We start from the raw sequence: 56,128 nt of genomic DNA, 5'->3' as shown, positions 1-56,128 counted from the left end.
GCGGCATTCAGGTACTGTTTGTGGGGCGTGGTGTGCTGAGCGAGGACGCGGCCAACGGGTAAAGCGACGGCTTTATCCACTTAGTTGGCGATTGCTATCCGCTGGGTTGGGCCCGCGCTGTTGTGGCTTGGAACTTGCTGTTTTCAAGCCGTATACGCGCCGTCAGAGCGCGCAGAAAAATAGCCGTGAGTGCACCGTGATGAATAGCAAAACGGATCCGCAGTTTCGCGATATTCGTATCGATCGTTTTGACCTTGAGGGTGCAAGGACCTGGATGTCCGGCATCTGCGGGCCTCATCGTCTGGTGACCGCGACTCCCGAACGGATCCGCTTTCATCACAGCGCCAACGTGTTCAAGTCGATGGCCACCACGTTGGGCACGATCGAATACGGCACCGATGTCACCGTCGACATCGAAGACGCCGAACACTTCAGCAGCTACAGCCTGAGTTTGCCGCTGGTGGGCGAGCAGGAGTTGAGCAAGAACGGCTGCGTGTTGAAGTCCAATCGCGATCAAGGCGTGATCATTTCTCCGAACGAAAACCAGGTGCTGGCGATCTCCGGCGATTGCCGCAAGGTCCAGGTGGTGATCACCCGCGCTGCCATGAGCGAATCCCTTGAAGGTATGTTGCAGCGGCCGCTGGATGCGCCGCTGCGTTTTGAATCGGTGATGGACGCGGTCGAAGGGGCATCGGCCTCATGGTGGCGGATGGCGCGTTACTTCATCGAGGAGCTGGAGCGCAGCAGCGAATTGTACGAACAGGTGGCGTTCACCCGGGATATCGAGAGCTCCCTGATCAAAGGCTTGATCCTCGCCCAGCCGAACAATTACTCCGAAGAACTGCGCAACGTGCTGGGCGTGAAGTTGCCGCATTATCTGATCCGGGCCAGGCAATACATCCACGACAACGCCCGGGAAGCGCTGCATCTTGAGGACATCGAAGCGGCGGCCGGGGTGTCACGGTTCAAGTTGTTCGAAGCCTTCAAAAAGTACTTCGCCCTGTCGCCGATGGTGTACCTGAAAAAGTACCGTTTGAACGCCGTGCGTCAGGACATTCTCGAGCTCGGTTCTGCGCGCAATATTTCCGAGATCGCCCTGAGCTGGGGCTTCACGCACCTCGGGCGTTTTTCCGTGGAGTACCGCAAGTTGTTCGACGAATCCCCGAGCATGACCTTGCAGCGTAACGAAGCCCGCCGCATGCGTGGTTTCTGAGGGCGGCGGCCCTTACTTGCGCACCACCAGATCCAGCAACTCCTCACGCTCCTTGATTTTCTGCAGGACGATTTCGGAGCGGATATCGGTGACGCCCGAGGTGCGGTTGAGCTGGTTGACGATGAAATCCGAGAAGTGCTTGAGGTTGCGCGCCTGGACCCGCAGTACATAGTTGCTCGCCCCGGTAATCACATAAGCGGTGACCACTTCGGGCCACAGTTGGACCTTCTTGATAAACGTCTCGTGCCAATCCTCGACGTCCTGTCGCAACGACACATGGACGATGGCTTCCAGTTCGATTCCCAGCCGTTCGGCACTCAGCACCGCGCGATAACCGGTGATGATTCCTTCACTTTCCAGCAGGCGCAAACGGCGCAGACAGGCCGACGGCGAGAGGGCGACTTTCTCGGCCAATTCCTGGTTGCTGATACGGCCGTCCTGTTGCAGGTGATGCAGGATTCGCAGGTCTGTGGGGTCGAGATTCATGATTGAAGAAATCCGCGTTTTATGGGGTGGCATTCGAATTTTCTGCGAGATAACTACCTTACGGTCACCCACTTTGCACGAAAATTCTCCAGGGCTTCGTTCATTATTTCTGCATCGCGAAGGTGCGCTGACGACCTTCCTGGACCGCACCTCTTTGAAAAAACAGGACACTCAATGACCTCAAGAAACGATTGCCTGGCCCTGGATGCCCAGGACACGCTCGCGCCACTGCGTCAGCAATTTGCACTGCCCGAAGGGGTGATTTATCTCGACGGCAACTCGCTGGGTGCGCGGCCGGTGGCTGCGTTGGCGCGGGCTCAACAGGTGATCGCCGAGGAGTGGGGCAATGGCCTGATTCGCAGTTGGAACAGTGCGGGCTGGCGCGACCTTTGCGAACACCTGGGCAATCGCCTGGCCGGACTGATTGGTGCGCGTGACGGTGAAGTGGTGGTCACCGACACGACTTCGATCAACCTGTTCAAAGTGCTCAGCGCCGCCCTGCGGGTGCAGGCGACCCGGTCGCCGACGCGGCGCGTGATCGTCACCGAATCCAGCAACTTCCCCACCGACCTGTACATCGCCGAAGGCCTGGCCGACATGCTGCAACAGGGTTACACCTTGCGGCTGGTCGACAGCCCCGAGCAGTTGCCGCAAGCGATTGACCAGGACACCGCCGTGGTCATGCTCACCCACGTCAACTACAAAACCGGCTACATGCACGACATGCAGGCCCTGACTGCGCTGACCCACGAATGCGGTGCGCTGGCGATCTGGGACCTGGCGCATTCGGCGGGCGCGGTGCCGGTTGATCTGCATCAGGCGCGCGCCGATTACGCGATTGGCTGCACCTACAAATACCTCAATGGCGGTCCCGGTTCCCAGGCGTTTGTCTGGGTGTCGCCCGCGTTGTGTGATCTGGTGGCGCAGCCGTTGTCTGGCTGGTTCGGGCATTCGCGACAGTTCGCCATGGAGCCTGGCTACGAGCCGAGCAGCGGCATCGCGCGGTACTTGTGCGGCACGCAACCGATCACCTCGTTGGCGATGATCGAATGCGGCCTGGATATTTTTGCCCAGACCGACATGGCCAGCCTGCGCCACAAATCCCTGGCCCTGACGGACCTGTTCATTCAACTGGTCGAGCAACGCTGCGCCGCGCACGAACTGACCCTGATCACCCCGCGTGAACATGCCAAGCGTGGCAGTCATGTCAGCTTCGAACATCCCGAAGGTTATGCGGTGGTCCAGGCGTTGATCGCCCGTGGTGTGATCGGTGACTACCGCGAGCCACGGATCATGCGCTTCGGTTTTACCCCGCTGTACACCACCTTCACCGAAGTCTGGGACGCGGTGCAGATTCTTGGTGAAATCCTTGATCAGAAAACCTGGGCGCAAGCGCAATTCCAGATTCGCCACAGCGTTACCTGATATGTCCGGCCTGCTTTTCCCGTGACTCGTTCCATTCAATAAAAACAATATCCAGAGACTGGAAAAATGACCGATAAAAGCGGTTTTGAAAGCATCTCCAAACGTGAGCAAGGCCTGCGGCGTCAACTCACTTCAGGCCAGATGAGCATGATCGCCATCGGTGGCGCGATCGGCACCGGGCTGTTCATGGGCAGTGCCTACGCCATTGGTTATGCCGGGCCGAGCGTGCTGCTGAGCTACGCCATTGGTGCCGTCATTACCTTGCTGTTGATGGGGTGCCTGGCAGAGATGACCGTGGCCCATTCGACCTCGGGTTCGTTCGGCGCCTATGCCGAATTCTATGTCAGCCCGTTGGCCGGGTTTCTGGTGCGTTACGCCTATTGGGCCGCGATTGTGCTGGCGGTCGGTACGGAAGTGACGGCGGTGGCGATGTACATGAAGTACTGGTTTGCCAACGTGCCGGAATGGATCTGGATCGTGTCGTTCTCCAGCATCCTGATTGTGCTTAACGCGATCAGCGTGAAGACCTTCGGCACCTTCGAGTATTGGTTCTCGACCATCAAGATCGGCGCGATTGTCGGCTTTATCATCCTCGCGGTGTATGTGGTCTTCGGCTCCGGCAACCCGGAATACGGCCTACACAACTACACCGCCCATGGCGGGTTTTTCCCCAATGGCCTGCAAGGCATGTGGGTCGCGGGTGATCGTGTCGATCTTCAGCTACCTGAGCGTGGAAATGATCGCCGTGGCGGCGGGGGAAGCGCAGGACCCGGAGCAAGCGGTGAAGAAGGCCTTTCGCGCGACCATCGTGCGGCTGGTGGTGTTTTACCTGCTGACCCTGGCGCTGATGCTGGCCATCGTGCCGTGGGTCCAGGCCGGCCACGCTCAGAGCCCGTTCGTCACGGTGATGCAAACCATCGGGATTCCCGGCGCCACCGGGGTGATGAATTTCGTGATTCTGATCGCGGCATTGTCGGCGATGAACAGCCAGCTCTACATCACCACGCGCATGATGTTCAGCCTTTCCCGTGGTGGTTATGCACCCAGATCGATGGGCGTGTTGAGCAAGAGCGGCATCCCGCTGAATGCCTTGCTGCTGTCGAGTTCGGGCATCGCCCTCGCCACTTTGCTCAACATCCTGTACCCGGAAAGCTCCTTCACCTTGATGATGGCGATCTCGATGTTCGGCGCCATTTTCACCTGGTTCATGATTTTCCTGACCCACTACTGTTTCCGGCGTTATCACCAACGCCACGGTGAGCGAAAGCTGTCCTTCCGCATGCGCCTGTTTCCCTACAGCACCTTGTTGGGGCTGGTGCTGATGGCGGCGGTGATGATCACCACCTACTTCACCGAGGCGTTCAAGATGACGCTGGTGTTCGGGGTGCCGTTCTTGCTGATTCTCTCGGCGGTGTATGGACTGTTTTTCAGAACGGCCAAGCCTGCTTCACTCCGCGAGCAACGCCTCGAGCAAGGCCCGGGCGTAACCGGGCAGGTGGGGGAATGAGCGGGCGCATAGCAGCAGTTTTCGCTGGGCCCAGTCATCTTTCAAGGCAACGCTTTTGAACGATTGATCGCCGGCCCGGCGCTGGACCGCTGCACGCGGCACAATCGCCAGCCCGGCGCCGTGGGCGACCATGCGCATCACGCCGTCGAAGCCGTCGGCGCGGATGCGGATTTGCATGCGCAGGCCGGCGTGCAGGGCTTGTTCCTCCAGATACACCGCTAATGCGCTGTTGGCGCCGAGGCCGACGTAATCGTGGTGCAGGGTGTCGCTGAAACTGACTTCGCTGGCGTCAGACAAAGGGTGGTCATTGGGCAGTATCAGTACCAGCGGATCGTCGCGGAAGGGGCGGGTCTGTAGGTCGTCGGTGTCCACGGCGTCGGAAACGATGCCGAGGTCTGCCGCTCCCTGGCGCAAGGCATGGGTGATGCGGGTGCTGGGCAATTCTTGCAGGTCGATGTCGAGGTTGGGGTGCTCGCGCAGGAAATCCGCGAGCAACTCCGGCAGGTATTCGGTGATCGCCGTGGTGTTGCACAGCAACCGCACCTGGCCTTTGACGCCTTGGGCATAGTCGGCGAGGTCCTGCTGCATGCGCTCGGCTTGTTGCAGCAGCACCCTGGCGTGTTGCGCCAGGGCTTTACCGGCGGGCGTTGGCGTGACGCCGCGACGGCCACGCTCCAGAAAATCGATGCCCAGCGAGGCTTCCATGGCGCGAATGCGTGCGCTCGCGGCGGCCAAGGACAAATGACTGCGGCTGGCACCGGCGGTGATGTTGCCGGTGTCGAGGACGTTGAGGTAGAGACGCAGGTCGGTGAGGTCGAAGTGCATCGTGGCAGCCTATGGATGTGGGGTGTCTGGGCGGACGCCTTCGCGAGCAAGCCCGCTCCCACAGGGGAACGCGGTCTCCTTGTGGGAGCGGGCTTGCTCGCGAAGGCGCCAGTGACCATGACGAATTCATCAAGCCTCTCGCAAAACAAGAGGCACCCTCAGTATATGGCAGATTTCCAACCCCACCGCCCGGGCGCAGGATAGCCTCATGAATACTCTCGCCACGTTCTACCAAAACCTCGGCCTGGCCCTGTCGATACTGGTCATCGCCACATTCCTCCTCGCCGGCATGATCAAGGGCGTGATCGGCCTCGGCCTGCCAACCATCGCCATGGGCCTGCTCGGTCTGGCTATGGCGCCGTCGCAGGCTGCCGCGCTGCTGATCATCCCCGCGACCCTGACCAACGTCTGGCAACTGGCATTCGGCGGCCACTTGCAAGGGCTGATCAAACTCCTGTGGCCCATGCTGCTGGCGATTTTCATCGGCACCGGCGCCGGCACGTTGTGGATCGGCATGGCCGGTGGTCATTGGGTGGTGCGGGGATTGGGCGCGGCGTTGTTGCTGTATGCCTTGAGCGGGCTGTTGCTGCCGTCCTTGCGGGTGGGCAGCCGTTCTGAACGTTGGCTCGGACCGGTCTGCGGCGTGCTGACGGGCGTCATCACCTCGGCCACCGGCGTGTTCGTGATTCCGGCGGTGCCGTACCTGCAAGCGCTGGGTTTAAACAAGGATGAACTGGTGCAGGCACTAGGGCTGTCGTTCACCGTTTCGACCCTGGCGCTCGCTGCCGGCCTGTTCTGGCGTGGCGCCCTCGGCGGTGGCGAGCTGAGCGCTTCGCTGCTGGCGCTGATCCCGGCGGTGCTCGGCATGTTGCTGGGGCAATGGTTGCGTCAGCGGATCAGCGCCGTGTTGTTCAAGCGCGTGTTCTTCATTGGCCTCGGCGTGCTCGGCGGCCACTTGCTGATCAGCGGCTAGCCGATGACGGACTGAGCATGTCGATGGCGCGGATGTCGAAATCCCGCTCCAGATAATCCATGCGCTGATCGCGGAACAGCTTCATGTGCGGCAGGTTCGAGTGCACGTCCAGATGCGCCTGGGACGCCCAGATCTCATAAAAGATAAACAGCGTCGGGTCCTGCTGGTCGCGCAGCATGTGGTACTCGATGCAACCGGGCTCGCTGCGGCTAGGCTCGACGTAGGCGCGAAAGAACGCTTCGAAAGCCTCGGCTTTTTCCGGTCGGGTCTTGGCCATCAGGATGAAACCTTGCACTTCACTCATCGAAATCTCCTTCCAGGTTAAGAATCGGCGCAAGTCTATGGCAACAATCGCCTTTCGATTCGTGCGTTCTGGTCAAATGAATTTTGTGAATTCGGCGCTTATTCCGCGCGAGGCGGATCGCTACTCTGCCGCCATCGAATTCCCATCTTCCGAGACCTCCCATGAAAAAAGTCCTCTTGCTCAATGGCGGCAAAAAGTTCGCCCACTCCGATGGCCGCTATAACACCACCCTGCACGACACCGCGCTCAGCGTGCTGGATCGCGGCGGTCTGGATGTGAAGACTACGTTCATCGACGAGGGCTACGACCTCGCTGAAGAAGTCGCCAAGTTTGTCTGGGCCGACGTGATCATTTACCAGATGCCGGGCTGGTGGATGGGCGCGCCGTGGACCGTGAAAAAGTACATCGACGAAGTCTTCACCGAAGGCCACGGCAGCCTCTACGCCAGCGATGGACGCACCCGTTCCGACGCGTCGCAAAAGTACGGCAGCGGTGGTTTGTTGCAGGGCAAGCAATACATGTTGTCCCTGACCTGGAACGCACCGCAGCAAGCCTTCGACGACCCGACCGACTTCTTCGAAGCCAAAGGCGTGGACGCGGTGTACTTCCCGTTCCACAAGGCCAACACCTTCCTCGGCATGACCGGTTTGCCGACCTTCCTGTGCGTGGACGTGATGAAACGCCCGGACATCGAAGGCGATGTGAAGCGGTATGAGCAGCATTTGACTGAGGTGTTTGGCCTCAAGGCGTAACGCTCAGCTACTATCGAAAGCCTGAATCTGCAACAGCGCAGAACCTGTGGGAGCGGGCTTGCTCGCGAAGAGGCCGTCACATTCAACATCCATGTCGACTGTAAGACCGCTTTCGCGAGCAAGCCCGCTCCCACAAAGGGTTGTGCTATGCCACAGTAGAATTGCGCAGGACAATCGATAAGGGACCCACGTGAAAGCCAGATCCGATGAATTGCAGATTTTCGTCTGCGTGATTGAATGCGGGTCGATCTCGGCTGCGGCCGAGCAGGTCGGGCAAACGCCGTCGGCGGTCAGCCGCACGTTGTCGCGCCTGGAAGCCAAACTCGACACCACGCTGATCAATCGCACCACCCGGCGTATGGACCTGACCGAGGAGGGCAAGTATTTCTTCGAGCACGCCAAGCGGATTCTCGATCAGATGGAGGAGCTCGAAGAACGCCTCAATTCCCGCCAGCAAACCCCGTCCGGACGCCTGCGGATCAACGCCGCGTCGCCGTTCATGCTGCACGCCATCGTGCCGTACATCGATGAGTTCCGCCGTCTCTACCCGGACATCCAGCTCGAACTCAACAGCAACGACCTGATCATTGACCTGCTGGAACAAAGCACCGACATCGCCATTCGCATCGGCACGCTCGCGGATTCGACATTGCATGCGCGCTCCCTGGGTTGCAGTCCGTTGCACATCCTCGCCAGCCCGGCCTATCTCGAGCAGCACGGCACACCCACCGCTGTCGCCGACCTCAACGATCACACGCTGATCGGCTTCACCCAGAACGAAGGCCTCAACCAATGGCCGCTGCGGCATGTACACGGCGATCGCTGGCCGATCAACGCGGCAATCAATGCCTCCAGCGGCGAGACCGTGCGGCACTTGGCGCTGGCAGGCCAAGGCATCGCTTGCCTGTCGGATTTCATGACCAACGACGACCTCCGCGCCGGGCGCCTCAAGGCTGTACTGGCGGATTTCAACAGTGGTTATCGTCAGCCGATCAACGCGGTGTACTACCGTAACTCGCAACTGGCCCTGCGCATCCAGTGCTTCCTGGACTTTATCCAGGGCAAATTGGCGGTGTACGCGAACTCGGATTTCAAAGGCTGATTCGTGATCCCTGCGCAAGAGTGAATTGGGCCACCGGGGATTTTTCGACAGGGATCGGTCGTTGATACTCGTTGCATCACTTATTAACGCAGGGAGTTTCTCCATGAACGTATTCGTTACCGGCGCCGCCGGTTTTATCGGCGGCTCGATCGCCACGGGCCTGGTCCGCGCCGGCCATAACGTCACCGGTCTGGTGCGCAGCGCCGAACAAGCCCAGGAACTGACTGCGCTGGGCATCACCCCGGTCATTGGCACCCTGGATGACAGCGCATTGCTGACTGACCAGGCCCGCGCCGCCGACGCCGTGATTAACGCCGCCAGCAGCGACCATCGCGCCGCCGTGGAAGCCTTGCTCAATGCGCTTCGCGGCTCCAACAAAGTGTTCCTGCACACCAGCGGTTCGAGCATCGTCGGTGATGCGTCGGGCGGTAAATCCAGCGATGTCATCTACTACGAAGACAATCTGCCGGAACCCACCGTCGACAAGGCTGCCCGCGTAGCCATCGATAACCTGATCCTCGCCGCCGCGAAGGACGGGGTGAACTCGGCCGTCATCTGTAACACCCTGATCTACGGCCACAGCCTGGGCGTCAAACGCGACAGCGTGCAATTGCCGCGTCTGCTGAAACAGGCGCGCAAAAGCGGTGTGGTCCGCCATGTCGGCACGGGCCAGAACATCTGGTCCAACGTGCACATTGAAGACGTCGTCGCCCTGTACTTGCTGGCGCTGACCAAAAACATCCCGGGCACGTTCTACTTCGTCGAAAGCGGTGAGTCGTCGTTCATCGACATGACCACCGCGATGGCGAAAGCCCTGAACCTCGGCGAGCCGCAAGACTGGCCGCTCAAGGATGCCGAAGCCGAGTGGGGTTATGAAATGTCCAACTACGGTTTGGGTTCCAACAGCCGGGTGCGTGGCAAACATGCCCGTGAACTGCTGGGTTGGGCGCCAAAGCGTACTTCAGTGACCGAGTGGATCTTGCACGAAATGGTGTGATGTAGACGCCCGCTGATGCTTTTATAAGTTCCAGAACGTGGCCCGCCGATGAGCAATATGCTCGTCGGCGGGCTTTTTTGTGCCCGGTGAAATATTATTTTTCTGTCGTCCAAGTCCCCGCGTACAGGGGAGGTTAAAGGGTTATTTAATTTTTACATGCAGCGATATTTAATTTTTAGTTGAAGCTGTATGAGGCTGTTCGGAAATTTCCTACTAGTCTGTTACCCGGACAAACACAGCCAACTTGTTACTCAGGCATACAGCCGGATAAACAGGTCAATGTCCGTGGACTTTTTTTGCAAAAGGACTTTGCGATGGCACTACACACTCTTGATGTCTTCTCGTAAAGGCATATCCCGGGCGAATCAAATGACTTCGCCTCTTCAATCTTTATGACGTTCGGCCCTTGATGCCGTTAATCCGTCCATAAGCCCAGGCTAGAGCGCCGCGCTCATCGAGCGTGGGCACAGTCATCACTGGAATTGGCAAGAACAAGGAGTAGTTATGATCATTTTAGGCATTACTAACAATGATTTGTCGGGTGCCTGCCTGGTACGTGATGGTCAGATTCTCTCGGCGGTCAGTGAAGAGCGTTTTACCCGCATCAAAGATCATAAGATCTGGCCCGAAAAGTCCATTGAGTTTGTATTGAGCCAAGCGGGCGTATCGCTGGAAGATGTCGATTATGTGGCCTACGGATGGAACGCCGGTTTCAGTGCGGATAAACACCTGGAGTTGTATTTCGATCGTATCGTTGAAGAGGTCAGGAATAATCCCCAGGGACTTGCGCAGTTCCGCCAGCGCGTAACCGATGAAGTAAGAAACGATAAAGAAAAACGCGCCGAGTTTGACGAATACATTTCGGCCAATGGTTTGACCGGCAAGGCTTATTACATTGACCACCATGAATGCCACGCCCTCGGTGCGTATGTCTGCTCACCGTTTGATGAAGCGCTGACCCTGACGTGCGACGGGCGCGGCGATTTCCAGTCCCTGACCGTGACCTGGTACAGCCCGACCGAAACCACCGTGTTGCAGCGTGAAACCAGCATCGACAGCCTGGGTTATTTTTACGGCCGGATTACCCATTTGCTGGGTTACAAACCCAACCGACATGAAGGCAAAGTCACAGGCCTGGCGGCGTTTGGCGATCCGCAAAAACTGCTGGGGGTGATGCAGCAGATGATCCGTTTTGAAGACGGGCGCATCAAGGCGTGCTGCGGCGATCTGTTCCTGCCGTCCTACAACCACTACAGCGAACCGCTGGAAACCCTCTTCGCCCGGGAACCCCCGGAAGATATCGCCGCGGCGGTACAGCGTCACACCGAAGACCTGCTGGTGGCGACGGTCACCCATCACCTGGCCCAACGGGGCAGCACCAACCTGTGCCTGGCTGGTGGCGTGTTCGGCAACGTGAAACTCAATCAGCGCCTGCGCGAGATTCCCGGGGTGAAAAACGTCTATGTGCTGCCGTGCATGGGCGATGGCGGACTGGCGCTGGCCGCTGCGGTTGGGGCGGCCTATCTGCAAAACGGCACCCGCTTCAAGAACCCGGCGATGACCCTCGGGCCGGAGTCGCGCAGCGTTTCGCAGAACATCAACCTGATCATTCGCGACTACCCTGAACTCGGTTACTTCACGCCGTCGAACATCATCGAGGTCCTGACCGACGCCTTGGCGCAGAACCAGGTACTGGGCATGTTCAAGGGCAAGATGGAATTCGGGCCGCGTTCGCTGTGCAACCGCAGCATCGTCTATCACGCCCAGGACGCCGAGGTGAACGACTGGCTCAACAAGCGCATGCACCGCACCGAGTTCATGCCGTTCGGCCCGGTCACGGCCATTGAGCAGGCACCGGCGTGTTATGTGGGTTGGGAAGAGGATCAGGTGGCGGCGGACACCATGACCATGACCTACGATTGTCATCCGCAGTTTCGCGAGGCGAGCCCGGCGGTGGTGCATATCGATGGCACGGCCCGGCCGCAGATTATCCGCCCGCAAGGCGACGCGTTCATGCACCGTTTGTTGAATGCCTGGTACGACAAGACCGGTCAGGCGGCGTTGATCAACACCTCGTTCAACCGTCATGAAGAACCGATCGTGTGTTCTTCCCAGGATGCATTGGATGCGTTGAAGGAAGGGATGGTCGATCTGGTGGTGATGAGCGAATCGCTGATCGTCTGGCGCAAAGGTAAAAACAGTTTCACCCAGCAACGCTTCGAGTAATGCATGGATGTTTTCAGGGCTCCTCAGGAGCCCTGATAAGGAGTTTCGAGCGTATGGTTAGTCAATGTATTTAATCTTTTTCGGATTCTTTGCGGCAGAAGGGATCATCTATCCGTTCTGGCCGACGTGGCTGGATTCCCTGGGGTTCAGCGCCAGCCAGATAGGCTTGCTGATTGCGGCGGCTTATTGGCCCCAGGTGTTTACCGGGGTGTTTATTACTTACGTGGCCGATTGGCGCGTGGACCAATTGCGTCTCGCGGCTTTTCTCGGGTTCTCGGCGGCGTTCTGTACGTTGCTGTTTTATTTGATGCCGGCGCACCTGTGGATCTTTGTGTGCCTGAGCGTTCTGTTTGGCGGGCTGTGGATGGTGGTGCTGCCCTTGTCCGAGTCCTATCTGCTCAAGCGTGACAAACAAGCGCTGCAGAACTATGGCTGGGTCCGAGCTGTGGGCTCTTCGGCGTTTATCCTGACCTCGACCCTCGGCGGTTTGTTGTTCGCGCAGTACAGCCAATCCTGGGTGCCGATTGTGATTGCGGCGAGCATGTTGTTCACCGCGCTGGCCTGTTTGCGATTGAAGCGCCAGGTGTCCAGAGCGCATCTGCAACCGCTCAGTCGCACGATCAAACGACCGGACTGGAAAGCGCTGTTCGCGCAAAAAAGTCTGTTGATCGCGATTGCGGCGGCCAGTTTTATTCAACTGAGCCACACCCTGTATTTTTCCACCGCGTCTATCGGCTGGGGTGTGAAGGGCTACTCTTCAGCGTCCATCGGGGCGTTTTGGTCGGTGGCGGTGATTGCCGAAATCACGTATTTCGCGCTCTCGAATAAAGTCCTGTCGTATTGCTCGCCGTTGTCCATCGTGATCTTTTCCAGTGTGTGTGCGGCGTTGCGCTGGGCGTTGTTTTCCAACAGCGATGCGATGTCGGTGATTCTGTTGGGGCAGTGTCTGCACGCCCTGAGTTTTGCCGCGTATCACTCGGCGATCATGCGGTTTATTCGCGACCATGCGCCGCAGGATATCCAGGTCTTTACCCAGGGCGTTTATTACTCCCTGGCCGTTGCGCTGCCCATGGGCCTGGCCACGCCTTTTGCCGGCTATTTGTACGAAACACAGCCGCAGTGGTCCTACTACGTGATGGCGCTGTTTGCCTTGATCGGCACAGTGCTGGCGTTTATTGCTCATCAGAGGATGCGAAATTCAACTCATGACACAACGAACGTTTACAGCCGTCTGCTTTGATATGGATGGCGTACTTATCCAGTCCCGCGAGGTCATTGAATTCGCCTGGACCACCGTCGCGCGGCACCACGGTGTGGCCGTCGACCAGGCGTTTATCAACGATCATATTCACGGTCGCCCCGGCGGTCATACCTTGCAGGCCCTGTTCGGTCAGTTTGACGAGCAGAAACGCCTGATGATCAAAAAGGAAGTCGATGCCATCGAGCAGGTCTCGACCTGTGCGCTGGTGCCGGGCGTCGCGACGTTTATCGCGCAGCTCAAGGAGTACGCGGTGCCCCTGGCGCTGGTCACCAGCAGTTGGCGAGCGCGTGTGGACAACGTCTTGCAGCAACACGACCTGATCTCGACCTTCGACAGCATCATCTGCCGGGACGATGTACGCAGTGGCAAACCGGCGCCCGATGCCTATCGCTTGGCGGCGGCGCAACTGGAGCGGCAGAGCGATGAATGCCTGGTGTTCGAGGACTCTGTCAGCGGCGTGCGGGCGGCCGTCAGCAGCGGCGCGCTGTGCATCGGCATCGGCGACGATCACACGTTGACCGCCCACGGCGCCGCGCAATTGCATGCGGACTTCACGGTGCTTCCGGTCTCGCTGACCGAACTGGGGGAGCACGCTTACGCGGACGGCGGCCTGTTTATCAGTGGGCGGGTTGCCCAGAGGTTCGCCCGCTCATGACGCCGACACTGCAATCCGCCACGGTGCTGTGGGACTTCCTCGGCGCGGGGCGCCAACAGCGTGATTGCGAGCTGATCGTGGTCTGTGGGTCCTACGATCTGCGGGTCTGCGATTACGCCTGCGAGCTGCTGAAAACCGGCGTCGCCCCGCATCTTTTGTTTACCGGCAACACCGGAAACTGGACGAAGCATTTGTGGGAAAGAACCGAAGCCGATATTTTTGCGCAACGGGCCATGGCGCTGGGGGTGACGGCGGATCAATTTACCCTGGAGTCTTGCGCCACCAACTTCGCCGAGAACATCGCGTTTGCCAAAGCGTTGTTTCCACAGGTACGCCGCGCCACTTTCCTGACCAAGCCGAACTCGATCCGCCGCGTGGCGCTGACTTTGCCCGTTCAGTGGCCGGAGCTTGAGGCTTGCGTGGATGCGCCGTCGTTCAGTTTTCCGGACGAGGTCAGCAACCTGATCGGGGTTTTGGGACTGATCGACGAAATGGTCGGGGATGTGCACCGCATCATGGTTTACCCTTCCCTGGGCTTTCAGGCCGAGCAGGTGATTCCCGAGGATGTCCAGGTCGCCTGGCGTTATCTGGTGGAGCAAGGCTTCGATCACCATTTGATCAAAGGCAGGAGCTGACGCAGGGAGACTGACATGTTGTACGACACGCTGATCCGCAATGCCCTCATCATTGACGGCAGCAACCGCCCCGGTTATCCCGCTGATGTGGCGTTACTGGATGGCCGCATCGCGCGTATCGGCGACTTGCACGACGCCCGCGCCAAGGAAGAAATCGACGCCGCTGGCCGGGTGCTGGCACCGGGTTTTGTCGACGTGCACACCCACGACGACACGGTGGTCATTCGCCAGCCACAGATGCTGCCCAAGCTCAGCCAGGGCGTGACCACGGTGATCGTCGGCAACTGTGGGATCAGCGCCTCGCCGGTCAGTTTGCGCGGCGATCCGCCGGACCCGATGAACCTGCTCGGCACGCGTGCGGCGTTCGTTTATCCGACGTTCCGCGATTACCGCGCGGCGGTCGAAGCGGCGAACACCACGCTCAACGTGGCGGCGCTGGTGGGTCACACCGCGCTGCGCAGCAACCACCTCGACGATCTGTTTCGCACCGCCAGCGCCGATGAAATCAGCGCGATGCGCGGGCAACTGCGCGAAAGTCTTGAGGCCGGCGCGTTGGGGTTATCCACAGGCCTGGCGTATGCGAGCGCGTTCTCGGCGTCGACCGATGAGATCATGCAACTGACCGAAGAGTTGACGGCGTTCGGCGCGGTCTACACCACTCATCTGCGCAGTGAATTCGAACCGGTGTTGGAGGCCATGGACGAAGCGTTCCGGATTGGCCGTCATGCGAAATCACCCGTGATCGTTTCCCACCTCAAGTGTGCCGGCGTCGGCAACTGGGGCCGCAGTCCGCAACTGTTGGCGTCCCTTGAGCACGCGGCGGAAACCCACCCGGTGGGCTGCGATTGTTATCCCTACGCGGCGAGTTCCTCGACCCTGGACCTCAAGCAAGTCACCGATGCCCATCGCATTACCATCACCTGGTCCACGCCTCATCCGGAGTTGGGCGGCCGCGATTTGATCGACATCGCCGCCGAATGGGGTGTGCCGCTGCTCGACGCCGCGCGACGCCTGCAACCGGCGGGCGCGGTGTATTACGGCATGGACGAGGCGGACGTGCGGCGGATCCTCGCGCATCCGTTGTCGATGGTTGGCTCCGACGGTCTGCCGGAAGACCCGTTTCCCCATCCACGCTTGTGGGGCGCGTTCCCTCGGGTGCTCGGACATTTCAGCCGTGATGTGGGACTGTTTCCGCTGCACACCGCCGTGCACAAGATGACCGGGTTGTCGGCGGCGCGTTTTGGCCTGAAGGCACGGGGCGAAATTCGTGAAGGCTATTGGGCGGACCTGGTGTTGTTTGATCCGCTGACCATTCGCGACGTGGCGGACTTCCATGACCCGCAGCGGGCGGCAGAAGGGATTGACGGGGTGTGGGTCAACGGGGTGCTGAGTTATGTGGATGGGCGGGCGAATGGGCGCAGGGAAGGGCGGTTTCTGGCGCGGGAGGGGGATTTGCGTTTGGGGTTTTAAGATCAAAAGATCGCAGCCTTCGGCAGCTCCTACATTGGATTGCGATCTCCTGTAGGAGCCGCCGAAGGCTGCGATCTTTTGACTTTTATGGCGTGATGGCACTCTGAGATTAAAGAAAGCCACCGCCAAGCCGAAGTGCTGACATCCAGCCCAGCTACGCTGGGCTTTTCCAACCAGGGAGCACCCCCATGAGCTTCGGCAAAACCACTCCGATCCTGCGGATCTTCGATGAAGCCAAGGCAGTGGCGTTCTACGTCGACTTCCTGGGGTTCAAGATCGACTGGCAGCATCGCTTCGAAGCCAACTTCCCGCTGTACCTGCAAGTCTCCCGGGGCGAATGCGTGCTGCACCTGTCCGAACACCACGGCGACGCCACCCCCGGCTCGGCACTGCGCATCGAGACCGATGAACTGGAAATCTTCCAGCAGCAATTGGTTGCGAAGGAGTACATGTTTGCCAAGCCGCAAATCCAGGCCATGCCGTGGGGCAGCCAGGACATGACCGTGACCGATCCGTTCGGGAATCGGTTGGTGTTTACGAATGCGATTAGTGTTTGAAGGTGGAAAACAACCGAAGCTCTCGGTTGTTAGTTAGATAGCCTTCGCGAGCAGGCTCGCTCCCACAAAGGAGGCAATGTCGATCACAGATTTTGTGCGCCTCCACCCTCCACTGTGGGAGCGAGCCTGCTCGCGAAGAGGCCGCCACATCCAACGAAAATGTTGACTGACCCACCGCTTTCGCGAGCAAGCCCGCTCCCACAGTTGATCGGCGTCGACCACTTGATCGTGGTACGGCGCAAATCAGTGTGGGAGCGGGCTTGCTCGCGAATGGTTCTGTTGATCGTTCCCACGCTCCGCGTGGGAATGCAGCCCGTGACGCTCCGCGTCACCTGCCGAAGCGGGCGCAGAGCGTCCGTTGAGGCATTCCCACGCAGAGCGTGGGAACGATCAGGTCTGAGGTGTCAGACCCGGAAGTGGCTGACCATCTGTTGCAACTGACCGCCCAACCGCGCCAATTCAACGCTGGATTTGGCGGTTTCGTCGCTGGCGGCGGCGGTTTGTTCGGAGACGTCGCGCACGTTGATGATGCTGCGGCTGATCTCTTCGGCCACGGCGCTTTGCTCTTCGGCGGCCGCGGCGATCTGCTGGTTCATCGACTGGATGTTCGACACCGTGCGGGTGATGTTTTCCAGGGAAAGGCCAGCCTTGCGGGTCAGGGCCACACTGCTGTCGGTCAGGGTGCGGCTGTTGTTCATCACCGCCGACACTTGTTGGGTGCCGTTCTGCAGACCGGCCACCAAACCTTCGATTTCTTCGGTGGATTTCTGGGTGCGCTGGGCCAGGCCACGGACTTCGTCGGCCACCACGGCAAAACCACGTCCGGCTTCACCGGCGCGGGCCGCTTCGATCGCGGCGTTGAGCGCCAGCAGGTTGGTCTGTTCGGCCACGGCCTTGATCACGTCCATGACGCTGCCGATTTTGTCGCTTTCCTGTTGCAGCACGCTCATGGCTTCGGTGGAACGCGCCACTTCGGTGGCCAGGCGTTCGATCTGGGCGATGGCTTCGTTGACCACTTTGTCGCCTTCGCGAGCTTCGCCGTCAGCGGCAGCGGCAGCTTGGGAAGCTTCTTCGGCGTTGCGCGCGACTTCCTGCACGGTGGCGGTCATCTCGTGCATTGCGGTGGCCACCTGATCGGTTTCGATCTTCTGGCTGTTGACCCCGGCGCTCGTCTGTTCGGTCACGGCCGACAACTCTTCGGCGGCGCTGGCGATCTGGGTGACGCCGTCGCGGATACCGCTGATCAGGTCCCGCAGGGTCACGCCCATGCGGCCGATGCCTTGCTGCAACACGCCGAGTTCGTCGCGGCGAGTGACTTTGACGTCCTGGGTCAGGTCGCCGCTGGCAATACGATCGACCACGGTCATGGTGTCGCGCAGCGGGCCGGTGATCTGACGGGTGATGACCACGGCCGCGATCACGCCGACCAGCAACGCCAGCAAGGTGCTGATCAGTTGCAAGGTGCGAGCCTGGGCGCTTTCGATGTCACGACGGTCGATCTGGAACTGATAGAGCTTGTCGCTAAGGTCAACGATGGCGGTGCCCTGGTCGGTCATTTCCTTACGCGCCTGCACGGCATCGGTGCTGGCGGTTTTGTAAGCCATCAAGGCACTGCGGTAGTTGGTCAGCGCGGTGTCCAGTTGACGCAGGGCGTCTTGCTGGGTGTCGGCGAAATGCACGTTCAGCGGCTTCAGGCTGGCGATGGCGGCGTCCAGTTGGCCGATGGCTTTCTGCTCGGTCTCGGCATTGGTGCTGGCGGTGTAGCCGCGCACTTCGTAGCGGGCCAGCATGAACGCTTCCTTGGCCTGGGTGATGGCCTGGAACTGCTCGAAACGCTGATCGCTCAGGGGCATGTCCTGCACGCGGGTGCTGATGGTGTTGATCAGCGTGCTGGCGGACTCGGCGTTGCTGCCCATGGCGTCGCGGGCGCTGTTACCGGTGCGGTAGGCGCTGCGCATTTTGTTCAGGGACGTCTGGTAAGCGGCGATGATCGCGGCCTGCTCTTTGAGCATCTTGACGTTTTCAGGGTTTTTGAATTTACCCAGCAAAGCGGTTTGCTGAGTCACAAAACTGTCGAGGGTGGTCTGGACGTTTTGCGCGGCGGTTTCGTCGCCGTTGGTCAGCATGTATTGCAGGCGCACCACGCGCAGCTTAGTCAGACCGGCATTGAGCTGGGTGATGTCGCTCATCCAGTTGCTGCGGTCAATCAACCCGCCCAGGCTCGTCCAGCCAGTCAGGGCCAAGACGCAGGTCAGTGCCAGGACCAGGCCGAATCCCAGGCCCAGTTTCAGGTTCACGCTGATATTGCCGAACCAGCTATTCATCACAATTCCTCCAGGAACGTTGTGTTTCTTTATCGTCAGTTGGCTGGAAGATTGTTGTTTTTAGGTGCCAGCAAGGTGTGTTGCAGACCTGTATCGGCAGCAATCCCGAGAGCTGAAAGGTTTTTGTCGGACAGATCCTGTAACAAGACTTGTGGCAGGTCTTAAGCTTTTTTTCACATGGGTTTCACCTGCTGGCGACGCCCGACTCTCTACCCTCGCGGCATCTAGTGACAGGTGCGACATGCCGGCGGGGCGGCTTTTTGTGGAATTGAGACTGAGTCTGTTCGGGATAAAACGCTCGATTGATCTGAGCTTTTTTGCCCGTTATCGCAATGCATGGGTGGTGCTCGCCTCGGCGCTGTTGGTCATTCCACTGACCTTCTGGCTGCTGGCGCCCGCCACTGTGCCGGACCTGGCCCATGGGAATGTGGCGGGGGCCAAGGCGCTGATGTCGGGCTGGGCCAAGGGCGACATGATCGTGCTGGTGCGTCACGTCGAGCGTTGCGATCACTCCAAGGCTCCCTGTCTGAGCGGCAACGATGGCATCACTGATCGCTCCCGCGGCGTTGCGGTGGCCGTTGGTTCCCACTTCGAACGCCTGGGCCTGGCCAAGGCAGACATCTACAACAGCCCGATGGTGCGCACGGCACAGACCGCCGGCTACATGTTCAACTCGGTGGGTATGGGTGAAGACTGGTTGATCAGTTGCAAGGGCAGCATGTTGCGCGACGCCCTGGCGCACAAAGTGCCGGGCCGTAACCTGATTCTGGTGACCCATAGCGAGTGCATGACCGAGCTGGAAAAAAGCATGAACGTTGCGACGGACACGCTGGGTTATGGCGCCTCGCTGTTCGTTTCCACCGAAACCCCGCAAGCGCCCTCCATTCTCGGTTACATCGAGGCCTCCGATTGGCGCTCGGTGACGACCCGGTAATTTCTTTGGTTCACATTTCTTTGGCTCAGGACTGACAATGCAGACTGTTTCCCCTTACCGCTTTTATTGGGTGAACTTCGGTATTCCACTGGCTTGCGCGGCGGTGGTGTTCCTGATGTTCGACATGACCAAGATCGACATCGCTTTCAGCAATTTGCTGTTTGATCCGGTCAGCCAGACGTTCCCGCTGGACAAGGTGCACTTCTTTGAAAAGCTCACCCACAAGTGGGCGCGGATCATTCCGAACTGGACGGCGGAAATTGCCTTGATCGGCGCGATGCTGTCGTTTGTCTGGCCGCTGATCAACCCGCAAAAGCGCCCTCGACTTGGCGGTTTCCTGGAGCGCAGCAAGGTCGCACCGGCGCTGCGGTTTGCCCAGGAACACCGGCGGGACTTCCTGTTTGTGGTGTTTGCCTTTGCCATTTGCACGGGCGTGATCCATTTCCTCAAGGCCCACACCAGCGTCTATTGCCCGATTGAAACCACGCTGTATGGCGGCAAACTTGCCCATGTGGAGTGGTACAACAACTTCCAGCTATTCAAGGAAGCGGGGGACGGCCGTTGCTGGCCGGGCGGACATGCCTCGGGCGGGTTCACCATGCTGGCGTTGTACTTCGTGGCTCGTCGTTATCGCTGGCGCTTTTCGAAAACGGTGATGTGGGGCTCGTTGCTGCTCGGTTTCATCTATGGCACCACACGGGTCCTGCAGGGTTGGCACTACATGTCCCACACGTTCTGGGCCGGGATCTTTGTATGGCTGGCATGTTTGCTGACGGCGCTGGCGTTTTACGGGCGGGCGCGGTTGGAAGTGCCGGTGTTGCAGCGGCATGAGCGGGTAGAACGGGTTGTGCAGGCGCAAACTGCTGGCTGATCCGGAATGTCTTGAACGACAAAACCCGCCGACCTCGTGATTGAGGGGGCGGGTTTTTTGTTGTCTGGGAGATTGCCTTCGCGAGCAAGCCCGCTCCCACAGGGGATCGTGTGAACACCACAAATCCCCTGTGGGAGCGGGCTTGCTCGCGAAGAACGATAACGCGGTATCACTCCCCAACGAAGTAATACGGCTGCCGCCCGACCATCATGATCTTCAGCACCTTCAACGGCGCCGCCGGTTCACTTGCCCCGGCCATGACCGCCACGTTAGTTGGTGAAGCCGTCAGAAACGCATGCAGTTGAGCCTCGGTGTCCAACCCCTTGAGCACCCGCTGGGTATAAAACACGCTGGCACCCCCCACCCGCTCATCCGCCTGGAACAGCGCAACGTTTTGCCCATTGGCTTGCAGCGCTTGAATCTGCTCGACCAGAGGCACGAACGACAACTTGCGATCTGCATGGGGCAGCAGCCATTGCGCGCTGATCAGGTAGCAACTCAGCACCACGACCAACAGGTCGCCGATCAAACCGTGCCTGTAACGTGCGATGCGGCCGATCAGGTTCGAAGCGCCTTCGTGACCTTTCAACTTTTCGTACAGCACCTGCGCATATTCAGCCGCGATAACCGCAGCTGCCGGCGCCAGGGACATCAGGTACACCGTGCGCTTGCTCGACGCCAGGGTCAGCATCAGGAACTGCGCCAGTACCCACACGGTGAAAAACAGCAAATACCGATTGGCCATCAGGCTTTTGCGAAAGTGCCACAGCCCCAGGTACACCAGAATGTTCCAGGGCAGGAAGGCCTGTGGCAGTTTGATCAGGTAATAATAAAACGGCTCGTAATGCCCGGCCTCGACGAAGGAACCGCTGAAGCGCCCGACGCTGTTGGTCAGCAGCACTTCCGTAACCGCATGGGCGCCGCCGCGCTGATACAGCACGACGAGCCAGATCAGCAGCGGGATCAAACCCGCCAGCGTCAACAGACCCGGCCGCAGCCAGTCGCCGACCTTCAGGCGTTTGTCCATCAGGCTCTCGGCCAGCAGGAATGTGAAGATCACCACCCCCGGCATCGCCAGGCCCAGCACGCCTTTGCTCAGGGTGGCGATGGAAATCCCGGCGACAAATAACAGCGAATTGCCTACGGTCGAATGCCGCATCCCTTGGAAAAACGCCAGCAACGCCAGGGTCACGCCAAGGGTCAGCAAGCCATCCTCACCGACGCCACGGGTGTTGCTCCAGTAACTGGCCATGGTCGCTAGCATGAACCCCGCCGTCCAGGCCACAGCCTTGGGCCGGCCAAACTGCCGCAGCATCCCGTACAACACCATCACGCTGAACAGCCCGGCAAACGCCGACGCCAGTCGCACGGCCCACGGCGTGCCGCCAAACACCCGGATCGCCCCGGCATCCAGCCACAGGCTCAGGGGCGGTTTTTCCAGGAAGGGTTCGCCAAACAGACGCGGTGTCACCCAGTCATTATCGACGTGCATTTCCATGGCGATCCCGGCGACACGGGCTTCGGTGGAACCTTGCAATTGATGATTGCCCAGGGCGAAGAAAAACAGCAGCGCGGCTAGCAGAAACAGTGAAGGGGCGGCACGTGACATAGGCTTCTGGCTACCGGACAAAGGGACGGGAAGCCCGAGCATACGGGGTGAATACTTAACAAATTGTGAACGGCACGCGAAGTATTACGCGAGCGGTCTGGACCAGCGCTGTTCCGGTGTTTCAAAGCGATCATTGATCAACGCCGTCAGCACATGATCCTGCCAGCGCCCGGCGATGCTCAGATAGGCCTTGGCGTAGCCTTCACGCTCAAATCCCAGGCGTTCCAGCAGCCGCGCACTGCGTTCATTGCCAGGAATGTAATTGGCCATGATCCGGTGCAGTTTCTGCTCATCGAACATGTAGCCGATGCCCGCTTCCAGTGCTTCCTGCATCAAACCCTGGCCTTGATGGGCCTCGTCGATGTGGTAACCGAGATAGCAGGCCTGGAATGCCCCGCGGGTGATGCCACTGAAGTTGCAGGCGCCGATCATCTGGCCGCTGTCCGGATCCAGCAACGCGAAATGCACCGCCAGGCCAGCGGTCAACGCGCTGGCTTGTATTTCGAGGCGCGGGCGGATGCGTTCAGGGCTGTGGTAATCGGCGGGGCGAATCGGTGACCAGCGGGCCAGATGCCGCTGGTTGCGCCGGTAGAAATCGCTTTCCAGCGCCGCCTCTTCAGGGGCGAGTACGGCCAGCGTCAGGCGTTTACAGGGCAGGGTCAGCAGCGGCATGGGCGCTCCGGGTCGCGGGGTCGATGCGCAAGCATTGCGTGGCCAGCGGAAAAACTCAAACCACCAGCGGCAAGGTCACGATAAAGGTGCTGCCCAGGCCATCGCCGTCGCTGATGCCGACGACGGTGCCGCCATGGGCTTCCACCAGTTCACGCACCACGGTCAGGCCAATGCCCAGGCCCGCGCCGTTGAAACCGATGGCATGCACGTCTTGCACAAACGGCTCGAAGATAAACGGCAGGGCCTGGGCGGAAATGCCGATGCCGTCATCGCAAATGCTCATCTCCAGCACGTTTTCCCTGGCCGTGACCGACAGCGTGACATTGCCACCGGGCGGGGTGTATTTGGCGGCGTTGCCCAGCAGGTTGCCGAGGATCTGCGTGAGCCGCACCGGGTCGCCGTCCACCGAGAGCGCGCAGTTGGGCAGTTCGGCGTTGAAGTGCAGGTGTCGGGTGTTCATCACCGGGCTGCACACGTCGATGGCGCCCTGGATGATCTGCACCATGTCGACGATCTCGCAATCGAGGCGCAACTTGCCGGTGCTGGCGCGGGACACATCGAGCAAATCGTCCACCAGCCGCGACATGTGCGCCACCTGGCTTTCGATCAGCGCCTGCATGCGTGGCAGCTCTTCGCTGGGCACCCGCACCAGGCGGCCGGCGATCATGCTGATGGGCGTCAGCGGGTTGCGCAGTTCATGGGCAACCAGCGTGAGGATGTTGCGTTGCTGCGCCAGGGTGTGTTCCGCCGAAGCTTGCAGGTTTTGCGCACTGAGCGCCGCGATCACCAATTGGGCGTTGGCCTCGCGCATCTCCAGGAACAGCCGTTGTTCTTCTTTCGAACGCTGGGGTTTTTCTGCATCCGTTTGCGCCAGCAGAATCGCCAGCACCAACTGCTGATTGGCTTCCACCAGTTGTTCGATTTGCTGGGCGTCCACCAAGCGGTTGTTGGTGTCGTTCAGTTCTTTTTGCAGCGCCGACAGTACCGCGCGAGCCTCGACAGTTTTCTGGCCGAGCAGGAACAACTCGCGAGCAGCCGTAGCCATCGCTTGTGCGTTCGTGCCATTGGCCTCTGTCATGATCCTGGCTTACACCTTGTCTTTGCTGCGCTGCCGGGTCGGCCGGCCGCCGAGTAGTCCTTCCTGGTCCGGCAACATCTCGCCGATCTGCAGGCCGTTATCGTCGATGCGGTACAGGCGCAGCTCATCGGAGTGAGCACTGGCGCGCACCTTGACCACCGCCATGATGCGCAAAAGACGGCTCTCTACTTCAATGTAGCGCTGAACGATGATCGCGTCGGTCAGGAACGCCGTGCCGTAAGGGCTGAAACGCAGGTCGGTGTAGCGGTCTTCCAGCTCCGAAGTCATCAGGACGCTGACCCCGGCGCCAGTCAGCGCGGTGACCATGCGCGACAGCGACTCGCGGAAGTCGTCGCGGAAGGTCGGTGCCAGTGCCAGCTCGAAGCCTGACAACGAATCGATTACCACGCGGGTGGCTTTCAGTCGGCTGATTTCGCTGAGCAGCAACTGGACGATTTCGTCGATGGACAGGTCCGGCGCGCGGCTGTCCACCAGGCCAACCTGACCGTTCTGAATCAAACCGGCCAACGTGGCGTTTTGCGAATGGTTGGGCCGTTGTTCGAACACCGCGATCACACCGGTTTCACCGTTGCGCGCGCCTTCGGCGAGGAAGGTTGCTGCCAGGATGCTTTTGCCCGAGCCCGACGGCCCGGCCACCAGCAACGAATAACCCCGTGGCAGACCGCCGCCGAGCATGTCGTCAAGCTGCGGCACGCCCATTTTCAGGCGCTTGATCGGGAACTCCAGCGGTGCTTCAACCGGGTTCAGCGGGGCGGGCGCGAAGACCTTGATCCCGGACGTGGCGATACGGAAGGTGTGCAGCCCCGGCAATGTCGGCTGGCCGCGCATCTTCATGATTTCCATCTTGCGCACCATCGAGTTGCGCTCGACGCTCTGGCGCAGCCAGATCAGGCCGTCGGCCACGGTGAAGATCGGGTTGGTGTCGGTTTCGGTGAAATATTCGCCAATCAGGAAGGTCGTCGCCTGCCAGGTGGTCATCAACATGCCCAGTTGCTGAACGAACTGCGGCAGGTTGTTATTGGGGTTGTCCTGGGTCTGGCTGGCCAGGACCACGGAGCGGAACGAATCGACAAACACCAGCGACGGCGAGTGCGCCTCGACCTCGCTGACGATGCGTCGCAGCACTTCGTCCAGATCCCCGGCCAGGGTATCGTCGGCCAGGTTGACGTAGCGAATCGACTGGTTGATCGCTTCGTTGTCGAAAAAGTCGAATTGCTGCTGATAGCGCAGCATCTTCAGCGGCGGCTCGCCGAGTACGGTAAAGAACAATGCCGGGCGTTCAGGCGTCGCCAGGGCAAACATCATCTGATGCGCCAGGGTGGTTTTGCCGCAGCCAGGAGGGCCGGCGATCAGGTTGAACGAAAACTCCGGCAAACCTCCGCCCAGCACCTCGTCCAGGCCTGGCACGCCGGTGGCCAGACGGTTGATAGTCACTTTGGTGCTCATGGCAAAGTTTCCTGCGAAGGGGTGTCGCTCAAAGAAGGTTCCCACCAGCCACGAAGCAAACGTGCGGTGAGCGAGGGCCCGATCAGCGTGGTCAGCAACTCGTAAAACGTAGTCAGCAGCACTTCACCGAAAAACAGCGCATCGACTTCGTTTTGCTCGACGAGTACGGATTTGAGGGCAATCAGATCCAGCGCGGCCTGGACACTGCCAAAGGTGTCGGCCAGACGCGGATGGTTGGAAGCGCACAGATGAAGGCTGCGACGGTAGAGCGCGACTACCCCTTGCTGGCCGATGATCGGCGTCAGGGCTGCGTTCATATCCTGCAAGGTGGCAATGATCGCCTGGGCAATCCTTGCGGTGTCAGCGTTGGGACCAACACGGTGCGCCAGAGAAGCTACGATCTGGCGGCTCTCTTCGCTCAGCGTGGACATGGCTAACTGATATCTGATTGACAGACCTTGATGGTACACCCTATGAGGAGGTGGGACGTGATTTGCGTCAACGATAAAATCAAGCCCCGCAAACAGGGGCTTTCAAGCATGGCCTACTGCTCCTACCTCTATCGGGGGCCAATCGACAGGCAAAAAAAAGCCCGCGGGAGGGCGGGCAAACCGTAGTTTCTTGAATGAGCGAGGGCAATGTACCGGTTGGCGCGGGGCGATTGGGTGAAGAAAAATTCATCTGCGTTAACGTCCGGCCAATAGCGGCCTCTAGGGCAAATGATCCGCCGCAAAATCCGCCTCCGAACGCGCCCGCAAGCGACCCTTGCGACATGCCTGCTGGAAGCGCTCGAAGTCCTGCTCGTTTTGCTTGGTATAGCCTTGGGCGTACTTGAAGAGCGCATCGGCCAGCGCGTCGCTTTTGCCGATGTAGCCGCTGATCTGTGCCGCTTGTCCCGAGGATTTTGCGTGGGCCCGGGCCAGGGCGCGGCCACAGGTGCGTCCGTAGGCGGCGAAGGTTGCTGCATCGAATGTCTCGATCTCCGCCGAGACTTTCATGTCGCGTAGTTGGCGCACGTAAAAGTGTCGACCGCTGGGCCCGGTGGTCCAGCCGAGGAACAGGTCGCTGGCCGATTGCATCAGCCGCTGGCCGTTCACCACACGCTGGCCGTTGTGCTGCACCCGCAACTTGGTCTTGACGTAACCGGCGAGCACCGAGCGTCGCGCTTCCTTGAATTGCAGGAACAACGGGTTCTCCTGTTCGTCAGTCAGCAGGGCCACCAGGCAACGGGTGCCGACACTGCCCACGCCCACCACTTTGAACGCCATGTCGTGGGCATGAAACCGTGATAAAAGCTCACGACGGTCCGCTTGCAGCGTGGCCCGATAGTCACCCATGAACGTGTCGTAAAGCGGCTTCCAGTCCGAGAGACGCAGCCAGTCATCATCGGCATCCAGCAGCGTCGTGGTGGTGTGCAGGTGGAAAATTTCCGGCAAGTCATCGCGAATCGTCAGGCGACCATTGGCATCACGCTCGCATATTTTTGGCAGCAACTCGGCGTGGGTGCGGCGCTCGGCTTTCTCGATGGCTCGTTCCACGTGTTCCAGGGTGGCTTTGCTCGCTTGCTCCAGTAAATCGTCGTAGCTGATGGATTCGTACCAGGTTTCCAGCGCGCTTTGTTCGGCGCACTCGGTCATGGTCTTCTGATAGGCCGCGACCACTTGGCGGCAGACGTCTTCCTCGACCGTTTCACCATGACGCAGATCCCGCGCCGCAATCAGAAAACTCGCCACCAATCTTTTAAGATCCCATTCCCACGGCCCCGGGTGCGCCTCATCGAAGTCGTTGACGCTGAACAACAGATTGCGCTCAGGCGTGGCAAAACCACCGAAGTTCATCAGGTGACTGTCGCCACAGATCGGCGAAATCAGGCCCATGCTGGACGTGCCCGCCAGGTCATGGGCCTGGAGCAGGGCGTTGCCGCGATAGAAGGTGAACGGGGAAACCAGCATGCGCCCGTAGCGCAACTCGACCAGCGATTTTATCCGGCCCTCGCTGGACGCCTTGATCAGCGGCAACGGGTCACGGTCGATATTGCCCAGGGCCGACTGGGTGTTGCGGGGGCAGGTTTTTCGCGCGTCCTTGCCTTGTTTGAGACGGTCTTTGAGGGTGGTCATGGGGGCTCATTCGGTCCGCGTTGGGGGGCGTATGCGGAGTGAGTGTAGAAGGGGCTCGGGTTGACGTCGTAATCGTTGAAATGAAAAAAGCCCGGTTGAGGCCGGGCTTTACATCTTTATCTGATCAAACTTTCCGTGTGCGGGGCATTTCCACGGCACGCGAAAGGCGGCTCCGCCGCGGATCAACTCGGCTTGATTCATGATCGCGGGCCACCAACGCACCAGGTTGGGGCCTTGTTCCAATAGGATTCGTTCCCCCAGTGCTTGGCCAGGCAGAAAATAGGTAGTCCGCATTCGCGGAACGCTCTCTTTTCGATATCACCTTTTGTAAATTTTTCTTGAGAAATGACAGCCCATCCGCCTTCATCGCTTAGCGTTGAAATCCACTCGATATCTGTGGTGCCCTGCGGGAATTTATCTTTTAAAGGCAGTACCGAATGCCCTTCGGCGTGAGCTCTAGTCAGTTCATTCAACGCACGGGCCAAGGCGGGTGGCAGATTATTATCCAATAGGAACTTCAAGCCGCCATGCTCTGCTCAAAACGTACGGCTGCCTCAACTGAGGAAGTGGGGATCTCATATAGAAGAGCTACACGCTTGATATTCTGACCTTCAGTTTTATAAGCACCAAAAATAGCTGCCGTGTCGATTCCCACGGTAGTGAGAACGGGCTTCCCGAAATTTCTGGAGGGATCTAGAACAATGGCCTTACTGCGTGTTACCGGATACCAACGTTGAGCATCACCTGATCCGGTGTAATCGATGCCTTCATATAACGAAGGCTTGATGACTTGCTCAAACGCGTACTGCCGCTTGACCAGGTCCAGAAGCGCCTCATCTCCCGTTTCACTCAAAACAGTCGCAAAGATGCTTCGGCCATCGGTTTGAAAGCGCTTGCAGGTAAATGGGTACGCTTGGTTAAACATTTCTTTGGCTTGTTGCGAGGCGCTGCGGATAGCTTGCAGGCTGACGCCATGTTGCCGAAAGGCATGAACGAAAGGAATTTCCAGTAAGTCATGAAAGCCAAGAACGCGCTCATCAACATCTGCGAGCTCCGAGTTCCAAAGTCCTGGGTGCTGAACGCCATGAGTCGTGTAGCCGAATAGCCACCGGCGTATATCGGTAGATGGAATACCGGTGTACAGCGAGGCCTCTGCGGGTGTGTACAAGCCAATACCGACAAGGCGGCTGGGCGATTTGATGTTTTGCATCAGGCCTCCTTGTCGGTAGGTAATCCAGTGGTTGGGATTCTGGTCGTAAGGATGCACTCAAGCAACCTGTCCAGGACGAACAGCTGTTTTGTTTGCACAGAGTAGGTTTGAAACCTGAGTCGCACAATCAGCTTTGAGTCGTCACAGCTTGCAGGAAATTTCCGAAAAAGCTGTCCTATAAGCCGCTCGGTTTTGCCCGTGTGAGTGCTCGGCAGAAAGTTACAGTTTGTGAAACCTTCTGTTGAGTCCTCGGGCTGGCGATGTCACGTATACGGAACATCGCTAGCCGCTCAAATACAAAGGCACCCGGAATAATCTCGCCAGGTGCCTTTTATTGGTTGATGAACCGTTCATTTGACTAGCGAGTGCGCCCACTCAGTCTCAGACCGGTTTGATATCGGACTCAGACGCTTCGATGTTTGCCAGCAATTGATTGAGCGACAATTCTGCCGAAACAGCCAGTCGATGAATCGCATAGGCGACGCTGCGATGCGGCTCTTCGAGCTGGGTGATCAGATCGGAAGCGATAGACGTCGCCAAGGCCACGTTCTCGCTGGCGAAAGCGAGCAGGGTACGCGTGTCGATATCCGGGTTGATGACGTAAATATTTCGCATCGGAACAGAGGGTCTGGGGTTGTTCCGGCGAGCACTTCGATAGTGTTCGACGGCTGCGGTGAGTTGGTCCAGATCGAGGGTGTCCGAACCTGGAAAGTTCGGGTTTTTAATCAAGGTCAGGCGGGGCTTTTTCATGGAAGAACTCCGGAAGGTTGGGGATCCCACGCTTTACGGCTGGTCAAACCGTTCGCCGGGTTGCAACACAAATCGGAGGTTATCTTCTCGGGCGGTTGCTCGATACTTCATGGAGTTCGACACAACTTGAGGGAAATGTCCTAGGACGTGCTGGGTAGGACTTACAAATCACTCGACCTCACCACATGCCCGAAATGATGCTCCCAAAGCCGCACTCCCAACCCACCCGTGCGATCCAGTGATGACCCCACTGTCAGGTCCGTAATCAACGTTGGCTGCAGCCCCGCATCGAATAACGCAAACCCGGCCGCCAGGCAGCACGTCTCGGTCTGTAATCCGCAGACCAACACCCGATCCACCTTCAGGCTTTTCAGATATTCGATGGTTTCCGGCGTCGGCGCATAGCCGTGCTTGATGAAGATGCGATCGGCCTGGATCAGGCTGTCGTCGTCCGGAGCGGGGTGCCAGCCGAGTTGTTTCTGGAAGGGGGTTTTCGCTTCATCGTGGCGTTCGACGGTGGCGACGCTGGGCAGGGTGCCGATCAGTTTCTGGATGCCGGCGACAAGCCACTGGGGCGGGGCGAAGCTGGGTTGGACGTCGATGATGAGGAGAGCTTGATGCATGGGCTTTTCCTGGAAAGGTCACGGCGACGGAGATCGCCTCGCAGTCGGGCTGTCGTCGTCAGGGTTGGGAAACAGATGCTCGGCGGCAAAGTCCACGAATACACGAATTTTCGGTGAAAGATGACGACTGGACGGCCACAACGCCCAGAACTGCCCTTGATCATCGCTGTGCCCGTCGAGGATTGTTTCCAGGCGCCCCTGGGCGATCGCTTCGCGGGCCAGGAAGTCGGGGACAAAGGCGATACCGTGCCCATCCACTACCGCCATCAGCATGGCTTCCATATTGTTCAATGTCAGGGCGGTCGGCAGGCGCAACGGTGTGGAGGGGAGGGCTGACGACACACTCCAGTCCATGATTTTGCCCGTGGTGACGAATCGGTAACGCAAGCACTCGTGCTGCTCGAGGTCCGTGACGGTAACGGGCCGCCCCTTGCGCTGCAGATAGTCAGGCGAAGCGCACAGGACAAACTTGAAGGGCCCCAGTTTGCGTGCCATCAGCTTGGAGTCGGCCTGGCCGCCGCTGCGAATCACCACGTCAAAGCCTTCATCGATCACATCCACTAACTGGTCGTTGAAGTCCAGTTCGAGCTCGATCTCCGGATAGGTTTTGCGGAACCGCGCCATATGGGGCAAGAGGAAGCGATAACCGATGGTGGGCAAGCTGACGCGTAGCTTTCCACGGGGTTCCTGCGTGGCATGGGAAAGCATCGCCCGGGCATCTTGAAGGTCATCGAGGATCTTTCGGCAGCGTTCATAGAACAGCTGTCCTTCCGCCGTCAGGCTGACTTTGCGGGTGCTGCGGTGCAATAACCGCACATTCAGCGAAGCCTCGAGCTTGGCGACGTTTTTGCCCACCGCCGAGGCCGAAATCCCCAACGCCCTGGCGGCGCTGATGAAGCTCAGCGCTTCGGCCGTTTTGACGAATGAGATCACTCCACTAAGACTGTCCACTGATCGATTACATCCTTTTGGTTCACTATAAGTGGAATAAAAGCCCGTTTATCTTCGATTGTATCCTAACTAGAGTGTACGAACGATCGCGCGCCTAGGCCTGGACAGCACGGAAACTTCTTAGATAAGCAGGGAATGACTTCATGAACTCAGCCACCGAACCGCTGCCGACCCACGGCCAATACTCCATTTTGGCGGCCATTTGCCTGGCAGCCCTGGTATTACCCATGAGCTTTACCGGCGGGGCCGTGGCCACGCCGTTCATTGGTCAAACCTTTGATGCCCAGCCCACGGAACTGGCCTGGATCACTAATGCCTTCATGCTCAGCTTCGGCAGCCTGCTGATGGCTGCCGGCACCCTCGCGGACCTCTACGGACGCAAGCGCCTGTTCATGTGTGGCATGGCGCTGTTTGCGGTGGTGTCGACCTTGCTGGCGGTGGTGCCCGACATCGTTTGGCTGGACCTGTTGCGCGGCGTGCAGGGCATTGCCGCGGCGGCGGCCTTGGCCAGCGGTTCGGCGGCGCTGGCGCAGGAGTTTGATGGGCATGCCAGGACTCGTGCCTTCAGCCTTCTGGGCACCACGTTCGGGGTTGGCCTGGCCTTCGGTCCGTTGCTATCTGGGTTGCTGATCGAGTACATGGGCTGGCGCTCGATTTTTCTTTGCACTGCCCTGATCGCCATCCTGTCCTTGATATTTGCCCTGCCGAAAATGCGTGAAAGCCGCGACCCTCAGGCACAGCGTCTGGATACGCTCGGTGTGTTGACGTTTTCCGGCCTGTTGATCACGTTCACCACGGCGGTCATCCTCGCACCTGAGCAAGGCTGGGGCTCACCGGTCATCCATTGGCTGTTGGCTGCATCGGCGGTCTTTTTACTGCTGTTTATCGTTGTCGAAAATCGGGCCAGGCATCCGATGCTCGAATTGGGGTTGTTTCTGTATCCGCGCTTTGTCGGGGTACAGATCCTGCCGATCGGCACCTGCTATTGCTACATCGTCCTCATCGTATTGCTGCCGTTTCGGTTTATCGGCGTGGAAGGTGCCAGCGCCTTTGAAGCGGGGTTGATGATGTTGGCACTTTCCGCGCCGATGCTGGTTGTCCCGATCATGGCTGCGTCGCTGACTCGCTGGTTGTCGGCGGGCATTCTGTGCGCGATCGGTTTTGTGATCGCCGCGGCCGGGCTCTACTGGTTGAGTGTGATCCCGGTCGGTGCGCACGGGCAGATCATCGCCGCCATGCTGGTGACCGGTATCGGCACCGGCCTGCCTTGGGGCTTGATGGATGGTTTGTCGATCAGCGTGATTCCCAAGGAGCGGGCCGGGATGGCCGCCGGTATTTTCAACACGACGCGGGTGGCCAGCGAAGGTGTCGCCCTGGCCATCACGGTTGCGGTGCTGACGGCCCTGGTCGCCCATCACCTGAGCATCAGCGCCCCGGCCGGCCTGTCAGCCGCGGACTATTCGACTATCGCGCAGCGTCTGGTGATGGGGGATATCCAGCACGCGAGCAGCGACGCCGGCCAAATCCCGCTGACGATGTTGCGTTCGGCGTATACCGCAGGGTTCAACACGTTGTTGCAACTGTTGGCGATGTTCACGCTGTTCACTGCGGCTGTGGTCTTTCTATTCCTGGGACGCCAAAGCGAAGTCCGCGTCGGCGCCGAATCCGCGCCCGATGCCGTACGTCTCTCATCGGATACCTGAAAGCCGCTCTGGAGCCATGCCTGATGTCGCCCAACACTCACTTTACGCCGCTGATCCTGGCGGGCATTGCCTTGCTGTGCGGCTTGTCAGTGGCCAATGTTTACTTCAACCAGGCGCTGCTGCCGGTCTTCGCCAATGCCCTGCACGCCGAGGCCGGACAGACCAGTTGGATCGCGACTGCCTCGCAGATGGGTTATGCCTTGGGGATGTTGCTGATCGTCCCGTTGGGCGACAGAGTGGCGCCCTTGCGACTCTGTCGCCTATTGCTGGTGTGGACCTCCATCCTGTTAGTGCTGGCAAGCCAGGCCACCCAGCTGTCATTCCTGGCAGGCGCCAGTTTCCTGCTCTGCATGGGCACCTGCATCCCGCAGGTGTTGCTCCCGTATCTCGCCGGGCTGGCCACCGCCGGCGAACGCAGCCGTGTCATCGCCTGGGTACAAACCGGTCTGGTCATCGGCATCCTGCTGTCCCGGGCTATCGCCGGATGGTTGGCCGATCACCTTGGTTGGCAGTCGGTCTATTGGGTGGCGGCTTCTGCCATGTTGCTGTGTGCGCTGGCGCTGCCGAGCATTCTGCCCCGGCGCCATACGCCAGGGGTGTCCGTTGCCTACGGCCGATTGTTGAGCTCGATGCTGCATCTGTTCTGGCATGAGCCGCTGCTGCGGCTGTCCTGCGCCCTGGGCGCGGCGGTCTTTGCCGCGTTCAGTGCGTTCTGGTCGGTCATCGCTTTTAAATTGATGGCACCGCCCTACAGCATGAACGCCGCCGACGTGGGGGTGTTCAGTTTGTGGGGCGCCCTCGCGACCCTGCTGACGCCCGCCGCCGGCAAGCTGTGTGAACGCTTCGGCACCGTTGCTATCAGCATCGCCTCTATCTTGCTCTGCGGCTTGAGTTTCGCCTTGACGATCACCTGGGCCAATACCTTCATCGTATTGCTGGTGTGCGCCAACCTGCTCAGCTTCGCCCTGCAATTGGGCCAGGTGGCCAATCAGACGCGTATTTTTTCCCTGAGGCCGGAAAGTCGCAGTCGATTGAACACGGTTTATATGGTCTGCAACTTTTGTGGTGGAGCGTTCGGCAGCGCCATGGGAGGGTATCTCTGGCAGCGTTTCGGCTGGACCGGATGCGCATTATTAGGATTGCTGTGCGCCGGGTTGGCGATGGTTGCCTTGTTGGCGATTCTTAGACCGCGTCCAGAACAACTTTCAATCACCCAGCCATTGAATGACTGAACAACCACGTTCGTAACTTGCTGTTCCCCTCCTGTACCGATTAGTTGTATTGGTTAGCCATGCCAATACAACCTTCCTCGCTTTGCTTGATTCCTCCCTTCGTTCAAATCGCCCAACTCGTGTCCTATCAATTCATTGGCTGTTCACGCAAATGACGTATTTGGTGTGGTCGGACCTTGGACTTATAGTTCAGACAGTTGAGCCTAAAACGCTCAACCGCTTCGAAACACCCTGAAATACAATTGCCCACAGCAAACAGATTTTCCGTAAAAACCAGACAGACTCCAACTTGGCAGAAAAGTCAGGGCATTCGTTAGTTCCCTGAGCTTCTTTTAATCTCTCAAACAAGGAGTCTTCGATGACTGTCATCGACTCTGAAAAAGTGTGTATTTTCATACCCTTCGCCGGGGGCAGCGGCTTGTCCTTTGAAACATTGCGGCGTGCGGTAGGCACGTGCATGCCCGTGATGGGTGTTACTTACAAAGGCCGTTATCAAAAGAATGTGACACAGGCACCGGACACTGTTGATGCAATGGCGAATGAAGTCATTACACTTATCGACAGCCTGGGGGCACGCGAGGTCATTATTTTTGGCTACAGCCTTGGCGCCATCGTTGCTTACGAAGTTGCCCGGCGCCAACACGAATTTGCTCCTCGATTGACCCGTCTGGTGGTTGCAGCGTGTCGTGCGCCGCAACTTTTCAACTGCGCACAAGTGACACTCGACGATTCTGAAGACGTATTCGTTCAAACCGTTTCGAAGTTTGGCGCTATTCCGGATTTCATGCTCAAACACTCGGCGGCGAAGAATCGCATGCTGCCTTCCCTTATCAAAGACTTCCAGGCTGCCGCCCTATATCGCCACGTTCCCGGTGATCAACTGGGCGTCCCCATGCTGGTTCTGGGCGGCCGTGAAGACCCGTTTGCGCCGGTCCAGGATGTTATGGCCTGGAGGGAGCATAGCCACAATTTTGTTCGGCTGGCGTTTTTTGAGGGAAACCATTTTTTCCTCACCCAGCATATTCCTGCCATCACCCAAATGATTACCGAAGCCGACAGCCCCGCAACATTCCTGTCTGTTTCATCTCCCTACCTGGATACATCAGTACGCATATAAAGGTGAAAAAATGGAAGAACTCAGTGTTTCAAATAGCGCATCTTCGTGCCCGTTTTCCGGACTTTCCTCGCTCAACATCAATAAGCAGGAAGCGCCCAGGCATTACATTGTGGTGGGTGACCGAATCAAAAGTCAGTGCAACGACAATATCTTTATTTCGGTGACTGCCGCCGAAGAAATGGTGACCCGACTTAATCGCGAAGAACAGTTGACCCTGCATGTCGGCCAAGGCATTACCGATGATCAACTCAATACCCTGTACGGGTTCAAGGCGGATCAGTCACCGACCCTGAATATTCTTCCCGAACATCGTCGCCCCCGTGCTTCTTCAACGGCTACCCATAAGTTGAAGAGTCATAACATTGCCATTTCCACACCGGGGGAAAACGGCAATGGTACTTACTCGGCCTCGCTGATGATCGATGATGCGAATGCGGAACTAAGCGATCATCTTACCGGCCAACATGTTTCCGGAATGATGGTCATCGAGGCCGCTCGCCAAATGACTATCGCCGTCGCAGAAGCGTATTACGTGACACCGTCGGCCAAAGGCAAAGTCAACTTTGTCACTAACAAAATGGACGTCACTTATACGGACTTCCTGTTGCCGATACACACGGAAATCCTGTGTATTCCCATTGAGCTACGCCGCTCTGGTGCCTCGAATTTCCGTTTCAGCTGCCGTTTGGAATTCAAGCAGCAAGGTCAGTGCCTGGCGTCACTCGGCTTTGAACTATCGGTCATTGACTCGCGCTACTTCCAACTCAAGGAAGCGCAACTTCTTCACCAATTCGTCAAGCGTCTCGCCTGATTTCACTTTGAAAGGAATCCCCTATGAAAGAGCAAATTCTCGGCATCATTTACAACGCGATTGAAAACGAAAACCACAGTCTTGCCCAACCCATCAGCCTGGAAAAAGGCGAAGACACGGCCCTCTATGGTGCTGGCGGCGTCCTCGATTCGATGAGCCTGGTGTCCATCGTGATTGATGTCGAGCAGATGATCGAGGAACAACTCGGGGTCAGGATGACGCTGGTCAACGACAGCGCCATGTCCCCCAAGCGCAGCCCGTTCCAGTCGGTCAACACCTTCGCCAACTACATTCTAGAGCTCAATGCACAGGTGTCCCATGACCGATAACGCGCCTGTCACGCTGATCACGGGAACGCGCAAGGGCATCGGCCGGCATCTTGCCGAGTACTACCTTGCCCAAGGCCATCGTGTGATCGGCTGTAGCCGTTCGTCCAGCGACCTGAGCCATCCGCGCTATGACCACTTTATCGCCGACGTGGCCGATGAACAGGCCATCAGCGAATTGATGAAGCATGTGCGCGGCTCCTGCGGTCGGCTGGATCACCTGATCAACAACGCCGGGATCGCTAGCATGAACCACTCATTGCTGACGCCTTACAAGACCGCGCAAAACATCATGCAAACCAACGTGCTGGGCACGTTCCTGCTTAGCCGTGAGGCGGCAAAGCTCATGCGCGCCGGGCGTCAGGGACGCATTGTGAATTTTTCCACCGTGGCCAAGCCGTTGAAGCTGGAAGGCGAAGCGCTGTATGCCGCGTCCAAGGCTGCCGTGGAAACCCTGACCTGCGTGATGGCCAAGGAGCTGGCCAGTTTTGGCATCACCGTCAATGCGGTAGGCCCCACGCCGATTGATACCGATCTGACGCGGGTCATTCCCGCACAAAAAATGAAAGACCTGTTGGCACAGCAATCGCTGAAGCGCTTTGGCACCTTCGACGATGTGACCAACGTGACGGACTTCTTCCTGTCGCCGCGCAGCACCTTCATCACTGGCCAAGTCGTGTATCTCGGCGGCCTCTAACTCATGCTTTTGCAAAAGGACTTCACCATGAACCTGGACGCCATCAAGAAAGAACTGGCAGAACTTCTGGAACTGCGCGAATCGGAACTTCAAGTTGATGTATTGCTGGCCCCCCTCAGCAATTGGGATTCATTGACCAAGGTCACGCTGCTGGGTATGTTGAACGACCAGTTCGGTTTTGCCTTGAGCCCCGCCGTCCTCGACGAGGTTGAAACCATCGGTGAGCTGTTCGATGCCATCCAGGCCGATGTGGCTGACGCTCGCGTCAGTGAGCCCTCGTGAGCGCGTCTATCGAGGGGGTGTCGATCCGCGCGGTGTCGGCCGCCATACCCCAGGATGTGATGACCCTGGCCGATTTCGCCCCGTTGTTCGGTGAAAAAGAAGTGCAGCGGATTGCCAAGAGCACCGGTATCCATCAAGTGCGGGTGGCCAACCGGCTGTCGACGGTGGATCTGTGTGCCGCCGCTGCCCAGGCGTTGTTCGATGCGGCGGACATCGATCCCGCCAGCATCGATGGCCTGGTGCTCGTCACGCAAACGCCCGACAGCCTGATGCCGGCCAGCAGCGCCATCCTGGCCGATCGCCTGGGGTTGAAGAAAGCGCTGGCAGCCTTCGATCTCAACTTTGGCTGTTCCGGCTACATCTATGGCCTGTTTCAGGCGGCCATGCTGATCAAGGCCGGTGGCTGCCGCCGGGTGCTGGTGTGTACAGGCGATGTGATCAGCAAATTGCTCAACCCTGAAGACCGGCACGTGCGGCTGGTCTTCGGCGATGCCGCGACCTGCACATTGCTGGAACGTGGCGATCAGACGCTCGGATTTGCGTTCAACACCGATGGTGCCGGCGCGCAATACCTCAACACCACGCTGGATTACACGCCCAACGCCACCAGTCAGGTACAGGCCGCCGGCCTTCATATGGACGGCGGCCAAGTGATGAACTTTGCCCTGGAGAAAGTGCCGTCGGCGATCAACGCTTTCATGCGCGACGAAGGTCTCGACCCCGACCGTGTGCCGTTCTTCCTGCTGCACCAGGCCAACAAATTCATGCTCGATTACCTGGCCAAGAAGCTCGGCATTGCGCCGGCCAAAGTCCCCATTGAAGTGGCTGACGTGGGCAACACCGGCCCCTCGTCGATCCCGCTGATGATCTGCAAGCGCAACCACCGCGAAGACTTGCGGCAAGACAACCTGATCGCCTGTGGTTTTGGCGTCGGGCTGTCGATCGGCATTGCCCATTTGTCGCTGCGCGATGCCCAAATCATCGCCCCCGTAGAAGTACCTGCTCTCCCTAATTGATCTGACATTCAAGGAAAGATGACGATGACTATCCAAGCAATCTGGTTCGACTTCGGCGGTGTGCTGTCGCCTTCCATTGACGAGCTGTACCGCGTCTACCAGGAAAATACCGGCATCAGCCGCGTCCAGATGGAAGCCGCCATGCACGCGGTGGCCAAGCCGCTGAACGCGCAATTCCAGGCGCCCATCGAGCTGGCAATGATGACTCAGATTGAATGGGGGCAGGGCATGAGCAAGGCGCTGGCCGAGTTGTATCCGGGCATTGATTTGAGCCGCTGCGATTTCGATAACCATGGCGAGCAGTGGTTTTCCCCGCACAACGTCAACCAGCACATGTTCGAGCTCTTCCATGAAGTGAAAGCGGCCGGCGTGAAAGCCTGCATCCTCACCAACAACGTGGTGGAGTGGGAAACACCTTGGCGGCGCATGGTGGGCCTGGATGATGTGGCTGACAGCATCGTCGATTCCTGCAAAGTCAAACTGCGCAAACCGGACCCGAAAATCTTTGCGCTGGCGGCCGAGCAGATCGGCGTCCCCGCCGCCGGTTGTGTGCTGATCGACGATGTCGAAGAAAACTGCGAAGCCGCGCGTGCCGCCGGTTGGCACGCCATTCTGTTTGTCGACAGCCTGGAGACTCAGCACGCCGTGCGCGCACTTATCGGCACGGCACAGCCTCGTGCGCAGGCAGGTGCCCGATGAATATGCGCGTCCATCCCAGCGTGCTGGATATCCCCAACCTCGACGCGGTGCCCTATTACCAAACCGTGGGTTGGGAAGGGCAACTGCCTCAAATCAGGTTGCCCAGCGGCCACGTCGCCACTCACCTGACCGGATACGCGGATTGCAAGGCGTTCCTGGCCGACCCGAGCATCAGTCGAACCCTGTGTAACATCGAAAACGGTCCGACCTTTCTTCCCGGTCCAACCCAGCCGGAACTGTTGCTCAACCTGGACAATCCAGCCCACATGCGTTCCCGGGCGACCGTCACGCGCGCTTTCAGCAAGCGCGGGCTGGAAAGTGTGCGTCAACACGTGACCACGGTGACCGTCGACAGCATCGAGCAGATGCGCAACGGCGTGACGCCGCCGGACCTGTTCGCCTCGGTGCTGGAGCGCCTGACGTCATCGACGGTGTGTCACATCCTTGGTATCCCCGAAGAAGACCGTCTGCTGTTCCGGCCCTGGAGCCAGATGATTCAATCGGCGCCGCCGGACGATATCGTCGGCATCGAAACGGCGGTCAACGCCAGTTTCGATTACATGATGGATTTCGTGCAGGGGCGCCGGGAGGCGCATCAGGACGGCTTTATTCGCCAATACGTCGACCAGCGTCACACCCTGGAAGACCCGCTGAGCGACCGAGAGTTTGTCGGCGTGCTGCTGGGAATTCTGCTGGGGGGCGACCATAACGCCCTGAGTGTGATGACCAAAAGTCTCTATACCTTGCTGTGCGCGCCATCGCTCTGGCAGTACGTCCGGGAAAACCCTGATCGAGCGCCGCAATTGATCGAAGAGCTGATTCGACTGATTCCCATCGGCAAGCTATCGGCGTTCCCCCGGATGACCACCCAGGCCCTGCAAACCAGCCGCGGGGTGATTGCCGCGAACACCACAGTGTACGCCAACGTGTTCCTCGCCAATCGCGACCCCAGCGTGTTCAGCGCACCGCTGCTGATCAATCCCGACCGCCAGGACAAAGCCGCGCACATGCAATTCGGCCATGGCATCCACAGCTGCATGGGCCCGGCGCTGGCACGCCTGGAAATCGCCACCGTGCTGTCGACCCTGGTGCAGGCATTACCCGACCTGGAACTGGCGTGTGACCCGTCGTCGATCCGCTGGATCAACGGCACGGTACTGCGCCGCCCCGACGAACTGCCCGTGCGCTTCTGAAGCCATTTCAATCAAGGGAATAAGCCATGATCTTTAAACCGCTGATAAACGGATTTGCGCAGTTTTCGAACCAGATCTTTCTGAATGACCCTGAGCAGTCCTACACCTACGCCCAGTTGAGCGACGAGATCGCTGCTCAACTGGATTGGCTGGCCGCCAATGACGTGCCCAGGCAAGCAGTGATTTTCATGAGCGGCGACTTTTCGTTCGCAGGCATCGCGCTGTTCCTGGCGCTGTACCAGAACGGCCACATCATTGCCCTCAACACTGCTGAAAACCCGGCGGAAATTCAAAACAAGCAGGCGGCGGCAAACCCCGAGTTTGTGATCGATATCGACAGCCGCCAGATCCGGCCTTGCGTACGCGCTCAAGGTCCGGAAAACCCAATGATCGGCGAGCTTAAAAAACAAGGGCATGCCGGCCTGATTCTATTCAGCAGCGGCACCACCGGCACACCCAAGGCGATGTTGCATGACCTTGATCGGCTGGTGGGCGAGTTCTCTGAAAAGCGCTCTCGTCGCCTCGATATCTTTCTGTTTCTGCTCTTCGATCATATCGGCGGCATCAATACGCTGTTGAACATACTGTCCATTGGCGGAACGGCAACGGTCGCGGCCAGCAAAACCCCGGACACCGTGGCCCGACTGATTGAAAAACACCGCATTACCGTGCTGCCGACCTCGCCGACATTCCTGAACCTGATGCTGATCAACCAGGTGTTCGACACCTTCAACTTCAGCAGCTTGCGCATGATTACCTACGGCACGGAGCCCATGCCGGAGAGCTTGTTGCTCAAACTGCGCGAGCGCCTGCCACGGGTAAAATTCCTGCAGACCTTCGGCACCAGCGAGACGGGCATTATCAACACCAGCTCGTTATCGTCCGATAGCCTGTATATGCGCTTTCAGGAAGGTTCAAGTGAACACAAGATTGTCGATGGTGAGCTCTGGCTGCGTAGCGCGACGCAAGTCATGGGCTACCTGAACCACTCGATGGACAGCTTCACCGAGGATGGCTGGTTCAAGACCGGCGACCTGGTGGAGGTCAATGCCGAGGGTTACCTGAAAATCCTCGGTCGCAGCAAGGAGATCATTAACGTCGGTGGCGAGAAGGTTTACCCCGCGGAGGTTGAGTCCGTGCTGCTGCGCCATCCACAGGTACGTGATTGCAAGGCGTACGGCGAGGCCAATGGCTTGACCGGACAATTCGTCGCGGCGCACATCGTCCTGGACAGCGACTACGGGGACTCGACGGCGTCGGTGCTGCGCGATATCCGGCACTTTGCCCGTCGGCTGATGGACGCCTACAAGGTGCCCGTACGCTTGAAATCGGTGGAGGCTATCCAGTATTCGACGCGCTTCAAAAAGCTGTTGATCGACTGAGTGTGCTGCATGCCCTGAAGGCGCGTTCAACTGCCTTCAGGGCTGCTCATCAGTTGCGCTTCACTGAGAAAATCAATGAACGCGCGGGTCTTGGGTGACAGCAAGCGGCTGGGCGACCAGACAATCCAGAAATCCCCCTCCAGACTTAATTCGGGCAACACCCTGATCAATTCCTGGCTAGCCAGGTATTCCTGAATGACGAAGTCAGGCAGGTAGGCCAGGCCCAGGCCATTGCGGCATGCCGCCAGGACCGCTTCCACGCTGTTCATGATCACCGTGGTTTCCAGGCTGATCTTGACCGTGTCGCCATTGACCTTCAGCCACCAGGGCTGGAGCTTGCCGTTCGAAGGGAATTTATAGGCAATTCCTTTGTAGTGCTGCAGATCCTCGACGCACTTTGCCGTGCCGTAGCGCTGCAAGTAGTCGGGTGCTGCACACAAGACGAACCTGAACGTGCAGATCCTTTTCGCCGCCAGGCTGGAATCGGGCAACTCACCGCTTCGGATCACGGCATCGAAGGCTTCATCGACGACGTCGACCAGTCGATCGCTGAAGTCCAGGTCGAGTTCGATTTCGGGATAGCTGCGGTAAAACTCGCGCAAGATACCGGAAATAAGCCGATAGCCCACGGCCGGCAAACTGATTCGTAGACGTCCCCGGGGGCGGGTCTTGGAATGGGAAAGCGCGGACTCGGCGTCCTGCAATTGCTGGAGCAGGGTCCGGCAACGACCAAAAAAATCCAGGCCTTCGCTGGTCAGGCTGATCTGCCGCGTACTTCGATGGAACAAGCGCACGCCAATCCGCTCTTCAAGACGGCTGACACTTTTCCCTACGGCAGAGGACGAGATGCCCAGCGCTCTGCCCGCCAGGGTAAAACTTTGATTTTCTGCTGCCCGCACAAAGGCAATCAACCCGCTCAGATTATCCATATTCCGTGTCCGCCCACTTACTTGGGAGGGGGTCGATAGTTGCAGACCTGTTGAGGCTTCAGATTCCGACGGCCCAAAAGAAACGCATCGCTGCTTTTTCGAGGAAATTGAACCGCATTTCCCCGCCATTCGTCGAATTCGGAGTCTGCCGTGACACCACAGAGAGAGCAACCATTTTGTCGGTGGTCGCAACGGCGAAATGTGTCGTCGTTCTCGAAAATGGGGGGCTGAATTTCAGGCACAAAAAAAGACGTCCTTGGACGTCTTTTTTATTGAGTTGGTGGAGCCGGGGGGATTTGAACCCCCGTCCGCCAGTACTCCGCTGTCGGTACTACATGCGTAGCCGTTTCTATTAAGTTAACCCTCAGCGACCCGAAGGGCAGGGTGCTTTGGGCGAGTTGTGTAAGTTTTAGCCGCTTCGTCCACAACGTACTGCACGGCGATTCTGTTCTATATGACAATCACTTTGGGTTTACAGACATCCCCTGGTGATTGCTGGACCCGAAGGTACCAGAAGCTCAGGTCTAAAGCTGCTTACGCAGCGAGAGAGAATTCCTGGCCGTAGGTTTCGTCATTGGCAACTATAAGAAGTTGCAACAGTGGATTTACGAGTTCTGTTACCAACTCGGCATGCACCTAAAGTTTCGCGACCGGCGTCGAATCCTAAACGGCCCCGTGTCTGTTGCTCGGTGAATCAAAGTGAGCGACAGACGTGTGCAGTGTACGCCAACACGCGTCAGAAGGCCAACCCGAAGGTTGGCCGCGAGTGATCATGGGTTCACTGCTCAGTTTGCCATCGACAATGCCTGGCTGGCCTCAGTGGCGCATTTCTTGTCGTCTTTGGAGGCCTGTGAAGCTTTGGCGCTGGCCAGCAGTCGTTTGATCTCCGGTGCGTTGGTGGAGCTCGCCGGCAGCGAATTCACTTTGGCTTCGAGCTCCTGCAGCTTGCTCGTACACAGGTTGTTGTCCGCAGCAAATACGGGAGAGGCCAACATTGCAGCAGACATGAACAGACCAGCGAGTGCGGTACGTTTCATGGATATCTCCTAAGACTGATGGTCTCGGTGCTGCCGTATGAGCGGGCTCGGCCGAGGTCGAAAGCAGGCCACGATGAATGGGGCCTACTCAAAAGACCACGGCACTGCGAAGTAATTCGGTTTTGAGAATCGAGAACGACGACAGGCCTGTTGCTCTGTGAATCGAGATGAACAACAAGCCTGTGTGATTTACATCAACGTCTGCGAAGCAGGCCATCCCGAAGGTTGGCCTTGTCGGGGACTATTGTTTGCCGCCGTCACTGGACTTCTGAATATCCTGAATCGTCTGGGTGGTTTCGGCGATGCAATCTTCAGTGCCTTTTTTGGTGCCCGATGCGTGATCGGCTTTGGCTTTTTCGACGGAAGCCTGCACCTGCTCAGTCATCTCTGGAGAGATCTGAGCTTTGGCATTTTCGATGGTTTTCAAGTTGACCGCACAGAGGTCTTCGGCGGCAAACGAGGTGGACGCCATCAGCGAAGCAGTAACGAACAGACCTAACAGTACAGAACGTTTCATGTGTATCTCCTTGAACTGAGGGTCCAGGCATCGCTGGCCATCAGGACGGGCTGCCGAGTTTGGGTAAGGCCCAGCATTTACCGGGCTTAAACTGTGGACTACGGCGGCTCGTCAGGGTTCTATTTTTCTTGCAAGGCCCTCGCCCGTGTCACCCGATCCACCAGATAGACCAGCCCGTGGTAGTCAATGCCACCGTGCTGCGTCAGACCAATCTCACAGGTGCGACTGGTGGAAATCCCCTCGCTGCAATGCTGCACCGCGTCCTTGAGCGAGCGCAGCGAATGCGCGTTCAACTCCGGCGTGGTGAAGCCCTTATCCCCCGCAAATCCACAACAGTGAATGCCTTCGGGAATGACCACGTTGTTGCTGCATTTGCGCGCCAGATCGATCAGCGTCTGGCTCTCACCAAGATGCTGGGTACTGCAGGTGACGTGCACCGCGATCGGCGCATCCTGCGGGATGAAATCCAGTCGATCCATCAGATGCGTACGAATGAAACGCACCGGGTCGTACAAGTCCAGGCGCACTTCGCCGAGGTCCTGAACCAGCCGCAACGTACAAGGACTGGTGTCGCAATAGATCGGATCGAGCCCGCCGCGGCTGGCGTGCAGCAGTGCGCCAATCAGTTCCTGGCGTTTGTGTTCGGCCTGTTCGGCATAGCCCTTGGAAGCGAACGGCTGACCGCAGCAGAGGTTGTCCTGGTTGTCTGGAAACACGACTTGGTAACCGGCCTTTTCCAGCAACCCACGGGTTTTGTCGTACAGCGACATCTGCTCTTTATCACCCGCCGCCGGGCCCATTGCCCGCGAGACGCAGGCCGCGAGATACACCACGCGAGGACGTTTGTCTGACACAACCGGGCTGAAGCGAATGGCTTTTTCCGGCTGCGGCATGGCGTTGGTCCATTGTGGGACCTGGCCTTTGGACAACCGCGTCAATGTTGCCGAGAGCTTCGCCAAGCGCGGCGCCCCCAGCAGCATCCGCGCGCCGTTGGCCACATGCAGGGTGAAACGCGCGCCTTGCAATGCCGTGGCGAAATTTCCTTCCAGCCAATTGGCGGTTTTCGTATGTGTCGCCTTACGGCTGCGCAGCTTTTTCACCAGTTCGCCGGTGTTGATTCCTACAGGGCAGCGTTGCGCACACAGCCCGGTGGCGGCGCAGGTGTCGATGCCTTGATATTCGTAAGCGGCTTCGAGTTCGGTGGTGTCGACGCCGGCGCGTTTCTTCGCCTGAATGTCGCGCCAGATAACGATGCGCTGGCGCGGGCTCAGGGTCAGGCCTTTCGACGGGCAGACCGGTTCGCAGAAGCCGCACTCGATGCACTTATCCACAATCTCGTCGGCGGCGGGCAGCGGTTTCAGGTGTCTGAGGTGAATTTGCGGATCGTCGCTGAGCACCACGTCGGGGTTGAGAATGCCGTTCGGGTCGAGCAGGCGTTTGAGTTGCCACATCAACTGATAGGCATCGCTGCCCCATTCCAGTTCGACGAAGGGCGCCATGTTGCGACCAGTGCCGTGTTCCGCCTTCAGCGAACCACCGAACTCCACAGCCACCAGTTGCGCCACGTCGTCCATGAACGCCTGGTAGCGTGCGACTTCTTCCGGATTGTTGAAGCCCTGGGTGAAGACGAAGTGCAGATTACCTTCCAGTGCGTGTCCGAAAAGGATCGCTTCGTCGTAGTGATGTTTGTCGAACAATTCGATCAAGCGGTTCACGCCGATGGCCAGTTGTTCCACCGGAAAGGTCACGTCTTCGATGATTACCGTGGTGCCGGTTTTGCGCACGGCGCCGACCGCCGGGAAAGTGTCCTTGCGAATCGCCCAGAGCCGGGCGTTTTCCACTGGGTCTTCGGTGAAATCGACTTGTTTCTCCACCGGGAACGCGACCAAAGACGTCATGATCTGCGCCAGTTGTTCGCGCAGCAAAGTGGGCGAGGCGGCGCGGGATTCGATCAACAAGGCGCAGGCATTATTCGACAGTTGCTGTACGAAAGCGGGCATGCCGGGTTTGTCCTGCACCGAGCGCAGGCTACGGCGGTCCAGCAGTTCCACGGCCGACACCGGTTGGCTTTTCAGCACGGTCACGGCGTTGCAGCAGGTTTCCACATCCGGGAACACGATCAACGCCGACGCTTTGTTCGGGTGGTCGATCACCGTGTCGTAGGTCACCGCGCTGATGAAGCCGAGGGTGCCTTCCGAGCCCACCAGCAAGTGGCTCAAGATATCCACAGGCTCGTCGAAATCCACCAGCGCATTAAGGGACAGGCCGGTGGTATTTTTCAGACGGTATTTGTGGCGAATTCTTGCAGCCAGTTCGGAATTGGCGCGGGTCTCGCGGCCCAACGTGGCCAGACGTTCCAGCAGTTCGAAATGGCTCTGGCGAAACGCCGCCACACTGGCCGCATCTTCGGTATCGAGACGACTGCCATCGGCCAGCACCAGACGAATCCCGGCCAGGGTGTGATAAGTATTTTGCGCGGTGCCGCAGCACATGCCGCTGGCATTGTTGGCGACGATGCCGCCGATTTTGCAGGCATTGATCGAGGCCGGGTCCGGACCGATCTTTCGTCCGAACGGCGCCAGCCACGCGTTGGCCTGGGCGCCGATCACGCCGGGTTGCAGGCGGATTTGCGTACCTTGCCCACGAATCTCCCGACCATTCCAGTTATCTCCGAGCACGATCAATACCGAATCGCTGATGGCCTGCCCGGAAAGGCTGGTGCCGGCCGCACGAAAGGTCACCGGGACCTGATCCCGTTGCGCCAGTTTCAGCAGGGCGACCACTTCGTCTTCGGATTCGACGCGGATCACCAGTTGCGGAATCAGCCGATAGAAACTGGCGTCGGTGCCGAAGGCCAAAGTTGACAGCGGATCGTCGAAACGCCGGTCTTGTGGAATCAGTTGCTGCGCATCACGCAGGAAAGTCGCCGGTAAGGTCATTGGTCCTCCAGGATCAACACCACCAGGTCTTTCGGACCGTGGGCGCCATAGGCCAGCACTTGCTCGATGTCAGCGGTCTTCGACGGGCCGGACACCAGCAAGGCGTTGGTCGGCATGCCTTGGGCCCACTCGAATTCCTGCTGCACTTGATAGAAGTTGTCGCGGATTTCACTGGCCTTGAGCAGGGCGAAATGCACCGGCGGCACCAGGCTCATCAGTCGCGGCTCTTCCCGCGTCGGCCAGAGAATCAGACTACCTGTCGCGGCGATGGCGCCGAGTGTCGTGGTGAGGCTGGCCGGCGTGTCGTTAAACAGTTCGGTTTTCCATTCTTCTACCGGACGGTCGTAGGATTTGAGCGTCGGCAAGCCGGGATTTTTCGACCAGTGCTGTGTGACACGTTGTCCATGGGGCGTCGTTGGTGCGATCAACAGGCTTGGCAACTGGCGATCCCTTAAAAGCTGTGCCAACAGTTCGGGCCAATCTTCGCCCGAGGTCAGATGAATTTCGGTGTGCACCGCTTCCATCAGTTTGCGCAGCTGTGGGATACGTTGCTCAGGCGTGTAGGTGTAGGGCTTGGTCAGCAGTTCGACGTCAAACTCGTCAGGCACCGGCGTGGTGCCGGTCAGACTGTTCCGTAATTTGGCGAGGATATTTTGCTTGGCGCTCATCAACGGTCTCCCTGTTTGGCCAGATGCTCGCGGGCCATGTCATGCAGCGAGCGGGCAGCGGGTTTTGGCGCGCTGTGGTTTTGCGTCCATGGGCCAACGTTGCTCGGCGCGAGGGCGCGCAGGCGTGTGGCGAAGAAACCGAACAATCGATAGAGCGTCGGCGAGCTGTTGAGTTTCGCCCAAGCGTTCCAGATAAAGCGTTCCTTGCGCGAATACTTGCTGCCTTGGCCGCGCATGACTTTATGTGGGCTGTCCGGAGCTTTGACGTTCTCTTCCCGCAGGCGCCGCAGCAATGCCGGGATCGGGATTTTTACCGGGCAGACTTCACCGCAGGCACCGCACAGCGACGACGCACTCGGATGATCCGGGACTTTTGCCAGGCCGACCATGTGCGGGGTGATGATTTTTCCGATAGGCCCAGGGTAAACCTCCCCATAGGCATGACCGCCGATTCGAGTGTAGACCGGGCAATGATTCATACACGCGCCGCAGCGGATGCAGTTCAAGGTCTGGCGCAATTCGCTGTCGGCAAAGGCCTGGCTGCGACCGTTGTCGAGCAATACCAGGTGCACTTCTTGAGGACCGTCGAGCTCATGTTCCTTGCGCGGGCCGGAGATCATGTTGACGTAAGTGGTGATCGGCTGGCCCAGCGCGGAGCGGGTCAGCAGCGACACCAGCGGTACAACGTCCCGCAGGTTTTCAACGACTTTTTCGATGCCGGTTACGGCGATGTGAACCGGCGGGACCGTGGTGGTCATGCGGCCGTTGCCTTCGTTTTCCACCAGCAGCAAGGTGCCGGTTTCGGCCACGGCGAAGTTGACGCCGGAGACGCCGATGTCCGCTTCGAAGAATTTCTGTCGCAAGACTTTGCGGCCGATCTGAATGAGTTGGTCAACGTCCTTGGTGTATTCCACGCCAAGTTTGTCGTGGAACAAGGACGCGACCTGACCGGCATTCTTGTGGATCGCCGGCATAATAATGTGTGAAGGCTTCTCGTGGTCGAGCTGGACGATGTACTCGCCCATGTCCGATTCCAGGCATTCAATGCCCTGTTCAGCGAGGAAATGATTCATCTCCATCTCTTCGCTGACCATCGATTTGCCCTTGATCACTTGCCGCCCCTCGTGAGCGCGGATGATCGAGAGGACGATGCCATTGGCCTCGTCCACCGTTTCCGCCCAGTGCACTGTCACACCGTTGCGGGTCAGGTTCTGTTCAAGTTGCTCGAGCAGGTCGGGCAACTTGGATAACGCGCGGGCGCGGACAGCATTGCCCAGCGCTCGCAGATGTTCTCTTTCGTGGGCATCGCTGAAAGACGCTGCCCGTTTTGTCATCAGTGAATCCATCGCGCTGCGAAAGTTGTTTCGCAGTTGCGTGTCAGCCAAAGCCTCGTGAGCCCGGCTGCGGAAATCTTCTTCCACGGCAACCGTAGGAATAATCGCGGAAGCGTTCATCGAACACCCCCGGTGCGTTGCCAAAGGAAACTGGCCAGGTGTTGGCCGCGCAGCGCTTCCTTCTGTTTCTCCAGCGAGCCGTTGATGTTCATCAGGCAACCGCAATCTGCACTCAGCACCTGGTGCGCGCCGGATTCCTTCAATGAGCGGGTCTTGTCAGCCACCATCGCGCCGGAAATGTCTGGCATACGGACGCTGAAAGTCCCACCAAAGCCACAGCATTCACTTTCGTGGCTGTGCTCGACCCGTTCCACGTTGCCCAACTGCGCCAACAACTCGCGGCCGTGCAAGTGTGTGTTCATCTCGCGGCGCGCCGAACACGAGGTGTGCAGCGCCACTTTGACCGGTTCGCCGCTGTCCTTGAGTTGCACCTTGCAAACAAACAGCAAGAACTCCGCCAACTCGTAAGTCCGGGCTGCGAGGGCCTGAACCTGTTTCAGCGTGTCCGGCTCGTCCTTGAACAAGTCGGCGTAGTGTTCGCGCAACATCCCCGCGCAAGAACCCGACGGCACCACCACCGGATAATCCCCGGCGAACAGCGCCAGCTGCGAGCGCGCCACGGTCCGGGCCTGTTCGGTGTAACCCGAGGTGTAGGCCGGTTGCCCGCAGCAACTTTGCCCTTGCGGATAGTCGACACGGATGCCTTCGCGTTCCAGCAGGTGAATCGCGTCCATCCCAGCTTCGGGGTAGAACAAATCCACCACACAGGTCCCGAACAGGTAGACCTGTGACGGTTTTTCGCTGGGGTATTGCCGAGGCTTGGGCAGTGGCGGGGCGACGCGGGTCGCGTTCGGCACGGCGTTGTAAAAAAGCTCGCTCATCAGGCGTGTCTCCGGGTGGTCCCGGTTATCCGTCCGTTGAGGCTGCTGAATATAGAGCGACAAGCTTTCAGCAGCCTTACAGACCGGGTTGTGAATAGCTGACGCCGGAATCGTGGTCCGGCGTCGGTGTTTTCCGTGTTGCTCGTAGTCTTAATGCACCAGCATCCCGGTCAGCCAGTAGGCCTGGACGTAGGTGATCAATCCGACAATCGTGGCGAAGAACAGGCTGTGCTTGAGGGTGAAGCGGAACAGATCCGATTCCTTGCCCACCAGCCCGGTCGCGGCGCAGGCCACGGCAATCGATTGTGGCGAGATCATCTTGCCGGTCACGCCGCCGCTGGTGTTCGCGGCCACCAGCAACACATCGCTGACACCAATCTGGTGCGCGGTGGTGGCTTGCAACGAACTGAACAGTGCGTTCGAGGAGGTATCGGAGCCGGTCAGGAACACGCCCAGCCAGCCGAGAAACGGCGAGAAGAACGGGAATGCCGCGCCGGTTGCCGCCAGCACCAAGGCCATGGTCGACGACATGCCCGAGTAGTTAGTGACGAAGGCAAACGCCAGCACCATGCCGATGGACAGGATCGGCCAGCGCAGTTCGTAGAAGGTCTCTTTCAAAGTGGTAAGACCAATTTTGAAGTTGATCTTCAGCACCAGCATCGAAATCAGCGCGGAGAAGAAAATCGCCGTGCCGGTCGCGGAAATCGGATCAAGTTTGAACACTGCCGGAATGGCGGTCGGCACCGTTACGATCGGCGCGACCTTGATCACCATTTGGTCCAGGTGCGGGATGGCGAAGTTGAACACCCAGCTGTACATCGAACCGCCCGCGGCAAACATCGCCTTGAACGGTTTCAGGGTCCAGATGGTAACCAGCACGGTGAGAATCAGGAACGGCGACCAGGCCTTGAAAATTTCCAGCAGGCTGTAAGGCGAAGCCACGGTGGTGCGTTTCTGGCCGAAACCGCCGACGCTTGCGGTCACCACGGACGCCGACACGGCACCAGCGATGTGCTGGCCGGCGGCGCGTTTAGGCTGCCAGACTTTCAGGAACAGCGTCAGGGAAACCAGGCTGACCAGCGCAGATGTGATGTCTGGCAGCTCCGGGCCGATGAAGTTCGAGGTGAAGTATTGGGTGATGGCAAAGCTCAAGCCTGCGACCAGAGCGGCCGGCCAGGTTTCACGAACGCCGCGCATGCCGTCCATCATGAACACCAGCCAGAACGGCACGAACAGCGACAGCAGCGGCAGTTGCCGGCCGGTCATGGCGCCGATCTTGAACGCGTCGATGCCAGTGACTTGCCCGGCAACAATTATCGGAATCCCCAGGGCGCCGAACGCGACGGGCGCGGTGTTGGCGATCAGGCACAGGCCGGCGGCGTACAGCGGGTTGAAGCCAAGTCCTACAAGCAGTGCGGCGGTTATCGCTACCGGCGCACCGAAACCGGCGGCACCTTCCAGGAACGCGCCGAAGCAGAAGCCGATCAGCAACACTTGCAGGCGCTGGTCGTCAGTGATCGACAGCACCGAGCTGCGGATCACTTCGAACTGGCCACTTTTGACCGTCAGTTTGTAGAGGAACACCGCCGCGACGATGATCCACGCAATCGGCCACAGGCCATACGCGAAGCCATACCCGGCAGCGGCAAACGCCATGTCCACCGGCATCTGGAACGCGAAGATTGCTACGGCAATCGACAAGGCCAGGGTGATGCTGCCGGCCACGTGGCCTTTGAGGCGGAACACGGCCAAGGCCAGGAAGAAAAATACGATGGGGATGACGGCCGCGAGTGCGGACACGCCGAGACTGCCGAGCGGGCTGTAGAGCTGTTGCCAGGTTTGCATATGGGGTGGCCCCTAATTGTTGTTGGTCAGGCACTGTCAGCGTTCTTGGTTAATTGGTAATACCAATTTACAATCGCTGTTGGCTAGGGTAAAAGCCTTGAAGGCGGTGTGTCAATTTGCCGCCCTAAAACTTTTGTCGAATAAGCGGTGCACAACGCATCTGATCTGTTCGATCAAGCGTCGTCTGGTAGGTGCTGCCACAGCGCCGATAGGCCAGAATAGAGAGCCCGGCGAGCTGCCGGGATCGTGGAGAATTGAGTTATGGGGTTTGATCAGATTCGTCAGCGCCGTTTGTCTGACGATATTGTCGAGCGGCTCGAGGGGATGATTCTCGAGGGCACACTGAAGTCCGGGGAGCGTTTGCCGGCCGAGCGCGCGTTGGCCGAGCAGTTCGGTGTGTCACGCCCTTCGTTGCGCGAAGCGATTCAGAAACTGGCGGCCAAAGGCTTGCTGGTCAGTCGCCAGGGCGGCGGCAATTATGTGGTGGACTCCCTCGGCTCGACCTTCAGCGATCCGCTGCTGCATCTGCTGGAAAGCAATCCCGAAGCCCAGCGTGATCTGCTGGAGTTTCGCCATACCCTGGAAGCTTCCTGCGCCTATTACGCCGCGTTGCGCGCCACCGATGTAGATCGCGAACGGCTGACGGCGGCGTTCGAAGAGTTGCAGGATTGCTACACGCGCCACGATGAAGTGAGTCGGGTGGAAGAGGGCGCGGCGGATGCGAGGTTTCACTTGGCGATCGCCGAGGCCAGTCACAACGCCGTATTGCTGCACACCATCCGCGGGCTGTTCGATTTGCTCAAGCGCAACGTGGTGACCAATATTGGCGGAATGTACAAGCAACGCACCGAGACGCGCGACATGCTGATCAGTCAGCACCGGGAGTTGTACCTGGCGATTATCGAAGGGCGGGCGGAGCAGGCGCGGGAAGTCTCCAGCCGACACATTTTGTATGTGCAGGAAGTGTTGGAGGAGGTGCGTCAGGAAGTGCAGCGCATGGCTCGGGCGGAGCGACGCAAGGGGATGTAGTCAGTAATGATCGTTCCCACGCTCTGCGTGGGAATGCATCCCGTGACGCTCCGCGTCACAACGCGGACGCAGAGCGTCCATTGCTGCATTCCCACGCAGAGCGTGGGAACGATCATCGGGCAGGAAAATTAATCTTCCTTGCCCTTGTTCCGCACCGCACGCTGCAACTCGCGACCGGCGTCGCGTTCGCGTTCGGTATCACGCTTGTCGTATTCCTTCTTACCCTTGCCCAGAGCGATCTCGCACTTGACCATGTGCTTGCTCCAGTACCAGGACAGGCACACGCAGGCATAGCCTTTTTGCTGCACGGCGGCGGCGAGTTTTTCCAGCTCGCGGCGGTTGAGCAGCAATTTACGGGTGCGGGTCGGGTCTGCAATGACGTGAGTACTGGCGGTCATCAGCGGCGTAATGTGACTGCCGAGCAGCCAGGCTTCGCCATCCTTGAGCAGTACGTAACTGTCAACAAGCTGTAGCTTGCTTGCCCGCAGACTTTTTACTTCCCAGCCGGCCAGGACCAGACCAGCCTCGAACTTATGTTCGATGAAGTAATCGTGTCGCGCCTTTTTATTTTGCGCGATGGTCCCTGTTGGGTGTTTCTTCTGTTTAGCCATAGGGGCGGCATTATAGGGAGTTGCGCGCGAGTCGGCTACGGTATCGCTACGTGCTTGAGCAGGTTGATTGAATCCCGGACAATGCGGCCTCTTTTTTGAACGCTTGGGCGTGATAACGATGTCGACAGACAAGGTTTCTGTCCACGGCAGTTGGGCTAGCCGCTGGGTTTTTATCCTCGCCGCGACCGGTTCGGCCGTGGGGCTAGGTAGTATCTGGAAATTCCCGTACATGGTCGGCGTCTATGGCGGCGGCGCCTTCGTGTTGATGTTTTTGGTCTGCATTGCGCTGATCGGCGTGCCGGTCATGCTCGCGGAAACCCTGATCGGCCGCCGCGCCCGTCAAAGCCCGGCCAACGCTTTGAAGGTGTTGGCGCTGGAGGCAGGTCATTCCGGGAAGTGGTCCTGGGGCGCATTCGCCGGGATGATCACGGCGTTGCTGATCCTGTCTTTCTATAGTGTGGTTGGCGGCTGGTCGCTGGATTACATCATCGACATGGGTCGTGGCGACTTTCAGGGTGTGACGGCGGATAAGGTCGGCGCTTATTTCGGCAATGTGATCGCCGATCCCTGGCGTCTGACACTTTGGCACACGATTTTTATGCTGCTGTCCGCCGTGGTGATCGCCAAAGGCGTGGTCGCCGGGCTTGAGCGCAGCTTGCGAATCATGATGCCGCTGCTCTTCGTAATGATTCTGGTGCTGCTGGGTTACAGCATGACCACCGGCCATTTCATGGAGGGCGTGCATTTCATGTTCGACTTCCACCCGGAAAAAGTCCTCGACGGCTTGTTGCCCGCCATGGGGCATGCGTTCTTTTCCCTGAGCGTTGGCGTCGGTTCGATCATGATCTACGGTGCCTATATGCCGAAGAACTCGTCGATTTCCGGCACTGTGGTCGGCGTGGCGCTGCTCGATACCTTCGTGTCGTTGGTGGCTGGCCTGGCATTGTTTCCGATTGTGTTCGCCGCGGGCCTGAACCCGAGCGAAGGTCCTGGCCTGATGTTCGTCAGCCTGCCATTTGCCTTTGGTAACGTAGCCTTCGGTCAGTTGATGGGCGTAGTGTTCTTCATACTGGTGGCGGTTGCCGCCTGGAGTTCGGCCATTTCCCTGCTCGAACCGATGGTGGCTTACCTGGTTGAACGCACCAAGATCAGCCGCGCGTGGGTGACGTTCTGGTTGGCATTTATCTGCTGGTTCGTGGGCCTGGGTACGGTGTTTTCCTTCAATATCTGGAAGGAAGCCAAATTTTTCGTGAACGAAGGTGGAATGTTCCATCTCTACCAATGGGGCGCGGCCGGCGGCCTGGACTTCTTTGGTGTGATCGACTTTTTCACCTCGCGGATCATGCTGCCACTTGGTGGTTTGTGTTTCGTGGTATTTGCAGGCTGGATCATGGGGCGTGAAGCGGTTCGCGATGAGTTGTCGATCCGCAGCCCGATGTTGTTCAACCTGACTCTGTTTTTGATGCGCTATGTGGCGCCCATCGGCATTCTCGTAGTGTTTGCCGCCCAGCTGTGGAAGTGACGCTGACATGACGACACATATTCAACGCTCCGCCCTGTTGCCGTATCCGGCGCAAGCTCTCTATGACCTGGTCAACGACGTGGCGCGTTATCCGGAGTTCCTGCCGTGGTGCTCAGCAGCCGAAGTCCTGGAAAGCTCCCCTGAGCACATGCGTGCCAGTGTCGGCGTGGCCAAGGGTGGCCTGAGCCAGCATTTCGTGACGCGCAACACGCTGGTGCCCGGGCATTCGATCGAAATGAACCTCGAAGAAGGTCCGTTCAACCAGTTGCATGGGGTCTGGGTGTTCAAGCCGTTGGGCGAGAAGGCCTGCAAGATCAGCCTGGACCTGTCGTTCGACTACGCTGGGCCGATCGTGCGCGCCACGTTGGGGCCATTGTTCAATCAGGCGGCAAATACCTTGGTGGACGCGTTCTGTCAGCGCGCCAAGCAAATGCATGGTTGAGCCGGTGATCGAAGTTGAGGTGGTATATGCCGCCGTTGATCGTCAGGTGCTGTTGACCGTGGCAGTGCCGACGGGGGCTACGGTTCGGGCCGCTTTGCTCGAATCTGGTGTAGGTGTCGAGTTTCCTGAGCTGGATCTGACCCATTGTCCGGTCGGGATTTTCGGCAAAGTGATCACTGACCCCGACACGCGCGTGGTTCAGGCGGGTGATCGCATCGAGATTTACCGACCGTTGCTCGCCGATCCCAAAGAGGTTCGTCGCTTGCGTGCCGCCAAGGCTGCCGAGGCAAAAGCGCGCAATCAGTGAGCTGATCAAGCGCCAGGCAATAAAAAACCCGGACATGCCGGGTTTTTTATTGCGTCGCAAATTATTGCGGCGTGGTGTCCAGTGGTTCCGGACTCGGGACTGGAACGGTTTCTACACCGTCGACGTCCTTCTGGATCTGGTCCAGCAGCGAACCTGGTTTCACCGGTTTTTCCGGTTTTGGCTTCTCGGTGTTTTCTGCAGGAGCGGTCACGGTAGTGCCGGGTTCCTTGCCGAGAATGGCTTCGTCGCGGCTCACGCCAGGCATAAAATCGCCCGACAGGCTGACAAGCTGGTCATTAGGGTTGAAGATAACGCTTATGCGTTCCTGTTGGCGTTCACCACCACCCGGTTGCAGGCTATACAGGTAATCCCAGCGATCGGCATGGAACGTGTCGGTCAGCAGAGGGTTACCCATGATAAACCGTACTTGCCGACGGGTCATTCCCGGGCGTAACTGGTCTATCATGTCCTGCGTGACGACATTGCCTAGCCACTATTGCCAAGAACAAATCAAAAGCTCATCAGCGAGATGGTTCAAAATCCGTCTAAGCGGCA

Annotated in this window: 52 protein-coding genes, 1 other RNA gene and 4 pseudogenes; 30 read left to right on the top strand and 27 right to left on the bottom strand. The window is 58.8% G+C overall.

The annotated features are described in order from the left end of the window. The first annotated feature begins 199 nt into the window (after positions 1–199). A complete protein-coding gene (locus tag ACIQY3_RS31160; protein ID WP_403027689.1) occupies positions 200–1,213 on the top strand; it encodes a helix-turn-helix domain-containing protein in 1,014 nt (337 codons plus the stop codon). Positions 1,214–1,225: 12 nt separating this feature from the next. Here the strand turns inward: ACIQY3_RS31160 and ACIQY3_RS31155 are convergent, their stop codons facing one another. Next, positions 1,226–1,699, bottom strand: coding sequence for an Lrp/AsnC family transcriptional regulator (locus tag ACIQY3_RS31155; RefSeq protein ID WP_403027687.1), 474 nt, complete (start codon positions 1,697–1,699; stop codon positions 1,226–1,228). Positions 1,700–1,873: 174 nt separating this feature from the next. Here ACIQY3_RS31155 and kynU point away from each other — a divergent pair, with 174 nt between their 5' ends. Next, positions 1,874–3,124, top strand: coding sequence for a kynureninase (gene kynU, locus ACIQY3_RS31150; RefSeq protein ID WP_403027684.1), 1,251 nt, complete (start codon positions 1,874–1,876; stop codon positions 3,122–3,124). A gap of 66 nt (positions 3,125–3,190) precedes the next feature. After that, positions 3,191–4,631: pseudogene (locus ACIQY3_RS31145) on the top strand (amino acid permease). Here ACIQY3_RS31145 and ACIQY3_RS31140 read toward each other — a convergent pair. Next, on the bottom strand, positions 4,572–5,456 hold the full coding sequence (locus ACIQY3_RS31140) for a LysR substrate-binding domain-containing protein (RefSeq protein WP_403027682.1): 885 nt from the start codon (positions 5,454–5,456) through the stop codon (positions 4,572–4,574). The pseudogene ACIQY3_RS31145 and the gene ACIQY3_RS31140 sit on opposite strands and share 60 nt — an antisense overlap. 208 nt (positions 5,457–5,664) lie before the next feature. Between ACIQY3_RS31140 and ACIQY3_RS31135 the strand changes: the two genes are divergently transcribed. Then, entirely contained in the window at positions 5,665–6,429 is a 765-nt protein-coding gene (locus ACIQY3_RS31135; protein WP_403027679.1) for a sulfite exporter TauE/SafE family protein, read from the top strand. Here the strand turns inward: ACIQY3_RS31135 and ACIQY3_RS31130 are convergent. Further along, a complete protein-coding gene (locus tag ACIQY3_RS31130; protein ID WP_403027676.1) occupies positions 6,419–6,733 on the bottom strand; it encodes a putative quinol monooxygenase in 315 nt (104 codons plus the stop codon). The two genes, ACIQY3_RS31135 and ACIQY3_RS31130, sit on opposite strands and share 11 nt — an antisense overlap. A 161-nt stretch (positions 6,734–6,894) precedes the next feature. Here ACIQY3_RS31130 and ACIQY3_RS31125 point away from each other — a divergent pair, with 161 nt between their 5' ends. The 9 genes from ACIQY3_RS31125 (at position 6,895) to ACIQY3_RS31085 (ending at position 16,388) form a co-directional block, all read left to right on the top strand. Beyond that, positions 6,895–7,485 carry an NAD(P)H-dependent oxidoreductase gene (locus ACIQY3_RS31125; protein WP_149657696.1) on the top strand — a complete coding sequence of 197 codons (591 nt, stop codon included), beginning with the start codon at positions 6,895–6,897 and terminating at the stop codon, positions 7,483–7,485. 190 nt (positions 7,486–7,675) lie between these two features. Next, a complete protein-coding gene (locus tag ACIQY3_RS31120) occupies positions 7,676–8,587 on the top strand; it encodes a LysR substrate-binding domain-containing protein (RefSeq protein WP_403027672.1) in 912 nt (303 codons plus the stop codon). 103 nt (positions 8,588–8,690) lie between these two features. Further along, positions 8,691–9,584 (top strand): NAD-dependent epimerase/dehydratase family protein, encoded by an 894-nt coding sequence (locus ACIQY3_RS31115; RefSeq protein ID WP_403027669.1) that lies wholly within the window; start codon positions 8,691–8,693, stop codon positions 9,582–9,584. A 504-nt stretch (positions 9,585–10,088) separates the two neighbouring features. Next, positions 10,089–11,810 (top strand): carbamoyltransferase, encoded by a 1,722-nt coding sequence (locus ACIQY3_RS31110; protein ID WP_403027666.1) that lies wholly within the window; start codon positions 10,089–10,091, stop codon positions 11,808–11,810. Between the two features lie 64 nt (positions 11,811–11,874). Next, positions 11,875–13,050, top strand: coding sequence for an MFS transporter (locus ACIQY3_RS31105; RefSeq protein WP_403027663.1), 1,176 nt, complete (start codon positions 11,875–11,877; stop codon positions 13,048–13,050). A 1-nt stretch (position 13,051) separates the two neighbouring features. Further along, positions 13,052–13,726, top strand: coding sequence for an HAD family hydrolase (locus tag ACIQY3_RS31100; protein ID WP_403027660.1), 675 nt, complete (start codon positions 13,052–13,054; stop codon positions 13,724–13,726). Further along, positions 13,723–14,361, top strand: a complete 639-nt coding sequence (locus ACIQY3_RS31095; protein WP_403027659.1) for a YdcF family protein — start codon at positions 13,723–13,725, stop codon at positions 14,359–14,361. The genes ACIQY3_RS31100 and ACIQY3_RS31095 overlap by 4 nt, the downstream gene beginning before the upstream one ends. A 15-nt stretch (positions 14,362–14,376) precedes the next feature. Further along, positions 14,377–15,831 carry an amidohydrolase family protein gene (locus tag ACIQY3_RS31090; RefSeq protein WP_403027657.1) on the top strand — a complete coding sequence of 485 codons (1,455 nt, stop codon included), beginning with the start codon at positions 14,377–14,379 and terminating at the stop codon, positions 15,829–15,831. A 188-nt stretch (positions 15,832–16,019) separates the two neighbouring features. Further along, complete coding sequence (locus ACIQY3_RS31085) at positions 16,020–16,388, top strand: glyoxalase superfamily protein (RefSeq protein ID WP_403027654.1); 369 nt, start codon at positions 16,020–16,022, stop codon at positions 16,386–16,388. Positions 16,389–16,792: 404 nt separating this feature from the next. Here ACIQY3_RS31085 and ACIQY3_RS31080 read toward each other — a convergent pair whose 3' ends face one another. After that, positions 16,793–17,497: a methyl-accepting chemotaxis protein gene (locus ACIQY3_RS31080; RefSeq protein ID WP_403027731.1), complete on the bottom strand. Its 705-nt coding sequence runs from the start codon at positions 17,495–17,497 to the stop codon at positions 16,793–16,795. A gap of 201 nt (positions 17,498–17,698) precedes the next feature. Next, positions 17,699–18,577, bottom strand: a pseudogene (locus ACIQY3_RS31075) (methyl-accepting chemotaxis protein); the annotation flags it as partial. A 397-nt stretch (positions 18,578–18,974) separates the two neighbouring features. On the opposite strand from ACIQY3_RS31075, the gene ACIQY3_RS31070 reads away from it, so the two are divergent. Together ACIQY3_RS31070 and ACIQY3_RS31065 are read left to right on the top strand one after the other, a co-directional pair. Further along, positions 18,975–19,646, top strand: coding sequence for a histidine phosphatase family protein (locus ACIQY3_RS31070; protein ID WP_403027652.1), 672 nt, complete (start codon positions 18,975–18,977; stop codon positions 19,644–19,646). Positions 19,647–19,683: 37 nt separating this feature from the next. Then, positions 19,684–20,517, top strand: coding sequence for a phosphatase PAP2 family protein (locus tag ACIQY3_RS31065; RefSeq protein ID WP_403027649.1), 834 nt, complete (start codon positions 19,684–19,686; stop codon positions 20,515–20,517). Positions 20,518–20,686: 169 nt separating this feature from the next. On the opposite strand, the gene ACIQY3_RS31060 is transcribed toward ACIQY3_RS31065, so the two are convergent. The 11 genes and pseudogenes from ACIQY3_RS31060 to ACIQY3_RS31010 form a co-directional block, all read right to left on the bottom strand. Continuing rightward, positions 20,687–22,126, bottom strand: a complete 1,440-nt coding sequence (locus tag ACIQY3_RS31060; RefSeq protein WP_403027646.1) for an ArnT family glycosyltransferase — start codon at positions 22,124–22,126, stop codon at positions 20,687–20,689. A gap of 84 nt (positions 22,127–22,210) precedes the next feature. Continuing rightward, on the bottom strand, positions 22,211–22,798 hold the full coding sequence (gene rimJ / locus ACIQY3_RS31055; RefSeq protein WP_403027642.1) for a ribosomal protein S5-alanine N-acetyltransferase: 588 nt from the start codon (positions 22,796–22,798) through the stop codon (positions 22,211–22,213). 55 nt (positions 22,799–22,853) lie between these two features. Continuing rightward, the gene (locus ACIQY3_RS31050) at positions 22,854–23,876 is read right to left on the bottom strand and encodes a sensor histidine kinase (RefSeq protein ID WP_403027640.1); all 1,023 of its coding nucleotides are present in this window, start codon (positions 23,874–23,876) and stop codon (positions 22,854–22,856) included. A gap of 9 nt (positions 23,877–23,885) precedes the next feature. Then, a complete protein-coding gene (locus ACIQY3_RS31045) occupies positions 23,886–25,343 on the bottom strand; it encodes an RAD55 family ATPase (protein WP_403027637.1) in 1,458 nt (485 codons plus the stop codon). Next, positions 25,340–25,774, bottom strand: coding sequence for a hypothetical protein (locus ACIQY3_RS31040; RefSeq protein ID WP_403027634.1), 435 nt, complete (start codon positions 25,772–25,774; stop codon positions 25,340–25,342). The genes ACIQY3_RS31045 and ACIQY3_RS31040 overlap by 4 nt, the downstream gene beginning before the upstream one ends. Positions 25,775–26,053: 279 nt before the next feature. Further along, entirely contained in the window at positions 26,054–27,460 is a 1,407-nt protein-coding gene (locus ACIQY3_RS31035) for a DUF2252 domain-containing protein (RefSeq protein WP_403027630.1), read from the bottom strand. Positions 27,461–27,568: 108 nt separating this feature from the next. Further along, a pseudogene (locus ACIQY3_RS31030) lies at positions 27,569–27,981 on the bottom strand (hypothetical protein). Further along, on the bottom strand, positions 27,978–28,670 hold the full coding sequence (locus ACIQY3_RS31025) for a DUF433 domain-containing protein (protein WP_403027627.1): 693 nt from the start codon (positions 28,668–28,670) through the stop codon (positions 27,978–27,980). Before ACIQY3_RS31025 ends, ACIQY3_RS31030 begins: the two are co-directional and overlap by 4 nt. A gap of 381 nt (positions 28,671–29,051) precedes the next feature. Further along, a complete protein-coding gene (locus ACIQY3_RS31020; RefSeq protein WP_403027624.1) occupies positions 29,052–29,420 on the bottom strand; it encodes a DUF6124 family protein in 369 nt (122 codons plus the stop codon). 161 nt (positions 29,421–29,581) lie between these two features. Beyond that, the gene (locus ACIQY3_RS31015) at positions 29,582–30,043 is read right to left on the bottom strand and encodes an isochorismatase family protein (protein ID WP_403027621.1); all 462 of its coding nucleotides are present in this window, start codon (positions 30,041–30,043) and stop codon (positions 29,582–29,584) included. Positions 30,044–30,061: 18 nt separating this feature from the next. Then, the gene (locus tag ACIQY3_RS31010) at positions 30,062–30,994 is read right to left on the bottom strand and encodes a LysR substrate-binding domain-containing protein (RefSeq protein WP_403027620.1); all 933 of its coding nucleotides are present in this window, start codon (positions 30,992–30,994) and stop codon (positions 30,062–30,064) included. A 143-nt stretch (positions 30,995–31,137) separates the two neighbouring features. Here ACIQY3_RS31010 and ACIQY3_RS31005 point away from each other — a divergent pair, with 143 nt between their 5' ends. The 11 genes from ACIQY3_RS31005 to ACIQY3_RS30955 all read left to right on the top strand — a co-directional run bounded on the left by ACIQY3_RS31005 (position 31,138) and on the right by ACIQY3_RS30955 (position 41,452). Beyond that, positions 31,138–32,697, top strand: a complete 1,560-nt coding sequence (locus ACIQY3_RS31005; RefSeq protein WP_403027617.1) for an MFS transporter — start codon at positions 31,138–31,140, stop codon at positions 32,695–32,697. Positions 32,698–32,720: 23 nt separating this feature from the next. Further along, on the top strand, positions 32,721–33,929 hold the full coding sequence (locus tag ACIQY3_RS31000) for an MFS transporter (protein ID WP_403027615.1): 1,209 nt from the start codon (positions 32,721–32,723) through the stop codon (positions 33,927–33,929). A gap of 358 nt (positions 33,930–34,287) precedes the next feature. Further along, on the top strand, positions 34,288–35,046 hold the full coding sequence (locus ACIQY3_RS30995; RefSeq protein WP_403027613.1) for a thioesterase II family protein: 759 nt from the start codon (positions 34,288–34,290) through the stop codon (positions 35,044–35,046). Between the two features lie 10 nt (positions 35,047–35,056). Then, entirely contained in the window at positions 35,057–35,857 is an 801-nt protein-coding gene (locus ACIQY3_RS30990; RefSeq protein ID WP_403027611.1) for an AfsA-related hotdog domain-containing protein, read from the top strand. Positions 35,858–35,880: 23 nt separating this feature from the next. Then, positions 35,881–36,186 carry a hypothetical protein gene (locus tag ACIQY3_RS30985; protein WP_403027608.1) on the top strand — a complete coding sequence of 102 codons (306 nt, stop codon included), beginning with the start codon at positions 35,881–35,883 and terminating at the stop codon, positions 36,184–36,186. After that, a complete protein-coding gene (locus ACIQY3_RS30980) occupies positions 36,176–36,880 on the top strand; it encodes an SDR family NAD(P)-dependent oxidoreductase (RefSeq protein ID WP_403027605.1) in 705 nt (234 codons plus the stop codon). Before ACIQY3_RS30985 ends, ACIQY3_RS30980 begins: the two co-directional genes overlap by 11 nt. A gap of 27 nt (positions 36,881–36,907) precedes the next feature. Next, positions 36,908–37,162: an acyl carrier protein gene (locus ACIQY3_RS30975; protein ID WP_403027602.1), complete on the top strand. Its 255-nt coding sequence runs from the start codon at positions 36,908–36,910 to the stop codon at positions 37,160–37,162. Then, positions 37,159–38,178 (top strand): 3-oxoacyl-ACP synthase III family protein, encoded by a 1,020-nt coding sequence (locus ACIQY3_RS30970; protein ID WP_403027599.1) that lies wholly within the window; start codon positions 37,159–37,161, stop codon positions 38,176–38,178. The genes ACIQY3_RS30975 and ACIQY3_RS30970 overlap by 4 nt, the downstream gene beginning before the upstream one ends. Before the next feature lie 24 nt (positions 38,179–38,202). Further along, positions 38,203–38,877, top strand: coding sequence for an HAD family hydrolase (locus ACIQY3_RS30965; protein ID WP_403027596.1), 675 nt, complete (start codon positions 38,203–38,205; stop codon positions 38,875–38,877). Further along, positions 38,874–40,070: a cytochrome P450 gene (locus ACIQY3_RS30960; protein ID WP_403027593.1), complete on the top strand. Its 1,197-nt coding sequence runs from the start codon at positions 38,874–38,876 to the stop codon at positions 40,068–40,070. The genes ACIQY3_RS30965 and ACIQY3_RS30960 overlap by 4 nt, the downstream gene beginning before the upstream one ends. Before the next feature lie 26 nt (positions 40,071–40,096). Next, positions 40,097–41,452: a fatty acid--CoA ligase family protein gene (locus ACIQY3_RS30955; protein WP_403027590.1), complete on the top strand. Its 1,356-nt coding sequence runs from the start codon at positions 40,097–40,099 to the stop codon at positions 41,450–41,452. A gap of 26 nt (positions 41,453–41,478) precedes the next feature. Here ACIQY3_RS30955 and ACIQY3_RS30950 read toward each other — a convergent pair whose 3' ends face one another. The 9 genes from ACIQY3_RS30950 to ACIQY3_RS30910 form a co-directional block, all read right to left on the bottom strand. Next, positions 41,479–42,381, bottom strand: coding sequence for a LysR family transcriptional regulator (locus ACIQY3_RS30950; RefSeq protein WP_403027587.1), 903 nt, complete (start codon positions 42,379–42,381; stop codon positions 41,479–41,481). Between the two features lie 278 nt (positions 42,382–42,659). Then, positions 42,660–43,056, bottom strand: a transfer-messenger RNA (tmRNA) gene (gene ssrA, locus ACIQY3_RS30945). A 110-nt stretch (positions 43,057–43,166) separates the two neighbouring features. Continuing rightward, positions 43,167–43,418: a hypothetical protein gene (locus ACIQY3_RS30940; RefSeq protein ID WP_403027584.1), complete on the bottom strand. Its 252-nt coding sequence runs from the start codon at positions 43,416–43,418 to the stop codon at positions 43,167–43,169. Between the two features lie 241 nt (positions 43,419–43,659). Continuing rightward, positions 43,660–43,935, bottom strand: coding sequence for a hypothetical protein (locus ACIQY3_RS30935; RefSeq protein WP_403027581.1), 276 nt, complete (start codon positions 43,933–43,935; stop codon positions 43,660–43,662). Between the two features lie 119 nt (positions 43,936–44,054). After that, positions 44,055–46,874, bottom strand: a complete 2,820-nt coding sequence (locus ACIQY3_RS30930; protein WP_403027578.1) for an FAD-binding and (Fe-S)-binding domain-containing protein — start codon at positions 46,872–46,874, stop codon at positions 44,055–44,057. Beyond that, a complete protein-coding gene (locus tag ACIQY3_RS30925) occupies positions 46,871–47,542 on the bottom strand; it encodes a lactate utilization protein C (RefSeq protein WP_403027575.1) in 672 nt (223 codons plus the stop codon). The genes ACIQY3_RS30930 and ACIQY3_RS30925 overlap by 4 nt, the downstream gene beginning before the upstream one ends. Next, entirely contained in the window at positions 47,542–48,996 is a 1,455-nt protein-coding gene (locus ACIQY3_RS30920; RefSeq protein ID WP_403027572.1) for a LutB/LldF family L-lactate oxidation iron-sulfur protein, read from the bottom strand. The genes ACIQY3_RS30925 and ACIQY3_RS30920 overlap by 1 nt, the downstream gene beginning before the upstream one ends. After that, a complete protein-coding gene (locus ACIQY3_RS30915; RefSeq protein ID WP_403027569.1) occupies positions 48,993–49,817 on the bottom strand; it encodes a (Fe-S)-binding protein in 825 nt (274 codons plus the stop codon). The genes ACIQY3_RS30920 and ACIQY3_RS30915 overlap by 4 nt, the downstream gene beginning before the upstream one ends. Positions 49,818–49,967: 150 nt before the next feature. Then, positions 49,968–51,662, bottom strand: coding sequence for a lactate permease LctP family transporter (locus ACIQY3_RS30910; RefSeq protein WP_403027564.1), 1,695 nt, complete (start codon positions 51,660–51,662; stop codon positions 49,968–49,970). 261 nt (positions 51,663–51,923) lie between these two features. Here ACIQY3_RS30910 and ACIQY3_RS30905 point away from each other — a divergent pair, with 261 nt between their 5' ends. Then, positions 51,924–52,691, top strand: coding sequence for an FCD domain-containing protein (locus ACIQY3_RS30905; RefSeq protein ID WP_403027559.1), 768 nt, complete (start codon positions 51,924–51,926; stop codon positions 52,689–52,691). Between the two features lie 128 nt (positions 52,692–52,819). Here ACIQY3_RS30905 and smpB read toward each other — a convergent pair whose 3' ends face one another. Continuing rightward, on the bottom strand, positions 52,820–53,302 hold the full coding sequence (gene smpB / locus ACIQY3_RS30900; RefSeq protein WP_007900551.1) for an SsrA-binding protein SmpB: 483 nt from the start codon (positions 53,300–53,302) through the stop codon (positions 52,820–52,822). A gap of 118 nt (positions 53,303–53,420) precedes the next feature. On the opposite strand from smpB, the gene ACIQY3_RS30895 reads away from it, so the two are divergent. From ACIQY3_RS30895 to ACIQY3_RS30885, 3 genes are read left to right on the top strand one after another with little or no spacing between them, the layout of a single operon-like run. Beyond that, positions 53,421–54,824 (top strand): sodium-dependent transporter, encoded by a 1,404-nt coding sequence (locus ACIQY3_RS30895; RefSeq protein ID WP_403027557.1) that lies wholly within the window; start codon positions 53,421–53,423, stop codon positions 54,822–54,824. Between the two features lie 7 nt (positions 54,825–54,831). Continuing rightward, positions 54,832–55,266 (top strand): type II toxin-antitoxin system RatA family toxin, encoded by a 435-nt coding sequence (locus ACIQY3_RS30890; protein WP_054050071.1) that lies wholly within the window; start codon positions 54,832–54,834, stop codon positions 55,264–55,266. Then, complete coding sequence (locus ACIQY3_RS30885; RefSeq protein WP_403027554.1) at positions 55,259–55,573, top strand: RnfH family protein; 315 nt, start codon at positions 55,259–55,261, stop codon at positions 55,571–55,573. The genes ACIQY3_RS30890 and ACIQY3_RS30885 overlap by 8 nt, the downstream gene beginning before the upstream one ends. Before the next feature lie 61 nt (positions 55,574–55,634). Here the strand turns inward: ACIQY3_RS30885 and ACIQY3_RS30880 are convergent. Then, a pseudogene (locus ACIQY3_RS30880) lies at positions 55,635–56,060 on the bottom strand (outer membrane protein assembly factor BamE); the annotation flags it as partial. Between the last annotated feature and the right edge of the window lie 68 nt (positions 56,061–56,128).

The sequence above is a fragment of the Pseudomonas sp. NPDC096950 genome (assembly GCF_044762525.1).
In the GTDB taxonomy this organism is placed as follows: domain Bacteria; phylum Pseudomonadota; class Gammaproteobacteria; order Pseudomonadales; family Pseudomonadaceae; genus Aquipseudomonas.
The sequence above is the reverse complement of the archived record's forward strand: the minus strand, read 5'-3'. Positions and strand labels throughout refer to the sequence as shown.

Excerpts from the sequence above, each read along its gene's own strand:
- ACIQY3_RS30895 (WP_403027557.1), top strand. The coding sequence starts at position 53,421 with ATGTCGACAGACAAGGTTTCTGTCCACGGCAGTTGGGCTAGCCGCTGG.
- ACIQY3_RS31105 (WP_403027663.1), top strand. The coding sequence starts at position 11,875 with ATGTATTTAATCTTTTTCGGATTCTTTGCGGCAGAAGGGATCATCTAT.
- ACIQY3_RS31140 (WP_403027682.1), bottom strand. The coding sequence starts at position 5,456 with ATGCACTTCGACCTCACCGACCTGCGTCTCTACCTCAACGTCCTCGAC.
- ACIQY3_RS31060 (WP_403027646.1), bottom strand. The coding sequence starts at position 22,126 with ATGTCACGTGCCGCCCCTTCACTGTTTCTGCTAGCCGCGCTGCTGTTT.
- ACIQY3_RS30955 (WP_403027590.1), top strand. The coding sequence starts at position 40,097 with ATGATCTTTAAACCGCTGATAAACGGATTTGCGCAGTTTTCGAACCAG.
- ACIQY3_RS31025 (WP_403027627.1), bottom strand. The coding sequence starts at position 28,670 with ATGCAAAACATCAAATCGCCCAGCCGCCTTGTCGGTATTGGCTTGTAC.
- ACIQY3_RS31065 (WP_403027649.1), top strand. The coding sequence starts at position 19,684 with ATGCAGACTGTTTCCCCTTACCGCTTTTATTGGGTGAACTTCGGTATT.
- ACIQY3_RS30950 (WP_403027587.1), bottom strand. The coding sequence starts at position 42,381 with ATGGATAATCTGAGCGGGTTGATTGCCTTTGTGCGGGCAGCAGAAAAT.
- ACIQY3_RS30985 (WP_403027608.1), top strand. The coding sequence starts at position 35,881 with ATGAAAGAGCAAATTCTCGGCATCATTTACAACGCGATTGAAAACGAA.
- ACIQY3_RS31045 (WP_403027637.1), bottom strand. The coding sequence starts at position 25,343 with ATGAGCACCAAAGTGACTATCAACCGTCTGGCCACCGGCGTGCCAGGC.
- ACIQY3_RS31135 (WP_403027679.1), top strand. The coding sequence starts at position 5,665 with ATGAATACTCTCGCCACGTTCTACCAAAACCTCGGCCTGGCCCTGTCG.
- ACIQY3_RS30925 (WP_403027575.1), bottom strand. The coding sequence starts at position 47,542 with ATGAGCGCCAAGCAAAATATCCTCGCCAAATTACGGAACAGTCTGACC.
- ACIQY3_RS30910 (WP_403027564.1), bottom strand. The coding sequence starts at position 51,662 with ATGCAAACCTGGCAACAGCTCTACAGCCCGCTCGGCAGTCTCGGCGTG.
- ACIQY3_RS31115 (WP_403027669.1), top strand. The coding sequence starts at position 8,691 with ATGAACGTATTCGTTACCGGCGCCGCCGGTTTTATCGGCGGCTCGATC.
- ACIQY3_RS30990 (WP_403027611.1), top strand. The coding sequence starts at position 35,057 with ATGGAAGAACTCAGTGTTTCAAATAGCGCATCTTCGTGCCCGTTTTCC.
- ACIQY3_RS31020 (WP_403027624.1), bottom strand. The coding sequence starts at position 29,420 with ATGAAAAAGCCCCGCCTGACCTTGATTAAAAACCCGAACTTTCCAGGT.
- ACIQY3_RS30915 (WP_403027569.1), bottom strand. The coding sequence starts at position 49,817 with ATGAGCGAGCTTTTTTACAACGCCGTGCCGAACGCGACCCGCGTCGCC.
- ACIQY3_RS30885 (WP_403027554.1), top strand. The coding sequence starts at position 55,259 with ATGGTTGAGCCGGTGATCGAAGTTGAGGTGGTATATGCCGCCGTTGAT.
- ACIQY3_RS30995 (WP_403027613.1), top strand. The coding sequence starts at position 34,288 with ATGACTGTCATCGACTCTGAAAAAGTGTGTATTTTCATACCCTTCGCC.
- ACIQY3_RS31015 (WP_403027621.1), bottom strand. The coding sequence starts at position 30,043 with ATGCATCAAGCTCTCCTCATCATCGACGTCCAACCCAGCTTCGCCCCG.
- ACIQY3_RS31090 (WP_403027657.1), top strand. The coding sequence starts at position 14,377 with ATGTTGTACGACACGCTGATCCGCAATGCCCTCATCATTGACGGCAGC.
- ACIQY3_RS31100 (WP_403027660.1), top strand. The coding sequence starts at position 13,052 with ATGGATGGCGTACTTATCCAGTCCCGCGAGGTCATTGAATTCGCCTGG.
- ACIQY3_RS30930 (WP_403027578.1), bottom strand. The coding sequence starts at position 46,874 with ATGACCTTACCGGCGACTTTCCTGCGTGATGCGCAGCAACTGATTCCA.
- ACIQY3_RS30980 (WP_403027605.1), top strand. The coding sequence starts at position 36,176 with ATGACCGATAACGCGCCTGTCACGCTGATCACGGGAACGCGCAAGGGC.
- ACIQY3_RS31000 (WP_403027615.1), top strand. The coding sequence starts at position 32,721 with ATGTCGCCCAACACTCACTTTACGCCGCTGATCCTGGCGGGCATTGCC.
- ACIQY3_RS30890 (WP_054050071.1), top strand. The coding sequence starts at position 54,832 with ATGACGACACATATTCAACGCTCCGCCCTGTTGCCGTATCCGGCGCAA.
- smpB (WP_007900551.1), bottom strand. The coding sequence starts at position 53,302 with ATGGCTAAACAGAAGAAACACCCAACAGGGACCATCGCGCAAAATAAA.
- ACIQY3_RS31005 (WP_403027617.1), top strand. The coding sequence starts at position 31,138 with ATGAACTCAGCCACCGAACCGCTGCCGACCCACGGCCAATACTCCATT.
- ACIQY3_RS30960 (WP_403027593.1), top strand. The coding sequence starts at position 38,874 with ATGAATATGCGCGTCCATCCCAGCGTGCTGGATATCCCCAACCTCGAC.
- rimJ (WP_403027642.1), bottom strand. The coding sequence starts at position 22,798 with ATGCCGCTGCTGACCCTGCCCTGTAAACGCCTGACGCTGGCCGTACTC.
- ACIQY3_RS31130 (WP_403027676.1), bottom strand. The coding sequence starts at position 6,733 with ATGAGTGAAGTGCAAGGTTTCATCCTGATGGCCAAGACCCGACCGGAA.
- ACIQY3_RS30965 (WP_403027596.1), top strand. The coding sequence starts at position 38,203 with ATGACTATCCAAGCAATCTGGTTCGACTTCGGCGGTGTGCTGTCGCCT.
- ACIQY3_RS31035 (WP_403027630.1), bottom strand. The coding sequence starts at position 27,460 with ATGACCACCCTCAAAGACCGTCTCAAACAAGGCAAGGACGCGCGAAAA.
- ACIQY3_RS30975 (WP_403027602.1), top strand. The coding sequence starts at position 36,908 with ATGAACCTGGACGCCATCAAGAAAGAACTGGCAGAACTTCTGGAACTG.
- ACIQY3_RS31080 (WP_403027731.1), bottom strand. The coding sequence starts at position 17,497 with ATGACCGCCACCGTGCAGGAAGTCGCGCGCAACGCCGAAGAAGCTTCC.
- ACIQY3_RS31125 (WP_149657696.1), top strand. The coding sequence starts at position 6,895 with ATGAAAAAAGTCCTCTTGCTCAATGGCGGCAAAAAGTTCGCCCACTCC.
- kynU (WP_403027684.1), top strand. The coding sequence starts at position 1,874 with ATGACCTCAAGAAACGATTGCCTGGCCCTGGATGCCCAGGACACGCTC.
- ACIQY3_RS31155 (WP_403027687.1), bottom strand. The coding sequence starts at position 1,699 with ATGAATCTCGACCCCACAGACCTGCGAATCCTGCATCACCTGCAACAG.
- ACIQY3_RS31085 (WP_403027654.1), top strand. The coding sequence starts at position 16,020 with ATGAGCTTCGGCAAAACCACTCCGATCCTGCGGATCTTCGATGAAGCC.
- ACIQY3_RS30940 (WP_403027584.1), bottom strand. The coding sequence starts at position 43,418 with ATGAAACGTACCGCACTCGCTGGTCTGTTCATGTCTGCTGCAATGTTG.
- ACIQY3_RS31040 (WP_403027634.1), bottom strand. The coding sequence starts at position 25,774 with ATGTCCACGCTGAGCGAAGAGAGCCGCCAGATCGTAGCTTCTCTGGCG.
- ACIQY3_RS31050 (WP_403027640.1), bottom strand. The coding sequence starts at position 23,876 with ATGACAGAGGCCAATGGCACGAACGCACAAGCGATGGCTACGGCTGCT.
- ACIQY3_RS31095 (WP_403027659.1), top strand. The coding sequence starts at position 13,723 with ATGACGCCGACACTGCAATCCGCCACGGTGCTGTGGGACTTCCTCGGC.
- ACIQY3_RS30935 (WP_403027581.1), bottom strand. The coding sequence starts at position 43,935 with ATGAAACGTTCTGTACTGTTAGGTCTGTTCGTTACTGCTTCGCTGATG.
- ACIQY3_RS31160 (WP_403027689.1), top strand. The coding sequence starts at position 200 with ATGAATAGCAAAACGGATCCGCAGTTTCGCGATATTCGTATCGATCGT.
- ACIQY3_RS30920 (WP_403027572.1), bottom strand. The coding sequence starts at position 48,996 with ATGAACGCTTCCGCGATTATTCCTACGGTTGCCGTGGAAGAAGATTTC.
- ACIQY3_RS30905 (WP_403027559.1), top strand. The coding sequence starts at position 51,924 with ATGGGGTTTGATCAGATTCGTCAGCGCCGTTTGTCTGACGATATTGTC.
- ACIQY3_RS31110 (WP_403027666.1), top strand. The coding sequence starts at position 10,089 with ATGATCATTTTAGGCATTACTAACAATGATTTGTCGGGTGCCTGCCTG.